We start from the raw sequence: 57,443 nt of genomic DNA on the forward strand, positions 1-57,443 counted from the left end.
ATGCCGCGATCTCGGGCGAAGAGCGCAGCGGCGCAGAATTCTGCACCGAAGCAACGCTCTCAGGTCACGGCATGGATCCTATGGTCTGCGCCGCGTCGCTTCGCTCCTCGCTCCGCCATAGGATGACGAAGCGATGGATGTTGCGGCTAGTCGCCAAAGCATCAGATCTACCAAGTTGGGCGCTCAACGATCTCCGAATTCGTGTCGAACAGGCGCCTCTATCCGACCTCGATCACAGCCTTGATCAGGCCGGATTTCTCGTGTGCCCAGCGGGCGAGATCGCGCGGCGTGCCGGCGAGTGTGGTGCGGTGTGTGACGAGCTTGGCCAGGGGCACGGCGCCGTTGCGGATCGAGGCGGCGACGTGATCGAAGTCGGCGCGCAGCGCGTTGCGGCTGCCGATCAGCGTCATCTCGCGCTTGTGGAATTCCGGATCGGAAAAGCTGATGTCGTCCTTGACGACGGAGACCAGCACCAGCGTTCCGCCATGCGCGACATGGGCGAAAGCCGACTGCACCGATTGGGTGTTGCCGGTGGCGTCGAAGACGACATCGAAGCCTTCGCCTGATGTCGCTCCCTTGACCAGATCGGGCACCGCGCCGCGCGACCCGTCGAGGGTCTGGAAACCAAGCTCATTTGCGGCGAAGGCGAGCCTTTCACTGCTCATGTCGAGCAGCGTCACGTCGAGCCCGGCGATGCGGGCGAAGATGGCGGTGCCGAGCCCGATCGGGCCAGCGCCGATGACCAGCGTGCGGGCGCCGGGGTCGGCGCGGGCGCGCCGCACTGCATGCGCGCCGATGGCCAGGAACTCGACTGCGGCGGCGTCGGCCAGCGAAAGGCCGTTGGCGGGATAGAGATTTTGCGCCGGCACCAGAATCCGTTCGCACATGGCGCCGTCTCGATGCACGCCCAAGACCTCGATCCTGACGCAGCAATTGGGCTTGCCGTGCCGGCAGGCGATGCACTTGCCGCAGGAAAGATAGGGGTTGATCACCACGGGCTCACCAACGGCAAGATCGACGCCGTCGCCGGCCTCGACGATCGTTCCCGACACCTCATGGCCCATGATGCGGGGATAGGCGAGGAAGGGGTGCTTGCCCTCGAAAATGTGGTAGTCGGTGCCGCAGATGCCGACATGGCTGACCGCCACCAGCGCCCAGCCGGGAGGCGGTGCCTCTGGTGCGGGCCGGTCTTCAAGGACAAGATCGCCGGGCGAACGGCAGAGGACGGCTTTCATGCGCTAATCCAGTCATGAAATCGCCGGCCCGTTGGTGTGGCGGGCCGGCGGTTGATTGCGGGATCGCTACTTGCCGCGGCGGCGCAGGCCGTCGAAGTAGACGATGATGATGATCAGCGCGCCAGTGATGATGCGCTGCCAGAACGAGTTGACGTTGAGCAGGTTGGCGCCGTTGTTGATGGTGGCCAGGATGAAGGCGCCGAGCAGCGGCCCATGCACCGAGCCGACGGCGCCGAACAGCGAGGTGCCGCCGATGACCGAAGACGCGATCGCCTGCAGCTCCCAGCCCTCGGCCTGCGTCGGGTTGCCGATGCCGATGCGGGCCGCCAGCAGCACGCCGACAAAGGCGGCGCACAGGCCCGACAGCGTGTAGGCCATGTAGATGGTGCGCTGGACATTGACGCCGGACAGGCGCGAGGCCTCGGCGTTGGAGCCGACCGAAAACAGGTATCGGCCCCAGCGGCTGTGGTGCAGGAAAATATAGGCCGGAATGCCGACCAGGATCACCATCCAGAACAGGTTGGGGATGCCGATGAAGGAATTGCGCGAGAAGGCGGTGAAGGTGTCGCTGTTGATGTTGATCGAATTGCCGTTGGTCATCAAAAGGCCGATGCCGCGCAGCGAGGTCAGCGTTGCCAGCGTGATGATGAAGGGCGGCAGGCCCATCTTGACGATGCCGAAGCCGTGGAACATGCCGATGGCGACGCCGACCAGCAGCGTCACCAGAATGGCGAGCCAGATGGGGAAGCCGGCATTGATCATCATGGCCACGACCACGGTGGCGAAACCGACCACGGCGCCGACCGACAGGTCGATGCCGCCGGTGATGATGACGAAAGTCTGGCCGACCGCCATGATGGCGATCATCGAGCCCTGGCGCAAGAGATTGGCCATGTTGTTGGCGGAGGCGAAGCTCGTCGTCGCCACGGAGAGAAGGATCCAGAGCAGAACCAGCAGCGCCAAAAGCGTCAGCCCAAACAGGACATTATAGTTGCGCTTCGGTTTTTCGACGGCAATCGCCTCGGTGCTCATATTTGTCCTCCCAGCTTTTCTTGTTTCTCGGCGAGCGCCTGAGTAAGAATATCCTCGTGGCTGGCGGCGTGAAAACCGTGCGTCGCCACCAGTTTGCCGCGCCGGAACACATGCAGCGTGTCGGCGAGTTCATAGACTTCCGGCAGATAGGACGAGATCAGGATGATGCCGGCGCCCTTTGACAAAAGTGCGCCGAACAGGCGGTAGATCTCGGCCTTGGTGCCGACATCGACGCCGACCGTCGGTTCGTCGAAGATGAACAGCTTGGCGCCGTGCGCCAGCCATTTGCCGATGACGATCTTCTGCTGATTGCCGCCCGACAGGCTGGATGCCAGCGCGCCGCGCGTCGGTGTCTTGATGCGCAGATCGGCGATCTGGCGATCAGCTTGCGTCTTCTCCTGCGTGCTCGAAATCAGCAGATTGTTCGAGATTCGCTTGTAGATCGGCAGGTTGAGGTTGAAGCCGACCGGCAGGTTGAGGCAGAGGCCCTGGTCGCGGCGGCTTTCCGGCGCCAGCGCCATGCCGAGCTTGATCGCGTCATGCTCGGAATTGACCTGCACCTCCTTGCCTTCCCAGAGGATCTGGCCGGCGGATTTGCGGTGGCGGCCGTAAAGCGTGGTGACGAACTCGCTGCGTCCGGCGCCGATCAGGCCATAGAGTCCGACGATCTCGCCGGCGCGGACCGTCATCGAGACATTTTCGAAGCCCTTGCCGGACAGGCTTCTCGCCTCGATAATGGCGGCGCCCGGCGTGAAATGCTCCTTGTGATAGACCTGCTCGATCGAGCGGTTGATCATCATCTTGACCAGCTCGGCATCGTTGGTCTCGGCGATGTTGCGGGTGCCGACCAGCGTGCCGTCGCGCAGCACGGAAACACGGTCGGCGAGCTCGAACACTTCCTCCATGCGGTGGCTGATGTAGATGATCGTCACGCCTTCATCCTTCAGCCGACGGATCAAGGTGAAGAGCTGGTCGGCCTCCTTGCGGGTGAGGTAGGCGGTCGGCTCGTCGAAGATCAGGAATTTGGTGCCGCGCACGGTGGCGCGGGCGGCGGCTATCAACTGCTGCTGGCCGATGGTCAGGTCGCCAAGGGTGACATGCGCCGGCAGGTCGAAGCCGAGATCGTCGATGATCGTCTGCGCCTGCCTGACCATGGCGCGCTGCTGCAGGATGCCGAAGCGTGAATTCTCCTCGCCTAGGAACATGTTGGCGGCGACAGTCAGGTGACGGCACAGCACGACTTCCTGGTGCACGGCATTGATGCCGAGCGCCATCGCCTCGTGCGGCGTCGCCAGGGCGGCCGGTTGGCCCTCCCAGGCGATCTCTCCGGAGGTGCGCGGCATGACGCCGGTCAGAAGCTTGATGAGCGTGGATTTGCCGGCGCCGTTCTCACCGACGATGGCGTGTATCTCACCGGACTTGAAGGCGAGGTCGACCGGCTTCAGCGCGTGGGTGCCGGGATAGCGCTTCTCCAGCCCGCGCAATTCGAGGATGGTCCGCCCCGGTTCCAGAACGGGTGTGGGATGCAGTTCCTGCGCCGTCGAAATCATGACAATCCTCCCAGATTGGCCTCCCGGATTGGCTTCCCAGGCTGGCCTCACGATTGGCACGCGGCGAGGCAAGGATATGCCTCGAAAACAGCCTAGCTCAGGCGTGCGGATTGCCAAGCCGTTTGTGCGGCAGCTTGTGTCTCCGGGGCGAGGTGCCCCGGAGACGATTGCGGATGCGGCTCAGAGCTTCGGATTGAGCAGCGCGTCGATCTTGGGGTCTTTCATGTTGTCCTTGGTCACCAGATTGGCGCCGGTGTCGACATTGGCTTCGACCTTTTCGCCTTTGGAGGCGGCGAGTGCGGTCTTGATGCCGTCATAGCCCATCCGGTACGGATCCTGGACGACGAGGGCGGAAATGACGCCGTCGTTGAGGAACTTGATCAGCTTCTCGTCGCTGTCGAAACCGACCAGCGCCAGTTTGCCGCCAAGGCTGTTTTCCGCGACAGCCTGGCCGACGCCCTGCGCCATGATCAGGTTGGAAGCGAAGATGCCCTTGAGGTTCGGGTTGGCGGTGATCAGGTCGGTGGCGATGTTGAGGCCGGTGGTGGCCTGGCCGTCGGCATATTTATCGGCGACCAGCTTGAGGCCCGGATATTTGGCGGCCAGCTGTTCGGTGAAGCCCTGCTTGCGCTGTTCGAGCGAGCCGGCGCCCGGTGCGTTGGTGATCAGGGCGACGTCGCCCTCGATCTTGCCGCCGTTGGCGGCGCCGATGGCGGCTGCGAGGCCGTCGGCAGCGACGCGGCCGCCCTGGACGTTGTCGGTGGTCAGGAACGAGGTGAAGGCCTTGGAGTCGGCGCCGGAGTCGATGCCGATGACCTTGACCTTGGCAGCGGCTTCATCGATCGGCTTGCCAAGCGCCTTGAACTCGGTCGGCGCAATGACGATGGCCGCCGGGTTGCTGGCAACGGCGTTCTCGAGGATCGAGACCTGGCCGTTGACGTCGGTTTCAGCCTGGGCGCCGAGTTCCGGCACGTTGACGCCGAGATCCTTGCCGGCCTTGCGGGCGCCGGCCAGAACGATCTGCCAGTAGAACGACGTGGTATCCTTGACGATGATCGGAATGGTGACGTCCGCCGCCGAAACCGGCGCCGAATGCATGACGCCGGCGAGCATCGAAGCTGCTGCCAGCGCCATGACGGCGCGGCGGTTGAGAATGCTGGTCGCGAATTTCATGAGGTTTCCTCCCTAAAGTCGCCCGGTGAACGTTACGGAAGCTCCGTCCGGATAGGCGCGGCCCAAACAGAACTTTATCAATAAAAAACAATTGCCATGTTTTGATAATGCATCGAACAGATCGATGCAAGCGGTGTTTGATCAGTCCTTGCGAGGTCTGGCAGAAGCAAATCCACCGCGCTGCTCCCCATCGACGCCGTCACGCTTCCGTTCCATTCCGGGAATGTATGGAATATTAATTCCACCATTTCGTCAATATGGAATATCCATTCCTTCGTGTGACCGCAAGAATATGAAGTTTCACGCCAGCTCCTGCACCAGCGTGTGGGGACGATATCTGGCGTATTCCGTCTCCGGCACGTCGATGTCGAGCAGTTGGAGGTTACGCGTCAGGTTCGCCAGCTTGGCGGTGCCGGTCAGCACGGTGGCGACGGCAGGTTCATGCAAGGGGAATTGGAACGCGGCGGCGGCGAGCGGATAGCCACCCTCGGCGGCGATCCTCTCCATTGCGCCGACGCGGTCGAGCACGTCATGGCTGGCAGGGCGGTAGTCGAAATGTGCGCCTTGCACCGGTCCGGTCGCCAGGATGCCGGAGTTGAACACGCCGCCAATGACCAAGGAGGTCTGCCGCGCCCGGCATAGGGGCAGCAACTCCGCTTCGGCACTGCGGTCGAGCAAGGAATAGCGGCTGGCGAGCAGGATGCAGTCGAGCGGCGCCTCGCGCATCACGTCCAGACAGATCTGCACCTCGTTGACGCCAAGCCCATAGGCGGAAATGACGCCGGACCGTTTCAGCTCTTCGAGTGCCTTGAGGCCGCCGTCCATCAGGTCGCGAAAGTGCAGCTTGGTCTTCTCGACACCATGGGTGTAGGCGCCGATGTCGTGGACAAACAGGATGTCTATCCTGTTTAGGCCAAGCCGCGCATAGCTGAACTCGACCGACCGCATGATGCCGTCATAGGAATAGTCGTAGTCGAGCGCGAAGGGCAGCGGATCGACATAGGAGTGATCGGGAACCTGATCCTCCGACACCGGGCGGAACAGCCGGCCGACCTTGGTCGACAGCACATAGGAATCGCGCGGCTTGTAGCGCAGGAAGTCGCCGAAGCGGCGCTCCGACAGTCCGAAACCGTAAAAGGGTGCGGTGTCGAAATAGCGCAGGCCGGCATCCCAGGCGCCCTGCAGCGTCTCCATCGCCGCTTCGCGCGAACAGGCGCGGTAAAGGCCGCCAAGTGCAGCGCCGCCAAAGCTGACCTCGGTGACTTCCAGCGCTGTCTGGCCGATGCGGCGTCTTTCCATGCACAACCTCCCCGTGGCCAGCCAACTGGCCGGCGCGCAGTCTACTTTATATCAGTAAAATCTAAAGTGTTGCGCCCAGATGCCAGGGCACGAACTCGTTGTCGCCGTAGCCGAAGTCCTCGCTCTTGGTCTTGCGGCCGGAAGCCGTTTCGACGATCAGTTCGAAGATCTCGCGGCCCATGCCGGCGATGGTCTTTTCACCCGAGGCGATGACGCCGCAATTGACGTCCATGTCCTCTTCCATCTGGTGGTACATCGTCGAGTTGGTGGCGACCTTGATCGACGGCGTCGGACGGCAGCCGAAGCAGGAGCCACGGCCGGTGGTGAAGACGATGACGTTGGCGCCGCCCGCCACCTGGCCGGTCGCCGAAACCGGGTCGTAGCCGGGCGTGTCCATGAACACCAGACCGCTGCCAGTGACTTTTTCGGCATAGCCGAAGACGCCGTTGAGTGGCGTCTGGCCGCCCTTGGCGACCGCGCCGAGCGACTTCTCCAGGATGGTGGTGAGGCCGCCGCGCTTGTTGCCGGGCGAGGGATTGTTGTCGATCGAGGCGCCGTGCTTGGCGACATGGTCCTCCCACCATTTCACAAAGCCGTCGAGCTTCTGCGCGATCTCCGGCGTTGCCGCGCGGTAAGCAAGCAGATGTTCGGCGCCATAGATCTCCGTCGTCTCGGAGAGGATGCCGATGCCGCCGACGCCAGCCAGGATATCGACAGCCGCGCCCAGTGCCGGATTGGCTGTAATGCCCGACATGCCGTCGGAGCCGCCGCATTGCAGGCCGACGACGATCTCGCTGACCGGGATCGGCTCACGCTTCAGCTGGCCCACTTCCTCGGCGATCTCGGCCAGCACGTCCATCGCCTTTTCCACCGATTTGCGCGATCCGCCGGCGTCCTGGATGTTGAAATGGCGCTTGCCGGCAGCGACGCCCTTTTGGCCGTAGAGGGTGAGCTGGTTGACCTCGCAGCCGAGGCCGACCATCAGCACGCCGCCGAAATTCGGGTGGCGGGCGTAGCCTGCGAGTGTACGGTGCAGCACCATCATGCCGTCGCCGGTGCCGCTCATGCCGCAGCCCTGGCCGTGCACGATCGGCACGAAGCCGTCGATGCCGGGATATTTCGGCAAAAGCGTGCGGTTGGCGGTGTCGGCGATGGAATGGCAGACGGTGGCCGAGCAATTGACGCTGGCGACGATGCCGATGAAGTTGCGCGTGCCGGCGCGGCCATCGGCGCGGCGATAGCCCATGAAGGTGCGGGCGCGGTCGGCCTCCGTCGCGTGCTCGGCCTCGCTCGGGGGCACGACCGGCAAGCGGCCGGATTCGAACACCAGATTGTGCGAATGCACGTGCTCGCCCGCCGCAATATCCTGTGTCGCGCGACCGATCGCCTGGGCGTATTTCACCACGGCCTCGCCGGCGGCGATCGGCTTGATCGCCACCTTGTGGCCGGGCTCGATCAACACACTGGCGACGGCACCGCCCGGCAGCGCGGTGCCGATCTCGATGCGGCCGTTGGCGACGGCGACATTGTCGGCGGGGGACAGAAGAATGCAGTTGGAGGCGTTCACGGGCGGTTTCCTGGGTGATCCTGGGTTGCGCGGACGGATTGACACGCGTCTGTTTAGAGATATTGTCTTTTATCGTGAAAAAACAGTTTTGCGTCAATTGTTTTTTCACCGGGGAGTTCCGCATGCCTTGGGTGTTCCGGAAAGCGAATTCGCTTTTCAGGGCCATGGGAACGTCATATCGCGCTTCAAACCGGCCGCGGCAAGCGACGGGTGCAACGGATCAGGGATGTCGAAGAGCAACAACGTCTACAAGGATGCCTACAACCGCTGCCTGCGGCTGCTCGACGAAACGCGCAGCCTGCCTTCGGAGCCGGAACTGGGTACCTTGCTTGGCGTCAGCCGTACCACGGTGCGCACCATTCTGGCGCGCATGGAAGAGACTGGGCTGATCGCCTGGAACAAGCGCGCCAAGACGGTGCTGCGCGAGACGCGTCCCGATGATTTCTTCCCCGAGGAGGAGACCGACACGCTGGCCGAGATCATCGAACGGTCGTTCATGCGTCGGCTGCTCGCCGGCGGTGCCGAAGCCGGCATGCAGATCAACGAACTCGAACTGGCGCGTGAGATCGGCGTCGGCACCACCAGCGTGCGCGAGTTCCTGATCCGCTTCTCCCGCTTCGGCCTGATCGAGAAGCGTCGCAACAGTCACTGGGTGCTGAAGGGTTTTACCCGCGCCTTCGCGCTGGAGCTGACCGAAATCCGCGAAATGTTCGAACTGCGCTCGGCGGCCGCCTTTGCCGTTTTACCGCAGGACAGCGCGGTCTGGACCGATCTCGACCGCCTGGAAGACGAGCATCGCCAGTTGGCAAACGACATCGCCACCCGCTTCACCGAGTTCTCCGAACTCGACGAGCGCTTCCACCGGCTGATCCACCGGGCGTCGCGCAACCGCTTCATCGTCGATTTCTACGATGTCATCGCCATGATCTTCCACTATCATTACCAGTGGAACAAGGCGCAGGAACGCGAGCGCAACGAAGTCGCCATCGGTGAGCATCTGGTCTACATAGAGGCGCTGAAATCACGCGATCTCGGCAAGGTCGACGCCGCTTGCCGCAAGCACCTGAAATCGGCGCGCCAGACATTGCTGACCTCGATCCCGGAGAGCCGGTCGCTGCAAAAATCCTGAGCCGCATCGCGGCTTGGAGCCTTGTTTCATGCATGTCGTTGTCCCAAAACCGCTATACGCTTTTGGGCGGCATGCGTTGAGCCTGCCGCGTCGGCGCCGCGGCGATTTGGCGATTTTCCACCCGCCAGCCCCGTGCTAGATATGGTTCGTTGCTGCGAGAGGCAGGGCTTTGGGCGTATCGAGGAGACGATGGAGCATGCCGGTCGCGCTTGTCGCGGCCTATCTGCTGTTGCTCCAGTCGACGCTTGGTGCATTCGCCTTCGGCGCCGGTCCCAATGCATCGCAGCTCGACGCCTTCGGCAACGTCATCTGCACCCATGAGGGCGCAACCCAGCTTCCCGGCGACAACCAGCCGCCGTCCCATCTTCCGGCATGCTGCGTGCTCGGCTGCAGCATGGTTTCGGCGGCCTTTGCGCCGCCGCCCGGTGCTGGCCTGGCGCTGGGCAGCCTTTCCTTCAAAACGGTCGCCTTTGTTTTTCCGGCGGCCATCCATCTCGACTTTGCGCGTGAGCGCTCGCCGTCGAACCCGCGCGCGCCGCCGCTGACGGCCTGAGCCTGTTTGCCCGGCGGAACCTTTCGTGGGCGTACCCATCCAAAGATCAAACTGCTCGCGACCGGCAACGGCGCGACCTTCACTTCATGGAGCAACCATGTCCTATTTTTTCCCCGACGCGGCGCGTCTTATGCCCGGCGGCATTCTACGCGGCATCGAAGAGCGTGTCGGCATTGCCGTGCTGGCTCTTGCGCTGCTGTTCACAGGCGCCCAGTCCGTCCTCGCGCATGAGTTCAAGGTTGGCGATCTCGAGATCGGCCACCCCTGGTCGCGCGCCACGCCGGCCGGCGCCAAGGTCGCCGGCGGCTATTTCACCATCACCAACAACGGCAGTGCGCCGGACCGGCTGGTGTCGATTTCCTCCGATGTCTCTGAAAAGGCCGAGCTGCATGAGATGGGCGTCAAGGACGGCGTCATGACCATGCGTCCGGTTGCCGGTGGCCTGGAAATTCCGGCCGGCGGCAAGGTAGCCCTTGCGCCTGGCGGCTATCATTTGATGTTCATCGGCCTGAAGCGACAACCCAAACAGGGTGAAAAGTTCTCAGCCGTCCTGACCTTCGAAAAGGCCGGCGCCGTCAGCGTCGATTTCGCTGTCGAAGGCATGGGCGGTGGCGCCATGGACGATCACGCCAATTGACCCGGCCAGTTTGAAATTTGAGGGACCATCATGAACAAGTATCTTTTGTCGGCCGCAGTACTTCTCGTGCTCGGAACCAGTGCCGCCTTCGCGCATATCACGTTCGAAACGCAGGAAGCGGCCGTTGGGTCGACCTACAAGGCCGTTTTGCGCGTGCCGCATGGTTGCGAGGGCAAGGCGACGATCGCCGTGCGCGTGCAGATTCCGGAAGGGGTGATCGCGGTGAAGCCGATGCCGAAGCCTGGCTGGACGCTGCAGACCAAGAAGGGCAAGTACGACAAATCCTACCAGCTCTATGGTCAGGCGGTTGCCGACGGGGTCAAGGAGGTCGACTGGAGCGGCGGCAGCCTGCCAGATGAATTCTACGACGAGTTCGTCTTCCGCGCGACGCTGACGGCGGATCTCCCTGTCGGCCAGAAGCTTTACTTCCCGGTTGTGCAGGAATGCGATGGGGCCGCCGACCGCTGGATCGAAATCCCGGCAGCCGGCCAGGATGAGGACGCGCTGGAAAACCCGGCACCCGGCATCAAGCTGTTGCCGAAGAAATGATCTCCAAGGCGGCGCGCTCATTCGAGCGCGCCGCTCTTTTTCGTGGCGGTGACATGAGCACGACCCCCCTCCTGCAAACGGCTTCCATGGCCTGCAAACCTGCCGGCCGGCTTGCCGCCGGCCTGTTGGCCGTGATCGTGTTTCTTGCCAGCCTTGCCGTGTCAGATCAGGCCTTTGCCCATGCCGCGCTGATCAAGACCGATCCGGCCGACGGCGCGGTGCTGGAACAGGGGCCGGCACAGTTCTCGCTGACCTTCAGTGAGCCGGTCTCGCCGCTGGTGCTGACCTTGGTGAAGCCCGACGGCACGCCGGTTGCTCTGACGTCATTCCGGCTCAGCGACCAGACGCTCGAGATCGACAATCCGCAACCGCTCAAATCCGGTACGCATGTCTTGAGCTGGCGCGTCATCTCCGCAGACGGTCATCCCGTCGGCGGATCGCTGCTGTTTTCCATCGGCGCGCCCAGCGAGCCGCCCGCCGTGTCCGAAGCCGTCGACTGGCCGTTGCGGTCGGCGATCTGGCTCGGCAAGGTTTTTCTCTACCTCGGCCTTTTTCTCGGCGTCGGCGGCGCTTTCGCCCTCGCCTGGCTGTCCCAAGGTGGCCGCGCCGGACAGCGCTTCGTTGCAGCCGCAATCCTGGGCGGACTTGTCGCGGCGCCCTTGTCGCTCGGCTTGCAGGGGCTTGATGCGCTCGGGGCACCGCTCTCCCATCTGGCACAGGCGGTTATCTGGCGGACCGGACTCGGCACCAGTTTCGGCTGGACGGTGCTGGTCGCGCTGATTGCGCTGGGGCTTGGCCTGCTGTCGCTGGCCGGCCCCCGCGCCACCGCCAAACCACTTGCGCTGGCAGGTCTGGCCGGGGTGGGGGTTGCCCTTGCCGCCAGCGGCCATGCCAGTGCCGCCGAACCGCAATGGCTGACGCGGCCGATGGTGTTCCTGCACGGCGTAGGCATCGCGTTGTGGGCCGGCGCATTGGTCCCACTCGGGCTGGCGCTGAAGGGGCAATCGGCGGGGGCCACGCCATTCCTGCGGCGGTTTTCTTGGGCGATCCTGCCGGTGGTGGCCGTGCTTGCCTCTGCCGGCATCGTGCTTGCCGTCATCCAGGTGCAAACACCCGCGGCATTGGTCGACACCGCCTATGGAAGGCTGCTGCTGATCAAACTCGGGCTGTTGGTCTTTCTGTTCACGCTCGCCGCCGTCAACCGCTGGAAACTCACGGCATCGGCCGAGGCGGGATCGACGGAAGTTCAACGCAGGCTGGTCCGCTCGATCGGCGTCGAGATGTTGATCGTGTTGGCGATTTTCGGCGTTGCCGCGGGCTGGCGCTTCACGCCGCCGCCACGAGCCCTCGCGATTGCGGCAGCGCAACCGGTGTCGGTCCATATCCACGCGCTGAAAGCGATGGCCGATCTCAGCATCACGCCGGGCCATGCCGGACCGGTCGTCGCCTCGATGATCATCATGAGCGGCGATTTCGGCCCGCTCGACGCCAAGGAGGTGACGCTTGTGCTGTCGAAACCCGATTCGGGCATCGAGCCCTTGAAGCGCGCGGCGGCCAAGCCCGGCGACGGCAGTTGGCGTGTCGACAACCTCGTCATCCCGGTGGCCGGCCGGTGGACGGTGCGCATCGACATACTGGTCTCGGACTTCGAGATGGTGAAGATCGAGGCGCCCGTCGACATCCGCGCCGAGTGATATTCAGGTGATGCCGGCCTGCGAACGGCGGCTTCCTGCGCTTCCGGTGCTCACGTACTTTAAGTACGCTCCGCTCCGGTTCTCGGAAACCACCATTCTCGACTCGGCCTGACCTGAATCTCACACGCCGCGGCATCAACACAATTCGGCGGGGCGGTTGACGCAGCCCGAAAGGCCCGTCAATCATCGCGGCAAAACGCGATCTCAACAAAATCCGAAGGCAGGAAAAAAACGATGGAAAAAGCCGAAATCGGCCTGATCGGCCTTGGCACGATGGGCTCCAACCTGGCGCTCAACATCGCCGAGCACGGGCATCGCATCGCCGTCTTCAACCGCACCAGGGCGCGCACGGACGCTTTCATCGAGAATGCCGGCGCGCTCAGGGACATGGTCGTGCCCTGCTACAGCCTGGAAGAGCTTGCCGCCGCGATCCGGCCGCCGCGCCCGATCATCATCATGGTGCTGGCCGGCAAGCCGGTCGACGAACAGATCGCGGCTCTGCGCGGCGTGCTGTCGGCCAACGACATCGTCATCGACGCCGGCAACGCCAATTTCCGCGACACGATGCGGCGCTTCTCCGAGCTTTCCGGCTCGGGTCTCACCTTCATCGGCATGGGCGTGTCCGGCGGCGAGGAGGGTGCGCGCCACGGACCGTCGATCATGGTCGGCGGCACGGAGGACTCATGGAAACGCGTCGAGAAGGTGCTGACGGCGATCTCCGCCAAGTTCAAGGACGAACCCTGCGCGGCATGGCTCGGCACCGACGGCGCCGGACATTTCGTCAAGACCATCCATAACGGCATCGAATATGCCGACATGCAGATGATCGCGGAGATCTACGGCATCCTGCGCGACGGCCTGGGCATGGACCCGAAGGAGATCGGCACGGTGTTCGCCAACTGGAACAAGGGCCGGCTCAATTCCTACCTGATCGAGATCACCGCCAAGGTGCTGGCATCAGACGATCCGAAGACCGGCAAGCCGGTGGTCGACATCATCCTTGATCGCGCCGGCCAGAAGGGCACCGGCAAATGGTCTGTCATCGAGGCGCAGCAGCTCGGCATCCCGGCCACCGCGATCGAGGCGGCGGTGGCGGCGCGCGTTCTATCGTCGATCAAGGACGAGCGGCTGGCGGCGGAAAAGGCCTATGGCAACATCGGCGTGACGAAGATTTCCGGTGACAAGGACGCCTTGCTGAAAGATCTGGAACTGGCGCTGTTCGCCGGCAAGATCGCCGCCTACGCCCAAGGTTTTGCGGTGATGAGCGGCGCCTCCAAGGAATTCAACTGGAACCTGCCAATGCCGACCATCGCCAGGATCTGGCGCGCCGGCTGCATCATCCGCTCGCAGATGCTCGACACCATGGCGGAGGCCTTCAGCAAGGGCGGCGCCTCGACCAACCTGCTGATGGCCCCGGCCTTCATTGCGCTGATGCAGGAAGCGCATCCGTCGCTGCGGCGCATCGTGGCGAGGGCTTCGGAGGCCGGCTCGCCGGTTCCGGCGCTGTCTTCCGCACTTGCCTATTTCGACAGCTACCGCCAGGGCCGCGGCACGTCGAACCTGATCCAGGCGCAGCGCGACTTTTTCGGCGCGCACGGCTTCGAGCGTATCGACGACAAAGGCGCGTTCCATGGGCCGTGGGGAAGCGGTGCGGCTGGTTAGCCCAAGGGCCTAAACGGAAACCGGCGGGCTGAACGCCCGAACCTCGCTGGTGGCGACCAGGCGCTGCAACGAGCCGGGTGCGGCGCCGCCGATCCAGCCGAGCACGGAGCGGGCGAGATCGGAGCCGGCCAGGCGGAAGTTCTCGTTGACGACGAGCAATTCCGGCCGGAACAGGTGCAACAGGTCCGACGACTGCTTGGACACGACATCGACGTCGCGGCCAAGCTTGAGGCCGGCATCCTCGATGCCGGCGACGATCGCCAGTGTCGCGGCGGCAGCGCTGCTGACGAAGCCGTCCGGCCTGTTCTCGCGGCGCATCACCTGCGCGGTTCTGGTCCTGATCTGCTCGATCGTGTGATCGATGGAAACGGTGTTGAACGGAATTTCGCTGGCTCCGACCTCGCTTAGCGCATCGGCAAAGCCGTTCAGCGTGTGGCCATAATAGGTCAGCCCGGGCGGCGGCGACAGAAGCGCCAGCTTGTGCCTGCCCATGCTCGCCAGGCGGCGCACGGCTTCCATCGCGAAAACATGGTTGTCGAAGTCATGGTAGGGATGGACGAGGCCCATGTCGGTGCGCCCATGCGTGGCAAAGGGCATGCCGTGCTCGAGCATGTAGCGGGCGCGCGGATCGTTCGGTTGGGTGCGCGAAATGATGACTCCGTCGGCCGAGCCGGTCTCGACGAGATAGCGGATCGGCTCCATCGGATCCTGCGAGCGGGAATAGGGCGTGACGATCAGGTGATAGGGCGTTTCGGCGAGCACTTCCGAAACGCCGTAGATGATGTCCGAGACGAAGCTCATGATCTCGCGGTCGGTGTTGAGCACGAGGCTGATGACATTGGTCCTGCCGGTGCGCAGACGCACGCCGGCGCGGTTCGGCCGGTAGCCGATCTGCTTGGCGACGAGCTGGACGCGACGCCTGGTTTCGGCGCCGATTTCCGGGGCATCCTTCAAGGCGCGTGACACAGTGGTGACGCCGAGCCCGGTCATGAAGGCAAGCGTCTTCAACGTCGGCCGTCCCTGTGCCGAGGTCTCCCCGTTCTTGTCCGTACGCTGTCTGTCCATTCGTCCCGCCCGTCAGGCGCATAGCAGCCGCGAGCCATGTCGGCAATCGCCGCCATAGCGGTACGATATGCGTTCCAGCCCCGGCAAAGCTCAATATACTGAAACGTTACAGATTGCCATATCGAGTTACATGTCCATCGCCACGAGGTGGATGGTTCTTTTGCGAAACGCATTGGGATTCCAGGAGAAATCGCCTCTGCCGCCGCCTTTTGTCCGTATCAGGCGGCATTTCGGTGTTTGCGCCGCAGCAAACCATGCTGCAGTGCATGGGAAGCGCGATCATTCATGCGAATTTGTTCGCGGTCCGAAAAAATATCGAGGGCGCTTCGTTGATGGGTTGCACAGCCCGCGCAATTGCCGTATCGAAAATCTGTAACGTTTCAGATTCTGGGAGGAGCCGAAATGCGATACAAACTTTTGACCGCTGCGCTGGCAGCGACGGCCGCGTTGCAGTTTGCCGGCCAGGCGGCCGCGACGGACCTGGAAGTCACCCATTGGTGGACGTCGGGCGGCGAGGCGGCGGCGGTTGCGGAACTTGCCAAGGCATTCGATGCAACCGGCAACCACTGGGTGGATGGCGCCATTGCCGGCTCCGGCGGCACGGCGCGGCCAATCATGATCAGCCGCATCACCGGTGGCGATCCGATGGGCGCCACGCAGTTCAACCATGGCCGGCAGGCGGAGGAACTGGTGCAGGCCGGCCTGATGCGCGACCTCACCGACGTCGCCACCAAGGGCAAGTGGACTGATGTCGTCCGGCCGAAGAGCCTGCTCGACGGCTGCACCATCGACGGCAAGATCTACTGCGTGCCCGTCAACATCCATTCCTGGCAGTGGCTGTGGCTGTCCAACGAAGCCTTCGCGAAGGCCGGCGTGCCGTTGCCGAAGGACTGGAATGAATTCGTGGCGGCAGCGCCGGCGCTGGAAAAGGCCGGCATCATCCCGCTCGCCGTCGGCGGTCAGGCCTGGCAATCCTCCGGTGCCTTCGACGTCCTGCTTGCGGCTGTGGGCGGTACGGACACATTCCTCAAGGTCTACAAGGACAAGGATGCCAAGTTCGCCGCCGGGCCCGAAGTCGCCAAGGTCTTCAAGGCCGCGGACGATGCCCGCAAGATGGCGAAGAACACCAATGTGCAGGACTGGAACCAGGCGACCAACCTGGTCATCACCGGCAAGGCCGCTGGCCAGATCATGGGCGACTGGGCGCAGGGCGAGTTCCAGGTTGCCGGCAAGACCGCCGGCAAGGATTATACCTGCCTGCCGGGCCTTGGGCTGAACGAGGTCATAGCCACGGGCGGTGACGCCTTCTATTTCCCGCTGCTCAAGGATGCCGACAAGAGCAAGGCGCAGGAGGTGCTGGCCGAGACGCTGCTCGATCCCAAGACGCAGGTTGCCTTCAATCTAAAGAAGGGATCCCTGCCGGTGCGCGGCGACGTCGATCTCAATGCGGCCAACGACTGCATGAAGAAGGGCCTCGCCATTCTTGCCAAGGGCGCCGTCATGCCGTGGACGGACCAACTGCTTTCACAGGACACCCAGAAACAGAAGGAAGACCTTTTCGCCGAATTCTTCGCCAAGCCGGAACTGACCATCGAAGACGCGCAGAAGCGCTTCGCCGACCTCATCGCTTCGGCGGACTGACGCTGGAGGCAACCCGCCTCATTCCCGGCCTTGCGAATGCAGGGCCGGGAATGCACCGCCCTTACCCAGCCGGCTGACGAGATGAGCAAGAGCGAACGCCCCAACCTTCTGTTCCGCAACCTCAATGCGAAGGTCGCCTCGATCCCGATGATCCTCACCGCCATGGTGGTTTTCGTCGGCGGCACCGTTTGGACGGTGCTCTATTCCTTCACCAATTCGAAGCTCCTGCCGCGCCTGAATTTCGTCGGGCTCGACCAGTATTACCGCCTGTGGGCGGCGCCGCGCTGGCTGATCTCGATCGAGAACCTGTTGATCTACGGCGCGATCTCCCTGGTGTTCTCGCTGGTCATCGGTTTTCTGCTTGCCGCGCTGCTCGATCAGAAGATCCGCTTCGAGGACACGTTCCGCACGATCTTCCTCTATCCTTTCGCGCTCTCCTTCATCGTCACCGGCCTGGTCTGGCAGTGGTTGCTCAATCCGGATTTCGGCATCCAGCATGTCGTGCGGGACTTGGGCTGGACGAGCTTCAGCTTCGACCCGCTCTACAATTCCAGCATCGTCATCTACGGCATATCGATCGCTGCGCTGTGGCAAGGCACCGGGCTCATCATGTGCCTGATGCTGGCCGGCCTGCGCGGTATCGACGAAGACATCTGGAAGGCGGCGCGCGTGGATGGGATCCCGATGTGGAAGACCTATCTGTTCATCGTCATCCCGATGATGCGGCCGGTCTTCATCACCACGCTCGTCATCATCGCTTCCGGCATCGTCAAGGTCTATGACCTGGTCGTGGCCCAGACCAGCGGCGGCCCGGGCATCGCATCCGAAGTGCCGGCCAAATACGTCTACGACTATATGTTCTTCGCCCAGAACCTCGGCCAGGGTTTTGCCGCCTCGACCATGATGCTGCTCTCGGTGGTGACCGTCATCGTGCCTTGGGCCTATCTCGAGTTCGGGCGACGCAAATGAGCATTGCAGACATCACCGCTCAAGCAAGCACTGCCGCCGGCGCGCGCCAGGACATCGCCGGGCCCTACGGTCCAAAGCCGCGCCGCGTGATTTCGCGCCGCAACGTCTTCCTCTACGGCACATTGTTCGTCATGGCGGTCTACTACCTCTTGCCGCTCTATGTCATGGTCGTCACCTCACTCAAGGGCATGCCGGAGATCCGGCTCGGCAACATCTTCTCACCGCCGCTCGAGATCACCTTCGAGCCGTGGGTCAAGGCGTGGTCAACGGCCTGCACCGGCCTTAACTGCGACGGGCTCTCGCGCGGTTTCTGGAATTCGGTGCGGATCACCGTGCCGTCGGTGCTGCTGTCGATCGCCATCGCCTCGGTGAATGGTTATGCACTGGCCAATTGGCGCTTCAAGGGCGCCGACACGTTCTTCATCATCCTGATCGTCGGCGCCTTCATTCCCTACCAGGTGATGATCTATCCGATCGTCATCATCCTGCGCGAAATCGGCCTCTACGGCAGCCTCAGCGGGCTGGTGATCGTCCATTCCATTTTCGGCATGCCGATCCTGACGCTGCTGTTCCGCAATTATTTCGCATCGATGCCGGAAGAGCTGTTCCGGGCGGCACGCGTCGACGGCGCCGGCTTCTGGGGCATCTTCCTGCGCATCATGCTGCCGATGTCGCTGCCGATCTTCGTCGTCGCCATCATCCTGCAGGTGACCGGCATCTGGAACGACTTCCTGTTCGGCGTCGTCTACACCCGCCCCGACACCTATCCGATGACGGTGCAGCTCAACAACATCGTCAATTCGGTGCAAGGCGTGAAGGAGTACAACGTCAACATGGCCGCAACCATCCTGACCGGGCTTGTGCCGCTGATCGTCTACTTCATTTCCGGCAAGCTTTTCGTACGCGGCATCGCCGCCGGCGCGGTGAAGGGGTGATGGCGATGACGGCAGCCAACGATACCAGCGTTTCGATCCAGGACCTGTCGCTGAATTTCGGCGCGGTGACCGTCCTGGAGACGCTCAATCTCGATGTCGCCGATGGCGAGTTCATCGTGCTGCTCGGGCCGTCCGGCTGCGGCAAGTCGACCTTGCTCAACTGCATTGCCGGCCTGCTCGATGTCTCCGAAGGCCGCATCTTCATCAAGGGCAAGAACGTCACCTGGGAAGAGCCCAAGGACCGCGGCATCGGCATGGTGTTCCAGTCCTATGCGCTCTATCCGCAAATGACGGTGGAGAAGAACCTGTCCTTCGGGCTGCGTGTCGCCGGCACGCCAAGAGAAGAGATCGCCAAGCGGATCGCGCGGGCGGCTGAAATCCTGCAGATCGAGCCGCTGCTGCAGCGTAAGCCGGCCGCACTTTCCGGCGGCCAGCGCCAGCGCGTCGCCATCGGACGGGCGCTGGTGCGCGATGTCGACGTGTTCCTGTTCGACGAGCCGCTGTCCAATCTCGATGCCAAGCTGCGCGCCGAACTGCGCGTCGAGATCAAGCTGCTGCATCGCAAGCTGCAGAACACCATGATCTACGTCACCCACGACCAGATCGAGGCGATGACGCTGGCCGACCGTATCGCGGTGATGAAGGGCGGCGTCATCCAGCAGCTCGATGCGCCGCAGACCATCTACAACCGTCCGGTCAACCGCTTCGTCGCCGGCTTCCTCGGCTCGCCCGCAATGAACTTCGTCGATGGCCGTCTGGAAGACGCGGACGGCGGCTGGCGGTTCGCGGCCGAGGATATCAAGATCCCGCTCGGCACTTACGACTTTGCCAAGCCTCCGGCTCCAGGCCCCGTCACATTCGGTATCAGGCCCGAGCATGTCAGCCTGAACAGTGGCACCGGCTGGCCGTTCTCGATAGCCGCCAATGTCGAGGTGGTCGAGCCCATGGGCTCCGACACGCTGGTCTGGCTGAAGCTTGCCCAGCAGAATTTCAGCGTCCGGGTGACCTCGGAACGCACGCCCAAGAACGACGAGGCGGTGACGCTTGGCTTCGATCCGATGCGCGCCTCGCTTTTCGACACGGCAACCGGCACACGCATCTAGCTTCCGAGAACCAACCTTCCAACGACAATCCCCAAGCGAAACGGACAGAGACGATGAATTGGTCATTCCAACTTTACAGCGCCCGCAATTTCCAACCCTGGGACGGTGTGCTCGCCACGCTCGGCAAGCTCGGCTACGCTCAGGTCGAAGGTTTTGGCGGCGTCTATGATGATCCCGAGGCATTCCGTGCCGAGCTCGACAAGAACGGGCTTGCCATGCCGACTGGGCATTTCTCGATCGACGCTCTCGAGAACGATTTCGACGGCGTGCGCAGAACCGCCGACGCACTCGGTATCACGCTGCTCATCTGCCCTTTCCTGATGCCCGACCAGCGGCCATCCGACGCCGCCGGCTGGAGCGGCTTTGGTGAGCGTCTGGCAAAGGTCGGCGACGCCGCGAAAAAGGCCGGCTACGGCTTTGCCTGGCACAACCATGATTTCGAGTTCAAGAAACTTGCCGACGGATCGGTGCCGCAGGACCACATCCTGTCATCCGCGCCCGATGTCAGCTGGGAGATGGACGTGGCCTGGGTGGTGCGCGGCGGCGATGATCCGTTGCCGTGGATCGAGAAACACGGCAAGCGCATCAGTGCCGTCCACGTCAAGGACATGGCCAAGCCGGGCGAGGGGCTGGATGAGGATGGCTGGTCGGATGTCGGCCATGGCACCATCGACTGGGCCGGTCTGATCAAGGTGCTGCGTGCCAAGAGTGCTGCCCAATACTACGTCATGGAACAGGACAACCCCAACGACATCGAGCGTTTCGCCCGCCGCTCCATCGCAGCCGCCGAAACCTATTAGGAGCAATCAGCATGGCAAAGAAACTTGGCATCGGCGTCATCGGCTGCGGCAACATCTCGAAAGCGTATTTTTCGCTGGCGCCGCTGTTTCGCGGCATCGAGATGCGTGCCTGCGCCGACATCAACATGGAGGCGGCCAGGGCTCGGGCGAAGGAGTTCAAGCTGCGCGCCGAGACCGTCGAAGACCTGCTCAGGGCCGACGACATCGACATCATCGTCAACCTGACCATCCCGGCGGTGCATTATGAGGTGTCGAAGCAGATACTCGACGCCGGCAAGCACGTTTATTCGGAAAAACCGTTCGTGCTGTCGGTCAAGGAAGGGCTCGACCTTAAGAAGCGGGCGCAGAAAAAGGGTCTTCGGATCGGCTCGGCGCCAGACACTTTCCTCGGCGGCGCGCACCAGCTGGTGCGCAACCTGATCGACACCGGCAAGCTTGGCAAGGTCACGAGTGGTACCTGTCATGTCATGGGCCACGGCATGGAGCATTGGCACCCCAATCCGGATTTCTTCTTCCAGCCGGGCGCCGGTCCCGTGCTCGATATCGGACCGTATTACATCACCAATCTGATCCAGCTGATCGGGCCGGTGAAGCAGGTCGCGGCCTTCGCGACGACGCCGGCCAAGGAGCGGACGATCAGTTCAAAGCCGCGCGCGGGTGAAAAGATACCGGTCAACACGCCGACGACCATCCATGGGCTGCTGGAGTTCGAGAACGGCGCCGTTATCACGCTCAACACCAGCTGGGACGTCTGGGCTCACGGCCACGCGCCGATGGAACTCTATGGCGAGACAGGCACGGTGTTCGTGCCGGATCCGAATTTCTTCGGCGGTGACGTTCGCTTCACCGACGCGGCCAAGCCGGTCAAGAAGCTGCCGAACTGGCCGCATCCGTTCGGCGTGCCCAACGAGATGCATTCGCAAGGCATGATGGCCAACTACCGCACATCAGGCCTCGCCGATATGGCGGTGGCAATCGCGGAAGGCCGGCCGCACCGCTGTTCGATGGAGCTGGCGCTGCACGCCGTCGACGTGATGACCGGGCTGTTGCGTTCCGGCGAAACCGGCAAGTTCGTCGCCATGCAGACCACCTGCGAACGGCCGGCGGCACTTGGCGTCAAGGAAGCCAAGGCGCTTTTGGCGAAGAAGAAATAGGCAGCACACCTCAACCCTCTCTCCGTTTCGACGGAGAGAGGGTAAGGGTGAGGGGCAGAGCCAACTCGCCGCGTTGTCGCGATGCAGCCGACCGGCTCGTTTCCATTTGAGGATTTTCCGATGCCCTACACGCCTGCCGAAAACCGCTATGAAAAGATGATCTACAACCGCTGTGGCCGCTCCGGCCTGAAGCTGCCGGCAATCTCGCTGGGGTTGTGGCATAATTTCGGCAACGACACGCCGCACAAGACCAAGCAGGCGATCGCGCGCAAGGCCTTCGACCTCGGCATCACGCATTTCGACCTCGCCAACAATTACGGTCCGCCGCCCGGTTCTGCCGAGACCGCTTTCGGCGAAATCCTGCGCACCGACTTCGCCGCCTACCGCGACGAACTGATCATCTCGACGAAGGCCGGCTACGAAATGTGGGCCGGCCCCTACGGCGAATGGGGCGGGCGCAAATACATTCTGGCCAGCCTCGACCAGAGCCTGAAGCGCATGGGGCTCGACTATGTCGATATCTTCTATTCGCACCGTTTCGACCCCGACACGCCGCTGGAAGAAACGATGGGTGCGCTCGACCATGCGGTGCGCTCGGGCAAGGCGCTCTATGCCGGCATCTCGTCCTACAATTCGCAGCGCACGCGCGAGGCCGCCGATATATTGAAGCAGCTTGGCACGCCTTGCGTCATCCACCAGCCGAGCTATTCGATGCTGAACCGCTGGGTGGAGGAAGACGGCCTGCTCGACACGCTCGAAGGGCTCGGCGTCGGCTCCATCGTGTTCTCGCCGCTGGCGCAAGGCATGCTGACCAACAAGTATCTCGGCGGCATTCCGGACGGCAGCCGTGCTTCCCAGGGCAAGTCGCTGAAGACAGCCTTCATCAACGACAAGACCATCGCCAACATCAAGGCGCTCGACGCCATCGCCAGCAAGCGTGGGCAGACGCTGGCGCAGATGGCGCTGGCCTGGGTGCTGCGCAAGGGCAGGGTGACCTCGGCGCTGATCGGCGCCAGCCGGCCGGAGCAGGTCGAGGACTGCGTCGGCGCGCTCAAGGTGCTCGACTTCAGCGATGCCGAACTCGCCGAGATCGATACCTACGCCCGGGAGTCCGATATCAATCTGTGGGCAGCTTCGGCCGAGCGCAAAGGCCCGCCGCGAAAATAAACCACTCAAGCCGGCAAAATAAGAGCGGCGGGCACTCCCGCCGTTTTTCATGGGAAGCCAAATGGCCGCGGTTCAGGGCGTTTTCGGTTTCTGCGCCGTGCCGAGTCCCGCCTTGGGTTTGGCAGGCGCCGGAGCAGAGCTTTTCATCTTCGCCTCGATCCAGCCGGTGTAGTTGGCCAGCCGCGTGTAGATGCCGTAGGCGTCCTTGTGGCCGCAGGCCGCACTGCCGTCAGCCGGGCCTTCGCCCCAGCTGACGACGCCGATTTGGACCGGGCCTTCGGCACCGGTCATGAACAGCGGGCCGCCACTGTCGCCGTTGCAGGCATCGCGCACGCCGCTGGTGGTGCCGGCGCAGATCATGTTGCCGGTCAGCGGGTCGGTCATGTCGGCGGCGATCGCATTGGCGGCCGCGTCGATGCCTTTTTCCGAATAGCGCATACGGCGCGACAGATCGCCAAGTGCTGCCTTCAGATCACGCGCATAGATGGCCTTGATGCCGCTGTTGCAGGCCTGGTTCGGCTGCAGGTCGAGATCGGCGACCATCAGCGTGGTCGGAAAGGTGCCGTCCTGCATCTTGCCCCAGCCGGTGACGGTCGTCTTGCCGGTGTCGGGCGTTGCCTCATGGGCGACCTTGATGGTCGGCGCGTCGGCCGGTTCGGCAAGCCGAAGCAGCCCGAGGTCGTTGTCGAGGGTCTGCTCGCTGTAGCCTTCGTTGACGATGACCTCCACCACCTTGTGGCGCTTGCCTTCGCTGAGATCGGTTGCACCGGTCAGCACGGTGACGCTCTCGGGCGAAACCGGCTGGCCCTTGTCGTTGAGGCAGTGTGCTGCCGTCAGCACCCATTGCGGCGCGATCAGGCTGCCGCCGCAGAATTGGGCGTTGGCCTGCGATGCCGGATTCTCGTCCAGCCTGTCGGTGGTGAGCAGCGCGACCTGGAACGGGTAGACTCCCTTTTCGGCCTGGTTGCCGCCATAGACGCGGTCGGCCGCGTCGGGGTTCTCCGCCGCTGCAATCGCCCTGGCTTCCGTCACGCGCTTCATTGGCGAGACCGCTGCCTCCGGTCGGGCGACCGCTTCGTCGGCCTGGGTGAAATTGGCTGCCGCAAGGACGGCCGCGATGCCGAGCAGCGATGCGGCGGCGATCGGCCTGAACCGATGGATGATGTTCACCTGAAGCCCTCCTGAGACATGTACCCGAGCGGACCAGCCCCGGCACATGATCAACGAAACAAGCCTCAGCCTGGGGATCAGACCGCGCAGCACAGTTGTTGCGGCACGGCAGGAACACCAAGTCGGGCACCGCTTCGCGGATCGCGTTCCTGTGCAGACCTCGCTCAAAATCCTATAGCCCCCCACGGGCTATGTGGAAGCGATTTGTCATTCCAATGTTGTATTAATTTAGGCAATATATCCGCGCGAGTGCCTCTGGCGGGACCTCGACAGACTGTAGGGGTAATGATCAGGTCAGGCACCGGTAATCAAAAACTCCTTTTTTGGCCTCACCACGATCTCGACAATATTTCTGTATCTTGATCCAGTCCTTGCTGACTTTTGGGAGAGTCTCACCATGACAAAACTGACAAACGCACTTGTTGCGTCCACATTGCTTTCCACCGCAATGTGGGCGGTTCCAGCTTTCGCCGCCGATCCTGGCTCCGCCAGTGCCGGCAATGGCGAAAGCGCGCGCGACGCGACTTCAGGCGACTACAAGCCCGGGCGGGCAAAGCCAATCGCGCCACCGAAGCTGACCGACGAAGACAGCCGCGCCGCGCCGCTTGCCGACGAGGCAACGGCTGTCAAATCCTACGGCATCGTCGGACGGTCCGCCGATGGCAAGGAGATCAAGATCGAGCCGAGCGAAGCGCTGCGGGAGCTTATCATCAAGGAACTGAACGCTCCGGCCACTGGAAAAGACGGGGCTGAGCGCAAGACCGAGGATCCGGACCTCGGCGAAGGCGAAGCCGGCCGCCAGGTTTTCGGCACCGACGATCGCGAGCAGGTCAAGAACACCAAGACCTATCCGTTCTCGGCAATAGGCTATCTCGAAGCCAAATCGCCGAAGACGGGCAGCTTCGGCAGCTGTTCGGCAACGCTGATCGGTCCGCGAACCGTACTCACCGCCGCGCACTGCCTCTACAGTCATGAGGACAAGGATTGGCTCTCCGACTACCTGTTCGTGCCGGGCCTTAACGGCAGCACGGCCGACGACGCACCGTTCGGCGCCTTCGCCTTCGAAAGCGCCTATGTGCTGCAAGGCTTCATCGACAACTACCAGGGCTATTACGGGTGGGTCCTGCTGTGGGATCTCGGCATCGTCACGCTGAAGCAGGATGTCGGCACCAATCTCGGCTGGCTGGGCTATGCCAACTATGAGGATCTCGGCGATTTCACCGCCAATCTCGTCGGCTATCCCGGCGACAAGCCGATGGGCACGATGTGGAAGGCAAACTGCGAAGTGCACGCCGAAAACATCGCGCCGGAATATTTCCAGTATGACTGCGATACGTTCCCAGGGTCGAGCGGGAGCTCGGTCTATGCTTACGACAACAAGGCCAAGCAGCGCATCGTCACCGGTGTCAACGTGGCGGAAAGCCCCGACGCGAACACCGCCGTGCGCCTGAACGCTGCCAACGTCCAGTGGATCAACAGCCTGTATAAGTAATCGCTGCGCATTCGCGATGGAGACAAAGGCGGCGGCGCAATCCCGCCGCCTTTTTCGCCGCTATTTGGCTGCGGATGCAGGCGGGCCGTTGCGCACATAGTTCTCGATTGCCGAAGCGAAAGTGGGAGAACCCGCCTTGCGCTGCTTGTCTATGTAGCCGGCAAAATAGCTCCAGAAAGAGACGGCATAGTCACGGAAATAAGCATCGGTCACTTTGCGCGAACACAAATCGCCGTCGATGCAGAAGGACAGCCGGTTGAGGAAATAGACGATGCGATCGAAATTCTCGCTGAAATCGGCGAGCGGCATGTCGCCGCCGGAGGCAGTCATCGCCTCGATGCCGATGCGTTGCCGGAACACCTGCTCCTCGGTCGGCGATGGGTTGGCGCTGAGCAGATTGTCATATTTGGCGTTGAGCGCCGTCAGACGATCTTTCAGCGCACGCTGCGCCTGCTGGTAGTCCTTGTTTTCCCAGAGCTCGACAAGCGACATGGTCTGCTCGACGCGCTTCTGCTCCTGGTTGGCCAGGAACTGGTAGACCGAGAACATCAGGGTGAAGATGATGGCGAGGCGCACGGCCATGCCCGACCAGGCATAAACCAGCATGCGCCAGTCGCGGTCGGTGAACGGGTTGCCCTCCTTCTTGATCTCGTGGCTGCTCGGCCACGGAAAGCCTTCCGTGGTTTCCGGCAAGGTCTGTTTCGCCGTTGGCGCCTTTGCAGGCGCGGCAGCCGCTGTTTGCCTGGTGTTGCCCGCCGGCTTCTTCATCCGCAGGTGTCCAGTTCGATGGTGGCGGAGGGATCCAATACGATGCCTGGCGCCTCCAGCTTCTTTTTCAGGCATTCCAGCTGCAGGCGCGAAATCATGAACTGGACATCAGGGTCCGCCGCACCCTTGTTCGGTGACGGCAAGGCTTCGACGACGCCGCGCGAGGCGCAGTTGCTGAGATCGACGACAACCGCGTCGCTGCCGCTTTTGGCGAACTGGTCGTACTGATCGAGAAAACACGTCGCCAGTTCCGAGTTGGTGACGATCTGCTTGACGCACAGGCCGCAGGCATCGTCCGCCGAAGCGTTGGCGATCAGCAGCAGGCCGCCGGCAAGGCCGGCTACCGTTCCACGCCAGGAAAACACAGAATTCTTCACAATCGATCCTATCCGTTTCATCCGGCCGTCATGCGTCAGCGGCCGGGAATGTTCTCATATCGCGCCGATCGCGCAAGAGCCGCCGCAGAGCCCTGCGCGCCGGCATCCGCTCAGGCGCGCGGCACCGTCTCCATCGGGAAGATCATCACCGCGCCCTTCGGGCCGCTCTTGTCGGCAAGCCGCATCACCGAGCGGGTTGCCGGCGCCATGCCGAGATCGGTCAGCATGTCGGAGAAGCCGGCAGAGTCCATTCCGCGTGTCGCCGAGGCGACGCCGTCCTGTGCCAGGAAGCTCAGATCCTGCTTCTCGCTCTCCGGCGGCGCCTCGGTCAAAACCGCGATCATCCGCTCCATGCCGAAACTGGTGTCGGTGAAAGCCAGCAGCCCCTCTTCGAGCATGGCTTGCGGGGCGAGGCGTTCGGCAACGATATGGGTGATCGAATAATCGCTGCCGACATAGAGCACATTGATGTCGACCAGCAGATCCGAACCGTTCTTGGCCAGCACATGCACTTCGTCGCCCGGCGAGACGCGCGGCACCACCGAGGCCTGCAGCGGTTCGAGGCCATTCTTGTCGCGGCGTTTGACCTGGAACTGGACGTCGACCTCGGGCTTGTAGTCTGAGGCCGCCGCCAGCCGCGAAAGCCCGGTGGCACGGAAGATGGTGCGCAGGTTCCTGGTCGTTGCATCGGCCAGTTTCTGGCGGTCGTGAATGATGATCAGCGGCGGTTTGCCGCCCTCCTTCAAGGTCACGTCGCCCGACGCCGGCAGGAACCACAGCGCCGGCTTAGCGGTCGCATCCTTGGCGGCGCCGGGAACGGCATTCTCGCGCATCACCGCGAGGCGGAGGTCGGCGCTCTTGCCGGGCTCGACCAGCTCGATGTTGAAGCCGGTCTCCCTGGCTATGGCCAGTTCGTCGAGAACCGCATTGACCAGAGCGGTTTCCTTCTCAAGTCCCTTGGCCGCGGCCGGCCGCGCCAAGACGAGCTTGTAGTCGACGGCGATCTCCGCCACCCGCGCATAGGAATTGGCGGGAATGTCGACGACTTTGAGCGCCGGCTTCTTGTCGAACTCGACCGGCTTGACGCGGCTTTCCAGGTTTTTTGCCGACTGCACTTCCAAAAATCCGACAGCGTCGGACAGCGGCGATAGCGCCGACGGCAGGATGGCGAGCTTGCTGCCGGGGGTGAGGCGGTGCAGCAGGCCGGCGCCGATCGTCGCTTCGCCGTCCTTGATGACGACAGGCCACTGCATGACCGCGTCGGTCTTGTCGGTGCCGAACACCCGCGCATCCAGTTCGCCCTCGAACAGCGGTGTCGGCCGGGTGCGGCTGTCGGCCGAATATTGCTGCAGCACGGCCTGGCCGAGCTGGCGATAGGTGACGTTGGGATTCTCGGCCAGTTTCGACAGGATGGTGAAGGTGAACAGGCCGAACCGCGGCGCATCCGCGATGCCCTTAGGCAGCGGCATTTCCGGTGTCGTCTCCACCGTCTGCGCGGCATAGAAGGCGACCAGTTTGCCCTTGGTGATCGGTTCGCCACCGGTCGGCGTCAGGGTGAAGGCGGGCTTGCGCGTGCCATTGTCGTCGACGCCGCGCGAGCCGGCGACCGAAATCACCTCGTCATAGGCCTTGATCGCGGCAGCCCGCTCGGCCTCGTTGCCGCCGACCAGGTCGGCGAACTCGACCTTGCGCTCCAACTCGTCATCGACCTCGACGGCGCGTGTCGCGGTGCCGGAATGGCAGCAGTCGAACACGACCCAGACGAAAGCGCCCTTGTCGCGAATGGCGTCGAGTGCCGCGCCGATCTCGTTGTCGATCAGCGCATTGGGCACGCCGGCATCGCGGTTGATCCATTTGCCGATATCGACGGGCAGGAAGATCTCGTCGAGCCCGTCGGTTTCGTCGCCCTTGACCATCTGCGGCTGCTGGGCGCCGTGACCGGACAGATGCAGATAGACGAAATCGTCGCGCTGAACCTTGGCGGCAAGGTCGGCCAATGCGGCCTTGATGGCCGCATGGGTCGGCAGGCCACTGGCGCCGGGGACATCCTTGGCGAGCAGCGTGACGTTCTCCGGCGCGAACCGCACCGGGTCGGGCACATTCTTCAGGAGATAGTCGCGGACGAGGGCTGCGTCGTTCTTCGGCCCGACCAGCCAATTCCTCTGCGGAAGGTTGGGATATTCGGTGCAGGCGACCAGCAGCGCATGATAGGTGCGCGATGCGGCCATGGTCCGGAACGACACCATGCCGGCCATGGTCAAAGCGGACGTGCCGACCAGCAGCGTCCGCCGCGTCAATTTGATCATGATTGCTTCCCCAAGCCCGACCGAAATTCCAAGCGCGGCAATCCTCGCTGAAGATATTGTCAGTATTTTGAACGTTACATCGCAGAGCAACCTGCCTGTTGCCCCGCTCCGATCGATGTTCTCGACCGCCTTGCGGGCAGAATGCTGGAAACAGTAGCAAAAATGCCTGTTCGTCGCTATCTGGATGGGTACATGGATAGTTTGTGCGCGGCGCAAGCGACGGAAGGCGAGTTGGAAACAGGATCATGGCGGCAAGGGATGTGCTGACGAAGAACCAGCTGTGCGTGCTCGAGAAACTCGAGACCGCCAGCGGACCGCTCAGTGCCTATACCTTGCTCGACCAACTGCGCGAGCGCGGTTTTCGCGCGCCTCTGCAGGTCTATCGAGCGCTCGACACGCTGGTGAAGTCAGGTTTCGTGCACCGGCTCGAAAGCATCAATTCTTTCGTCGCCTGCGCCGAGCCGCACGACCACAGCCATTCGATGACCGCCTTCGCGATATGCGACACATGTGGGCAGGTGACCGAAATGTCCGACCACGATGTCGGCCACAGCTTGGACGAATGGGTGCGCTCGACAGGCTTCGCCGCCAAGAAGGCGGTGATCGAGTTTCGCGGGACGTGTGCCAAGTGCCTGGCCGAAGCGGCTTGAGGCCCATCGCTTCGTCATCCTAGGGTCTACGCCGCGTCGCTTCGCTCCTTGCTTCGCCCTAGGATGACGAAGAGGCGGAGCGTCAATGCGCCTCGTCCCAGTTGTTGGCGGCGCGCGCATCGACATGCAGCGGCACCGACATCGATACCGCTGGCATCGCCGCGTTTTCCATGACGTGACGCACGACCGGGATCGTCGCCTCGACTTCCGCCTCGACGGTCTCGAAAATCAGTTCGTCATGCACCTGCAGCAGCATGCGTGCGGAAAGCCCTGCTTTTTCCAGCGCCTCCTCCATGCGGATCATGGCACGGCGGATGATATCGGCGGCGGTGCCTTGCAGGCGGGCGTTGATCGAGGCGCGTTCGTTGAAGGCGCGAAGCGAGGGGTTGGACGATCTTATGTCGGGGTAATGGATGCGACGGCCGAAGATCGTTTCGACAAAGCCATGCTCGCGGGCATAGGCCTTGGTCTCCTCGATGTAATCGCGGATGCCGGGGAAGCGCTCGAAATATTTCTTGATGTAGTTGCCGGCCTCCTCGCGCGGGATCGACAGCTGGTTGGCGAGACCAAAGGCCGAAATGCCGTAGATGATGCCGAAATTGATCGCCTTGGCGCGGCGACGGACTTCCGAAGGCATGCCCTCGACCGGCACGTTGAACATCTCAGACGCGGTGATGGCGTGGATATCGGCGCCGTCGGCGAAAGCCTGCCGCAATTGCGGGATCTCGGCGACATGGGCGAGCACCCGCAGTTCGATCTGGCTGTAGTCGGCCGAGACCAGCCGATGGCTCTTGTCGGTGATGAAGGCGGTCCTGATCTTGCGGCCTTCGGCGGTGCGCACCGGGATGTTCTGCAGGTTCGGATCGGAGGACGACAGGCGTCCCGTCGTCGTCGCGGCCAGCGCGTAGGAGGTGTGAACGCGCTTGGTGTCGGGGTGGATGAAGCCCGGCAGCGCATCGGTATAGGTCGATTTCAGCTTGGTCAGCTGGCGCCAGTCGACGATCTTGCGCGGCAGTTCGTGACCTTCGGCGGCGAGATCTTCGAGAAGCTGCGCCGAGGTCGACCACTGGCCGGTCTTGGTCTTGGAACCGCCGGGCAGGCCCATGCGTCCGAACAGGATGTCGCCAAGCTGTTTTGGCGAGCCGATGTTGATGCGCTCGCCGATGAGCTGGTAGATTTCCTCTTCGAGGCGAGCGGCGCCCTGGGCCAGTTCGCCCGAGAGCCGCGACAGGATCTGCCGGTCGACCGAGATGCCGCGCTGTTCCATGCGCGCCAGCACCGGCACCAGCGGCCGCTCCAGCCGCTCATAGACCGACACTAGGCCTTTGGCGGCAAGCCGCGGTTTCAGCACCAGCCAGAGCCGCAGCGTCATATCGGCGTCTTCGGCGGCATGAGCGGTCGCCTTGTCGATGTCGACCTGATCGAAACCGACGGAGCTTTTGCCGGAGCCGGTGACGTCCTTGAGCAGGAGAGGGGTATGACCCAGCCATTTCTCGGCTAGCGAGTCCAGGCCGTGACCATGGGGCGTGCCGGCATCGAGCACGTAGGAGATCAGCATGGTGTCGTCGAACGGTGCGACATCGATGCCGTAGCGGCTCATGATGACAAGATCGTATTTCAGGTTCTGCGCGATCTTGAGAACCGATCTGTCTTCGAGCAGCGGTTTCAGCACAGCCAGCGCCTCGCGAAGCGGTATCTGGTTTTCGAGCGCGCCACCACCGAGCAGGTCGCCATTGCCGCTCATGTGGGCAAAGGGGATATAGGCGGCGCGCCCGGGCGCCGTGGCGATGGCCATGCCGATCAGTTCGGCCTGCATCGGATCAGCCGATGTTGCCCTGACATCGAAGGCGGTGATGCCGGCCTCTCGCGCCTCGGCGACCCAGGCTTTCAGGGCCGAGATATCGCGGATGCAGTGATAGGCCGAAGTGTCGATCTTGCCGGTGGCCGCGCGCTCCAGCCTTAGTGCCGCGAGCAGGGAAGGGGTATCGCCTTGTTTTGACGTCTCCGCCGTCCCGCCGGCTTCGTCCGATCCAGTGCCGGACGCGTTTCGGGCAACCGGCGGCAAACCGGCCCCAACATCCGGGCCATGGGCATGGTCGGCGCGTTCGACGGTGACCGCGACGGCCTGGACATCGCCGGCCTCGGTGCTGGTCGCCTCCGCGACACGGCGGGTCAGTGACGTGAATTCCATGGTCTTCAAGAAACCGATCAGCTTCGGGCCGTCCGGCGCGTGCAGGACGAAATCGTCCAGTCCCTCGGCGACCGGCACATCGTTCATCAGCGTCACCAGCTGACGCGAAATGCGCGCCTTGTCGGCGTTGGCGATGATCGATTCGCGCCTCTTGTCCTGCTTGATCTCGCCGGCCCGGGCCAGCAGCGTGTCGAGGTCACCGAACTGTTCGAGCAGTTGCGCCGCCGTCTTCGGCCCTATGCCGGGCACACCAGGCACATTGTCGACCGAATCGCCGGTCAGTGCCTGCAGATCGACCATCTTCTCCGGCGGCACGCCCCATTTTTCGATGACTTCCGGAATGCCGATCTGGCGGTCCTTCATCGGGTCGTACATGGCGACCGTGTCGCCGACCAGCTGCATCAGATCCTTGTCGGAGGAGATGATGGTGGTGTCGCCGCCAGCTTCGCAGGCCAGCCTCGCATAGGTGGCGATCAGATCGTCGGCCTCGTAGCCTTCGATCTCGACGCAGGGCAGGTTGAACGCCCTGGTCGCCTGGCGGATCAGGCCGAATTGCGGGATCAAATCTTCCGGCGGTGCCGAGCGGTTGGCCTTGTATTCGGGGTAGAGGTCGTTGCGGAAGGTTTTCGACGAATAGTCGAAAATGACGGCGAAATGCGTTGGCACAATGCCTACATCGGTGTTGCGGGCGTCGAGCATCAGCTTCCACAGCATGTTGCAGAAGCCGGAAACGGCGCCCACCGGCAGGCCGTCGGATTTGCGGGTCAGCGGCGGCAGCGCGTGATAGGCACGGAAGATGTAGCCGGAGCCGTCGACAAGGAAGAGATGATCGCCTTTTTTCATGTCGGCAGGGATAGCGCGGCGCGGCGGCTTGGTCCATGCCAAAGGCAGCCTCGACTATCGGTTCCGGCAACACCCTGACAGATCGCCGTCACCCCGCTCACGCCTATGTTACAAAACTGTAATTTTCGTGCCCTTGAATCGCCACGTTCAGAGACCCAAATACACGTCATCGGCAGTTTTCGCCGAGTCCGGAGCAAGGCCCGTCCCCCGCCTATCCCGGACACCTGCGGCAGCCTATCCCCCCTCTCCGGGCTGCCGCATCGTTTCGAGTAGAAGGCCGCCGTGGTTCCCCCTCCACCACGGCGGTCTTTTTTATCCCAGACAGACGTTTGCAGCCCGTGGTCCAATGATCGCGGGCTTTTCGTTTTGCTGTCCTGCCTTTACGGTTCGGGTTCTGAATCGAAAGGCTTCACATATGTCCGCAGTTTCCCCCGTCCTCGACCGTCTCGACAAGAATCACGACCAGAGCCTCGAACGCCTGTTCGGCCTGCTCAGGATCAAGTCGATCTCCACCGATCCGGCCTATGCCGCCGACTGCCGCAAGGCGGCCGAATGGCTCGTGGCGGAGCTCAAGCTGATCGGCTTCGATGCCAGTGTGCGCGACACGCCCGGACACCCGATGGTGGTCGCCCATCACGATGGCCCGGCCGGTTCGCCGCATGTGCTGTTTTACGGCCATTATGACGTGCAGCCGGTCGATCCGATCGAATTGTGGGAAAGCGACCCGTTCGCGCCTGCTGTCAAGGAGGTCGGGCCGGACCACAAGGTGATCACTGGTCGGGGATCGGCCGACGATAAGGGCCAGTTGATGACCTTCGTCGAGGCTTGCCGCGCCTGGAAACAGGTGCACGGCAATCTGCCTTGCCGCATCACCATCCTGTTCGAGGGCGAAGAGGAATCCGGCTCGCCCTCGTTGAAGCCGTTCCTCGAAGCCAATGCCGACGAACTCAAGGCCGATTTCGCGCTGGTCTGCGATACTGGCATGTGGGACCGCGACACGCCGTCGATCTGCGTCGGGCTGCGCGGGCTGGTCGGTGAGGAGATCACGGTGAAGGCGGCCGATCGCGACCTGCATTCGGGCCTCTATGGGGGTGCCGCCGCCAACCCGATCCGCATCCTGGCCAAGGTGCTGGCCGATATCCACGACAAGGACGGTCACATCACCATTCCCGGCTTCTATGACGGCGTCGAGGAAACGCCGTCGCAGATCCTGAAATCTTGGGAGACGCTGGGCGAGACCGCCGAGACGTTCCTGGGACCGGTCGGCCTGTCGATCCCGTCGGGCGAAAAGGGCCGCTCCGTGCTGGAGTTGACCTGGGCGCGGCCGACGGCCGAGTTCAACGGCATCATCGGCGGCTACACCGGCAAGGGCTTCAAAACGGTGATCGCGGCGGAAGCCTCGGCGAAGGTGTCGTTTCGCCTCGTCCACAAGCAGGATCCCAAGAAAATCCGCGCCGCGTTCCAGAAGTTCGTCAAGGAGCGGATTCCGGCCGACTGCTCGGTCGAATTCCATCCGCATGGCGGCTCGCCGGCAATCCAGCTTTCCTACGACTCGCCCTTCCTGGCCAAGGCCAAGGATGCGCTGTCCGACGAATGGCCGAAGCCGGCGGTGACGACGGGCAGCGGCGGGTCGATCCCGGTGGTCGGCGACTTCCAGACCTATCTCGGCATGGAATCGCTGCTGGTCGGGTTCGGCCTCGACGACGACCGCATCCACTCGCCCAACGAGAAATACGAGCTCAGCTCCTTCCACAAGGGCCAGCGCTCCTGGGCGCGGATTCTCGATGCGCTGACCCGCTGACGCGGCGTGAAAATCAACTTTCAGTTGATTTTTCAGCGGAACGCGGCGAGGACGGGCCACAAGACAAAGCGCTACAGCGTCCCTTGCGGGTCAAGGGACGCGCAAGGCTCGACCGGAGAAGACAATGGCCGATATCCGTTTCCACAAGCATGATCTGCCCGACCTCTCGCACTACAATGTCGGGGCAGTGGCCATCGACACCGAAACGCTGGGGCTCAATCCGCATCGCGACCGGCTGTGCGTGGTGCAGATTTCGCCTGGCGACGGCACGGCCGATGTGATCCAGATCGCGCCCGGCCAGAAGAAGGCGCCGAACCTCGTCAGCCTGCTGCGGAACCGCGGCGTAACCAAGCTGTTCCACTACGGACGCTTCGACCTTGCCGTGCTCTACAATGCGTTCGGCGTCATGCCCGAGCCGGTGTTCTGCACCAAGATCGCCTCGCGGCTGACCCGCACCTACACCGACCGCCACGGGCTGAAGGACATCTGCTTCGAGCTTCTTGGCGTCGGCCTCTCCAAGGCGCAGCAATCGTCGGACTGGGCGGCCGAGACGCTGTCGCCCGAACAGCTCGAATATGCAGCTTCCGATGTGCTCTATCTGCACCGGTTGCGCGATGTGCTTGCCGGACGGCTGGCGCGCGATGGGCGGATCAAGGAAGCCGATGCCTGCTTCCGCTTCCTGCCGACGCGTGCCAAGCTTGACCTGATGGGCTGGGACGAAGAGGATATCTTCGCCCATAGCTGACGGTCGTCAGCGCGCTCCGCGGCCGGTGAGCGTTTGGAACCGGATGCAGGCCGCCGCGTTCTGTCGGCTCAGTTTGTCGGTGCAATTGGGGGATGATGACATGGCGGACAGAAAGCCGATTGCGACCGCACCGACAGATGGCTCCAAGGTCTCCGTGACCTGGAAGGACAGCGACGGCGTCATCAACGAATCCATCGCGCAATATCGCGACGACGGCTGGTGGGTCTATATCGACAGTCACACGCGAAAGAAGGTCGAGCCGACCAGTTGGCGCCCTGCCGCAAGCGACGATGACGATCAATGATGGCGCCGCTGGTGAGGCCGGCCGCTTTCGAATAGCCTGAAGCTGTTGATATCGAGGCCGATTCGGAGCTTTCCGTTCCGCCGTCGTCCTCTTGCTCGGAGGAACTCTCTATGGGTGTCGAAAGCCTGCTCGTCTTCATCATCATCGGTGCCATCGCCGGCTGGCTCGCCGGTCTTATCGTTTCCGGCTTCGGCTTCGGTCTGATCGGCAACATCATTGTCGGTATCGTCGGCGCGTTCATCGCTGGCTGGCTGTTCCCGAGGATCGGATTTTCCATCGGCGGCGGCACTCTCGCCGCGATCATCCATGCCACAATCGGCGCCATCATCCTGCTGGTGCTGGTCAAGGTCCTGAAACGAGCCTGAAGCTCGACAACGCAAAGAGCGCGCCATGAAACAGAATACGCTCTATCTCGTCATTGGCGCGCTCGTCGTCGTGGTCATTGCGCTCGGCATCTACGTCTATCGCGAGCAGACCAAACCCAAAGGCGTCGAACTCAAGATCGACGACAAGGGCATTTCGATCCAGCAGAACTAAGCCATGCGGGAGCGCGACATGGTTGCTTCTGACGCCCCGGAAGGCGTCGATCAGCCTGGGATTACCGTGGCGGAATGGGAGAGGCTGAACAGGCCGCCGAGGCGCGAGGCGCTGTTGCGCTATCATTGGCGGGTGTTTCGCTTCCTGAGAGCGTCCGCGCCGGTCAGCGAATTGCAGGGGCAAGAGCAGGTATTCCGTGATGCGGTCGTCGCCACCGTGGCCTTCAACCGGCCAGACGTGATCGAATGGCAGATCCACCTGGTGCGCCGATACCTTGCCGAGCACGAGAGCTACATCGTCTTCGACAACAGCAAGAAGGACGAGGCGAGGCAAGCAATCCGCGATCTCTGCCGTCGTCAGCATGTCCCCTATGTGGCATTGCCGAGGAACAGGCTGGTCGTCAGCAGATCGCACGGCCAAGCGCTCAACTGGATCGTGCGGAATTTCTTGCCTGGGTTCGGGCCGAAGCTGTTCGGCTTCATCGATCATGACATCTTTCCGACTGAACCATTTTCGATCCGCGCCCGGATGGAGGACAAAAGCCTCTACGGCAGCGTGCGGCGCGATACGCCGACGCCAGGGGGCTGGTTCCTGTGGCCCGGCTTCTGTTTTTTCGATGGAAGCCTGTTGCGGCGGCGGCTGGATTTCGCCCCGAGCTACAAGTTTCATATGGATTCCGGCGGCGGCAACTGGCCGGTGCTCTACAGGTCGATCGATCCGGCGCTGGTTCGGTTCGCTGAAAACAAATCGCTTCGCTTCGGCGCTGGACATGATCAATCCGAGGATTTTTTCATGGTGGTCGATGGCTGGCTGCACGTGACGAACGCCTCAAACTGGAGACGACAGCAGCTTGACAGGGGCGAACACATTCTCGCGCTGTTGCGGCAAGCCGGCGGTCCCGACCAGCCGGATGTGAAGTTCGAGCCCATCTGAACGAGACACCGAACAGCGTGGTGGCAGTGACCTGCAAAGAGCAGACGCTGGCCTTTTTGGCTGCCCAACCCCCAAGGCCGGCATTCGAACACGACTTAACCCGCCCTTAAATCGCCGCATCTACTCTTCAACCCGAACGCCATAGGCATCGGGGATATCAAGCACAGCGCATGGCGAACCGCAGAGACAGTCGCATCGAACCCAGTTTCGAGGGGCCGCCGCAGGCGCGGTCCTCGGCGGGTCTTTCGGTGAACGAGGAGGATCGCGTCGTGCCGAGCAATCGCAAAGTCTCCGCAAAACGCAAGCCGGCCAAAGGGAAATCGTCGCGGGCCAAGCGCGGCAGAAGCCGGCGCGGCCTGTTCGGTGTGCTCGGCCGGCTGTTCTACTGGTGCTTCGTGTTCGCCATCTGGGGCGGCATCGCGGGGGCCGGCATCGTCATCTACTATGGCGCCAAGATGCCGGCGGCGACGACCTGGTCGATCCCCGACCGCGCCCCCAACATCAAGATCGTCTCTGCCGACGGCCAATTGCTCGCCAATCGCGGCATGAGCGGTGGCGAGGCCGTCGGCCTGCATGAAATGTCGCCCTATATCCCGGAAGCCGTGATCGCCATCGAAGATCGGCGCTTCTACTCGCATTTCGGCATCGACCCGATCGGGCTTTCTCGCGCCATGGTCACCAATGTGCTTGGCGGGCATTTCTCGCAGGGTGGCTCGACGCTGACCCAGCAATTGGCCAAGAACCTGTTCCTGACACCCGACCGCACGCTGGAGCGCAAGGTGCAGGAGGTGCTGCTGGCGCTGTGGCTGGAGCACAAGCACACCAAGGACCAGATCCTCGAAATGTACCTCAACCGGGTCTATTTCGGTTCCGGCGCCTATGGCGTCGAGGCCGCCTCGCGCCGCTATTTCGGCAAGAGCGCGCGTGACGTCACCCTGTCGGAAGCCGCATTGCTTGCCGGCCTGTTGAAGGCGCCGTCGCGGCTGTCGCCGGCACGTGATCCGAAGGCCGCCGAGGAACGCTCGCAACTGGTGCTTGCCGCCATGCGCGACGAGGGAAAGATCAGCGCCAATGAACTGACCTCGGCAATGAGCGCGCCGGCAACGCGTGCGCCGTCCTACTGGACCGGCTCGGAGAATTACGTCGCCGACACCATCATGGAAGAATTGCCCGACCTGATCGGCGACGTGCGCGGCGACATCGTCATCGACAGCACCGTCGACCTGAACCTGCAAAAGCTCGCCGAACAGTCGATCCGCAGGCTGATCGACGACAGCGGCAAGAAGCTCAACGTCAGCCAGGGCGCCCTGGTGTCGATCGACGATTCCGGCGCGGTGCGCGCCATGGTCGGCGGCTACGACTATTCGACGAGCCAGTTCGACCGTGCTTCGGAGGCACGTCGCCAGCCGGGCTCGGCGTTCAAGCCGTTCGTCTATATGGCCGCGCTCGAAGCCGGTCGCACGCCCGACAGCATCCGCAACGATGCGCCGATCAAGATCGGCAATTGGACACCCGACAATTACGGCGGCAAGTATTTCGGCAAGGTGACGCTGGCCACCGCGCTGGCCAAGTCTCTGAACTCGGTGGCCGCGCAGCTGACCATGGAGGTCGGGCCGAACGCGGTAGTCGAGGCGGCCCACCGCATGGGCATCCAGTCCGACCTGATAGCCAACACCTCGATCGCGCTCGGCACTTCGGAAGTGACGCCGCTGGAGCTGACCTCGGCCTATGTCCCATTCGCCAATGGCGGCTACAAGCCCGACATCCACTTCATCCGGCGCGTGACGACCACCGAGGGCAAAGTGCTTTACGACAGCGGCGGCGGCAGCGCGCCGCGCGTCGTCAAGCCTGAGATCGTGGGCATGATGAACTCGATGATGACGGGCACGGTTGAGATCGGCACTGCCCGGAAAGCGGCTTTCGCCTGGCCATCGGCCGGCAAGACCGGCACCAGTCAGAATTCGCGCGACGCCTGGTTCGTCGGCTACACCGCCAACCTCACCACCGGTGTGTGGTTCGGCAATGATGATGGCAGCCCGATGAAGAAGGTCACCGGCGGCGCACTGCCGGCGCAGGCCTGGCACGAGTTCATGGTTGCGGCCCACGAGGGTGTGCCGGTGCGGCCGCTGCCCGGCACCTGGAAATCGACGCCGGCCGACACAATCGTCCCCGACGAGATCCCCTCGGCGAACAACACGGCGCCGGTTCCGCCAACGTCGGTCGGCCAGCAGGCTCCGGCGCGGCCAGCAGCGCCGGTTGCCCAAGCGCCGTCCCGCGCGGCCCGTCCCGCCCAAACCGTCGATGCCGATGGCCTTTCCATGCCAGAGGATGACGGCGCCACCGCATCGATCAAGCACCCGGTGCCGCCAGGCGACGTCGGCGGTCCGCGCAAAAAGCGGCAGACCTCGATCCTCGACCTCCTTGGCGGCTGATCCGATCCGTTAATTCCGTGGTTTGGCGTTGCCCAATTTCTTGCTGTCAAAGGTCAGTTTGTCGCTGTGAATCTTGCCATCGCGGACGGTAAGGTGCTTGGCGCAGGAAAGCGCGCCGGACGACTTTGTCATCAAGTCATACATCAGCAGCGCCTGGTGATCGTCGCCGAAAGCAGCGATCATGCGCACACCGGTCACATCCTGTGAAAGTTTGGTCAGGCCCTTCAGGTAGGGGGCCTTGCCGGTCGATTGCTGCATCGGCCCATCAAAAACGACGTCGTCGGCGACATAGGATGCTGCCTTTTCGAGGTCGTGGCCTGTCCACGCCTTGGTGAAGGCCGTGGCGATGTCGAGGGGTGCTGTCTGTGTCATGGCTCTGTCCGATTGATTTGATGTGAAACCCCGCACCCTTGTCCTGCACTCCCGAACCAACGGCGAGTTGGCTTCCCGGTTCCTCCTTTGACGTGAATGGTGACATTTCGGCCTCTCGCCACCTCGGCGGCGTTCGGCTACATCTGCCGGCCGGAGACCTTGAAATGACTGAACTCGACACCAGAAAGACCATCGTGCTGACCGGCGCCAGCCGCGGCATCGGCCACGCCACCGTCAAGCGTTTTTCGCGCGAGGGCTGGCGCGTCATCACCTGCTCCAGGCAGGCTTTCGCCGAGGATTGCCCGTGGCCGGCCGGGCCGGAAGACCACATCAAGGTCGATCTCGCCGATCAGGAGGATGTCGGCATCGCCGTCTCCGAAATCCGCCACCGGCTGGAAGCGCATGGCGGCCAGTTGCATGCACTGGTCAACAATGCCGGCATTTCGCCGAAGCTCAAGGACGGCAACAGCCGCATGGATTCGATCGACACGCCGATGCATGTCTGGCGCGACGTGTTCCAGGTCAATTTCTTCGCGCCGATCATGCTGGCGCGCGGCCTGTTCAAGGAACTGGCGGCGGCCAAGGGCTCGATCGTCAACGTAACCTCGATCGCCGGAACCCGCGTGCATCCCTTCGCCGGCACGGCCTACGCCACATCGAAAGCGGCACTCGGCTCGCTGACGCGCGAGATGGCACATGATTTCGGCCCGCACGGCATCCGCGTCAATGCCATTGCGCCCGGCGAGATCGACACCGCGATCCTGTCGCCGGGCACTGACAAGATCGTCGAGACCATTCCTCTCAGGCGCCTTGGCACCACGGCGGAAGTCGCCGACATCATCTTCTTCCTGTGTTCGCAGCAGGCGTCCTACGTGACCGGCTCGGAAATCCACATCAATGGCGGTCAGCACGTGTGACAAAAGAGGGTGCTCATCCGGTTATTGTGAGAACGGCTTTGCCGCTGAAGCTGCGCTGTCGCAGTGCGTTCAGCGCTTGGGCGATGTCTGTCCACGGCACGGTCAAGGCCACGCGCGTTTCGAGCCGGCCGGCTGCGACCAGAGCGAGCAGCGAGGCGATGTCCTCGCCAATGCCTGGACCAGACGTGTAGTACGCGAAAGTCTGAAGCCTCGCCCCTTCGTGATTCGGAACGAACTGGCGAAATCCAATGGGCGTCAGTTCGCCGCTGCTCGAACCGAACATGACGATGGTCCCGCCAGGGGCGACGCGCTCGATCGCGTGAGCGAGGCTTTTGCCGCCCACCGACTCCGTGATCAGCGAGAACGGTCCCTCGGCCAGATCGATCGCTTCGACAACCTGCTCGGCTCCAAGGCCGCGGAGATCCTCGGCGTGCCGGGCGGCGGCGACAGCGGTCACGAATCCGCCCTGATGGCGGGCGAGCTGGATCTGGAAACGACCGACCGCACCGCTTGCGCCGGTGATCAAGACCTGCTGGCCGGCGAGGTCCCCGCCATGGCGTAGAGTCCTCAGCGCCGTCGTACCGGCGACCGGAAGCGTAGCTGCGGAAACGAAGCTGACGTCATCCGGCAGGACGGCGAGACGGTCGGTTGGGACTGCGATGCGTTCGGTCCAACCAGCCTCGTCGACCAACGCGACAACCCGGGCGCCGACGGTTGGCCCGGAACCATCGGCTGCTCTTCGTTCGACAATCCCCGCAATGTCCTGGCCGGGTATCCAACCCTTGGGGCGTATGGCAAGCAGGCGCAGTTCGCCGCGATTCAACGAAGTCGCGTGGACCGAGACAAGTGCTTCATTCGAGGCCGGTTGAGGCTCGGCGACGTCGGCGAGCCTCAACCCGGTCGCGTTTTCTGGAGAGATGACCAGGGCAAGCATGGGCGTACCTTGTTGCTGGCTTGTCGGTGCCAGCTTGCGTTGGAAAGCACTGCAAGCTGAGTACCCACGTAGGTAGCGGGCCATACCGCCGGGGGCGCGCAGCGTCACGAGATCAACCCTGCGCGAACCGAAGCCTATCGACTTTCGCGGTTAAAGAATTTAGCTATCGTGGCGTTTCATCGCTAATAACAGTCAATCATGAGACAGCCCCTCAGCTACCCCTGGCTCGATCTCGATGTGGATGACCCAGCCGCGCTGGCGATTGCCGTGCGCGTCGACATCCCCGACACCCGAGCGGAAGTCCCCGCCCATCGGCACCGCAAAGGCCAGCTCGTCTTCGCGCTCGGCGGCGGCGTCACATGCCGCGTTCCAAGCGGTCTATGGATGGTGCCGCCGCATTGCGGGGTGTGGATCCCCGGCGGCATGGAGCACAGCAATGTCGCAACCGCCAACGCCCGGATTTTTTTCGTCTACATAGAGCCGGGCGCCGCCGACCTGCCGGAGCGGTGCTGCACACTTTCGATCTCGCCACTGCTGCGCGAATTGATCATCGAGCTTTCCGATCGGCTGCAGGACGACGAGGCGAGGGGCGAGCTCTTGACCAAGATACTGCTCACCGAGTTGCCACGCATGCCTGTCCAGCAATTGCACCTGCCGATCTCATCCGAGCCGCGCTTGAACAGGATCGCCGAAGCGTTGGCGCAGGACCCCGCCGACCGCAGCACACTGGCGGAATGGGCCAATCGCGTCGCGCTCAGCGAAAGCAGCCTCGCCCGCCTTGTGACAAAGGAGACAGGGCTGAGTTTCGGGCGCTGGCGCCAGCAATTGCACTTGATCGTTGCAATTCGGGAACTGGCTTCCGGCAAGAGTGTCCAGCAGGTCTCGGGCGATCTCGGCTATGGTTCCGTTACGGCCTTCATCACCATGTTCAAGAAGGCGCTTGGGAAGCCGCCGGCCAAATACCTCAGTGGTATCGCGCAAAATGGCGGCTCTGCATTCGTGGCGTGATGCTCGCTTGAAAGGGTGGTCGAGCCGATCACGGTGCCAGCGTGCGAGAGTGCAGCCTGGGCTTTGGAACTCAGGCCACCGATGGCTCGGCGGTTTCGCGCCTCAACTCCGGTTTGGGACCGAGAACTTCTTCCACAATCCCGCGCGCAATCTCGCGTTCACCCATGATCACCGTATCGGCGCCCAAACCCTTGAGATGTTCGACCTCGGCGTCGGAATGGGCACGAGCGATGACGTTGATGCCAGGGTTGGCGGTGCGGGCTCGGAGCACGATCTGGCCGGCTTCGAAGGCATTGGGGATGGCAAGGATCAGCCGGCTGGCGCCTTCGGGATTGGCGGCGGCGAACACTTCGGCATTGGCCGCATTGCCGGCGACGGTCTCGATGCTGTCCGCTTTCAATTTCGCCAGCGTCTTGTCGGCGTCCTCGATGACCAGGAAGGGCATTGCCGCGTCTTTCAGCGCCGAGCCGACCAGGCCACCGACACGGCCGTAGCCGATCAGGATAGCATGGCCGGTGAGTGCCGNGTGAGTGCCGTCTTTGGAGGCGGGCCGTCCTCCTTTTTCGTCGTTGCCGCGACAGAGGCTACCTGGCCCGGCTCCGTCGCCGGACCAACCGGTTTTGCCTCGACCGGTGGTGCCGTCCTGGCGGCGCGCCGTTCCAGCCACGGCTTCATCCAGTCGATGGCCAGGAACATCAGCGGGTTGAGGACAATCGACAGGATCGCACCGGCCAGAATGAGGTCGCGGCCCTGTTCCGGCAGCAGCTTCAGCCCGACGCCGAGTTCAGCCAGAATGAAGGAGAATTCGCCGATCTGGGCAAGGCTTGCCGAAATTATCAGCGCCGTGGCGATGGGATAGCCGAAGGCGACAACGATGGCGAATGCGGCCAGTGATTTGCCAATGACGATGATGGCCAGCGTCGCCAGGATCGGCCAGCCATTGCTGATCAGGCTGAACGGGTCGAACAGCATGCCGACCGAGACGAAGAACAGCACGGAGAAGGCATCGCGCAGCGGCAGCGATTCCTCGGCGGCGCGGTGGCTGAGCTCGGACTCGCTCATGATCATGCCGGCGAAGAAGGCGCCCAGCGCCAGCGAGACACCGAATAGTTTTGCCGCACCGAAGGCGACGCCGAGCGCGATGGCCAAAACCGCCAGCCGGAACAGTTCGCGCGAGCCGGTATGGGCGACGTAATGCAGGATCCAGGGAATGACCCGGCGGCCGACCACCAGCATGACGATCACGAAAGCGGCGACCTTGGCCAGCGTGATGCCGACGACGCCCCAGATGCCGTAGCTGGCCGGCAGCGACAGCAGGCCGCTCGCATGGGCGTCAGCCTGCTCCTGACCGCCGAGCACGCCGGCCAGCGCCGGCAGCAGCACCAGCGCCAGCACCATGGCCAGATCCTCGACGATCAGCCAGCCGACGGCGATGCGGCCGCGCTCGGTCTCGATCATCCGCCGTTCCTGCAGGGCACGCAGCAGCACCACGGTCGAGGCCACCGACAGCGCCAGGCCGAACACCAGCCCCGCGCCCATCGACCAGCCAAGCATCCAGGCAAGACCGGCGCCAAGTGCGGTGGCAAAGCCGATCTGGACGATGGCGCCCGGCACGGCGATGGCACGCACCGACAGCAGATCCTTGAGCGAGAAGTGCAGCCCGACGCCGAACATCAGGAGGATGACGCCGATTTCGGCCAGTTCGTTGGCAAGGCCGGCATCGGCGACGAAGCCAGGCGTGTTCGGCCCGACCAGCACGCCGGCTACGAGATAGCCGACCAGCGGCGGAATGCGGAAGCGATTGGCGAGAGCCCCGAAGACGAAAGCCAGCCCCAGACCGGCGACGATGGTGGCGATAAGGGGCGTGTCATGCGGCATTGTCTATGGAGCGCCTTTCAAAAACAGCGATGTTGGATGAGCGCCGCCCAAAGCCGCCGCCTGTTTGCAATATGGTGGATGGTATGTCGGCGATGCAACCCGCAAAGCCATGAAATCGACGGCGCTGCCGCAAATATTTGACCGGCAGCCGAGAAAGCTGCCGGTCAAATCGGAATTTGTGCGGTGCTATTCGTCTCGATCGGTCAGGGCCGATCGACAATGATCAGGCTGCCTGCAGCAAGGCCTCGATTTCCGGTATGGCATGGTTGGTCAATGTCTTGGGAATTTCGGCGGTCACCTTGTCCCCGACCTCCTTATGCAGCTTTTTGCGCATTGTCCCAAGCACCACCGGCGGTGCGACGAGCACGATCTCGCTGAATTCGCCGTCATGCGCGAGCTTGTAGAGCCGGGCGGCGATTTCATCGGCGAAACGCTCCTTGCCGATGCGGTGCCAGTCCGTATCCTCGACTGCGCTGCGGTGTACGGAGGGACCATCATTGTATCGGCCCGGGCTGTCACTGCCTTGCTCGCGGGTGGGCGGGTTGTCCTGCTGCATTTCCTGCACCACCTCGAGATTCGGATATTTGTTGTCGCCGGCGTTTCGGAGGAAAAGCGCCTTCTCGCCATCGGCCACCATGACCCAGATACCGTGCTTGAGTATGATTGTGTTCATGATGACAGGCTCCTTTTCAGCCGCGTGGTGGCCTTTCGTGGCGTTCCGCAGCCGGGGTTTCGATCCGATATGACAGGCCTTTTGAGAACGCGCCCCGAGCCACTAATGTTCCAGTCGGCAGCCGCGTCGGCGTTGGACATTCTGGCTATCCAGAGTTCGCGGCTTTAATCTACTAATTTGGTAGAATTTAGAAAAAACGGTTTTGCGGCTTTTCTCCCCGGGCGCTAAAAGACCCGGAAAACAAGGCCTGCGACAGCAGCTTGAATCCGCTCCATCTGTAAACGAGAAATATTTTTCTCTTGGCCGGGATGCTTTCAGAAAAGCAATTGCATCCCGATAAGGGATGCGCGAGTGCGTTCCTTCTGGTTTCTCGCGCCCGCGCGTAGAACTGCAAGCTCATTCAGGATTCCGCTCGCGTCCATGTCGCACACTGCTCCCAAGCTCAATGCCTTCCCCGTGTTCATGCGGGTCGAGGGCGAAGCTGTGGCCATCGTTGGCGGCGGCGAAGAGGCGCTGGCCAAGGCGCGGCTGATCGGACAGTCGAGTGCGGTCCTGCGGATTATCGCGGAACACGCCGAGCCTGACCTGCTCGCCTTCGTCGCCCAGGCCGGCGCGAGCCATTTTGCCGCCGCTTACGACGCATCGCAGCTCGAAGGCGCGATCATGGTGTTTGCCGCCAGCGGCGACGAGGAACTCGACCGTCGGGTGGCTGCGGATGCGCGCCGCCTAAGCATTCCGGTCAATGCCGTCGATCGGCCTGAGCTTTGCGATTTCTTCACCCCGGCGCTGGTCAACCGCGCGCCAGTCGCCATCGCCATCGGCACCGAAGGCGCCGGGCCGGTGCTTGCGCAGATGCTGCGCGGCCGCATCGACCGTATGCTGTCGCCGTCGCTCGGGCCGCTGGCAACGCTTGCCGCTTCGTTTCGCGGGGCTGCCGAGAAGCTGCTGCCGAGAGGCAATGCCCGGCGCCGCTTCTGGAATGATTTCTTCACTGGTGCTCCTGCACGCGCGGCTGAAATCGGTCAGCTTTCGCAGGCGCATGATGCTGCCGTCGATCTCCTGCTTTCGAATGCGCCGGCTCGCGGCCACATCGCGCTGGTCGGTGCCGGTCCGGGCGCCGAGGATCTTCTGACCTTGCGCGCACACCGCCTGCTGATGGAAGCCGATGTCATCGTCCATGACGCGCTGGTGCCGGAGGCGGTGGTTGCCATGGGTCGCCGCGATGCCGAGCGTCTGCCGGTCGGAAAGCGCAAGGGCTGTCACACCAAGAGCCAGGCTGAGATCAATGCGCTGCTGGTCGAGCTTGGCCGTGAAGGCAAGCGTGTCGTGCGGCTGAAGTCAGGCGATCCGCTGGTGTTCGGCCGGGCCGGCGAAGAGATGGCGGCACTTCGCGATGCCGGCATCGCCTATGAGGTGGTTCCGGGCGTCACCGCGGCCTTTGCCGCCGCCGCCGATTTCGAACTGCCGCTGACCTTGCGCGGTGTCTCCTCGTCGATGGTGTTCACCACCGGCCACGACCTCAAGGGCAATTCGCTGCCCGACTGGGCCAAGCTCGCCATTTCCGGCGCCACCGTCGCCGTTTATATGGGCCGCTCGGTGGCCGCCGAGGTTGCCGGACGGCTGATCGAGGCGGGTCTGTCGCCAGATACGGCGGTGGCCGTGGTCGAGAATGCCAGCCTCGCCAACCGGCGTCGCTTCCACGGCACGCTTGCCGACCTGCCGTCGCTGGAAACGCGCGCCGATCTTTCCGGCCCGGTCATGACCATCATCGGCGATGCGGTCGCCGGCGCCAACTTTGAACGGTCCGAGCCGCTGGCGGCACACAGGCATGAAGGCGCGTCCAGTTCGGTCGCCGAAGGAGTTCAGCAATGAAGATACTGACCGCCAACCGCCTCACCGACGGTATTGCCGTCTGGTACGCCGATGGCGGCTGGGCCGAGACGGTGGACCATGCCGACCTCGCCCATGACAAGGCAGCCGAGGACAGGCTCGAGGCGACCGGCGCCAAGGCCTATGCCGCCAACGAAGTGGTCGACGTCAATTTGATCGACGCTGAAGTCGTCAACGGCGTCGTCCAACCGGTGCGGCTGCGCGAGAAGATCCGCGCCGCCGGCCCGACCATTCGCAACGATCTCGGCAAGCAGGCTGCGCGGGCAGCATAACCAAGACACCAGGCATGGGCGGACGCGCCCTGAAAGACCAAGCATGTACCGTTACGATGAGTTCGACCACGATTTTGTCCAGGCCCGCGTTGCCGAGTTCAGCGACCAGGTGCAGCGTCGTCTTGCCGGCGAGATCACCGAGGACCAGTTCCGGCCATTGAGGCTGATGAACGGCGTCTATCTTCAACTGCATGCTTACATGCTGCGCATCGCGGTGCCGTACGGCACGCTGAACGGCAAGCAGTTGCGCATGCTTGGCCACATCGCCCGCAAATACGACAAGGGCTACGGCCATTTCACCACGCGCCAGAACATCCAGTTCAACTGGCCGGCGCTGTCTGACATTCCGGCGATCCTGGCGGATCTCGCGAGCGTTGAGATGCATGCCATCCAGACCAGCGGCAATTGCATCCGCAACGTCACCGCAGACCACTTCGCCGGCGCTGCCGCCGACGAAGTCGCCGATCCGCGTCCCTACGCGGAAATCCTGCGCCAGTGGTCGTCGGTGCATCCGGAATTCTCGTTCCTGCCGCGCAAGTTCAAGATCGCGGTGACGGGCGCCGAGCGCGACCGCGCCGCCATTCAGACCCACGACATCGGCCTGCACCTGAAGAAGAACGCCGCCGGCGAACTCGGTTTTGCCGTCTATATCGGCGGCGGCCAGGGCCGCACGCCGATGGTTGCCCGGAAAATCCGCGACTTCCTGCCGGAAGCCGATCTTTTGTCTTACTGCACGGCGATCCTGCGCGTTTACAACCTCTATGGCCGCCGGGACAACAAGTACAAGGCGCGCATCAAGATCCTCGTCCATGAGACCGGCGTCGAGGAGATCACCCGTCAGGTCGAGGCCGAGTGGCTGGAGTTGAAGGACGCCGAGCTGAAGCTGCCGGAAGCCGACATCCGCGCGATCGAGGCCTATTTCGCGCCACCGGTGCTCGCTGGGCGGCCGGAAGGCGACCAGGCGGTCAAGCTGGCGCGGCTCGATTCCAAGGGGTTTTCGGAGTGGCTCGACCAGAACGTCGTGACGCACCGCCATCCCGACTATGCGGCGGTGACGATCTCGCTGAAGGGCATCGGCGAGGTGCCCGGCGACGCTTCGGACAGCCAGATGGAAGCGATCGCCGACATCGCCGAGAAATATGGCTTTGACGAGCTGCGTGTCAGCCATGAGCAGAACCTGATCCTGCCGCATGTGGCCCGCGCCGACCTCAAGGCAGTCTATGATGCGCTGGTCGGCATCGGTCTGGCGACAGCCAACTCCAACCTGATATCGGACATCATCGCTTGCCCGGGCCTCGATTATTGCGCGCTGGCCACGGCGCGCTCGATCCCGATCGCGCAGGAAATCTCGCAACGCTTCGCCTCGCTGGAACGGCAGCGCGAGATCGGCGAACTGAAGCTGAAGATCTCCGGCTGCATCAACGCCTGCGGTCATCACCATGTCGGCCACATCGGCATCCTCGGCGTCGAGAAGAAGGGCTCCGAACTCTATCAGGTGACGCTGGGCGGCTCGGCAGACGAGAACACCTCGGTCGGCGAGATCATCGGCCGCGGCTTCTCGTCGGAAGAGATCACCGACGCCATCGAACAGATCGTCGAGACCTATCTCGGCCTTCGGCTCGACCCACAAGAGAAATTCATCGACGCCTACCGCCGAGTCGGTCCCGCGCCGTTCAAGGAGGCGCTCTATGCTGGCGAAGCCAAGGCCGCTTGACCGTATTGGAGACGTCGATGACGGCATCGCCGCCAAAGCGGCGGGGCTCGATGCGCTCTACGGTCATCTGAAGCCGCTCGAGATCATCGAACGCTCGGCCCGCGAACTGTTCCTTGACGAGATCGCTGCGGTGTCGTCGTTCGGCGCGGATTCGGCTGTGCTGCTGCACATGATCGCCAAGATCGACCGGACACTGCCGGTCATCTTCCTCGACACCGGCAAGCATTTCGAGGAGACGCTCGGCTATCGCGACGCGCTCGCCGCCGATTTCGGGCTGACCAACATAAGGGTGATCAAACCCGAGGAAGCAGCACTCGAACGGATCGATCCGACGGGCAATCTGCATCAGAGCAACACCGACGCCTGCTGCGACGTGCGCAAGGTGGAGCCGCTGGCGCGCGGTGTCGCGCCATTTCGAGCCTGGCTCACCGGCCGCAAGCGTTTCCAGGCCGCGACGCGGGCAGCGCTGCCGGTGTTCGAGGCGGTCGGTCCACGCATCCGCATCAATCCGCTGGCGCATTGGACGACATCGGACCAGGCCGACTATATGCGCGCGCATGCGCTGCGCGAAAATCCACTGGTCGCCTATGGCTATCTGTCGATCGGCTGCTTCCCGTGCACGCAGCCGGTGCAGCCGGGCGAGGACGCGCGCAGCGGCCGCTGGGCCGGTCATGCCAAGACCGAGTGCGGCATTCACCTGTCGGGGCTGGAGAAGTCGCTGACCGACGCATCACTATAGGGTATGCTGAAATTCAGCCGGCCTGCAAACGGCGACCTTCGTCCGGAGACCGCCGGCTTTGCGTGGGATGGACTTTCAGCGGACCTGGATCTTGGGGCTTTAGGAATCTTTATGACTGGACCGACGACACCGGAGACCCGACTCTGGACCACTGCGGGTTTTCACGAGGATGAGTGGACGCATGCCGAAAGCGCCGATGCGCTGTCCGGCAACGGCCGCTTCATCCTGCCGTTGCAAGCCTTCCTCGATCTCGATCCGGAGGTACGCCGCTCGGCCAAGGAACGGCTCGGCGTCGTGCTGCAGCCGGGTGATCAGCTCGAGAAGATTGCCGACCTGCTCGACCAGCTGTCGCTGGTGGCATTGGCCTTCCCGGCCTTCAGCGACGGCCGCTCGTTCTCCAAGGGAGAACTGCTGCGCGGCCGCTACCATTTCGAAGGTGCCGTTCGCGCCACGGGCCAGGTGCTGGTGGACCAGCTGCCGCATATGCTGCGGCTGGGCTTCGACGAGTTCGAGATTTCCAATCCGGTGCTGTTGAAGCGCCTGGAGGAGGACCGTACCGGCGGATTGGGGCTCTACTACCAGCCAGCCGCCGTGCCGGAACCAAAAGGCCCGAAATACTCCTGGCGGCGCGTTCGCAGCAGCTGACGTTGCGGTAATTCCGCGCGTCTTTACATCAGTCGTGTTCAGGCCTTTTCTTGATCATCCGGATGGAAATCCGTGGACGATCGGGGAGGGGTCTTCATGCGTTACGACTATGTCATAGCCGGCGGTGGGTCCGCCGGCTGTGCGCTTGCCGCGCGGCTTTCGGAAGATCCATCGAAAACGGTCTGCCTGATCGAAGCTGGCGGCGAGGGCAGGGATATGCTGATCCGCGCTCCTGCTGGCATTATCAGCATGCTTTCCGGCCGGCCCAGAATCAACAACTGGGCCTTCGAGACCGTGCCGCAGCAAGGTCTTGGCGGCCGCAAGGGCTACCAGCCGCGCGGCAAGGCGCTGGGCGGCTCCAGCGCAATCAATGCAATGCTCTATGTCAGGGGCCATCGCAGCGACTATGACGAATGGGCAAATCTAGGCTGCGAGGGCTGGTCGTGGGATGAGGTGCTGCCCTATTTCCGGCGCGCCGAGGGCAATGAGCGCGGCACTGATGCGTTGCATGGCGGGGACGGCCCGCTGAAAGTGTCGAACCAGCGCTCGCCGAGGCCGATCGCCAAGGCCTTCATAGAGGCTTGTGGCGAAAACCAGATTCGCGCCTCGGACGATTTCAACGGACCGGAACAAGAGGGCGCCGGCTATTTCCAGGTGACCCAGTTTGCCGGTGGCGCCCGTAATGGCGAGCGCTGTTCGACTGCCGCCGCCTATCTCCATCCGGTGATGCAGCGGACCAATCTGACCGTGGTCACGCGGGCGCACGCCACAGGCATCGTCCTTGACGGCAAGCGCGCCACCGGCATCCGCTACCGGACACGCAAAGGCGAGACAGTGGCACAGGCGTCGCGCGAGGTGATCCTCTGTGGCGGTGCCTTCGGTTCGCCGCAGCTTCTGTTGCTATCGGGTATCGGCCCGGCGGCCGAACTTGCCGTGCATGGCATTCCCGTCGTCCACGAATTGCCGGGCGTCGGCAAGAACCTGCAGGATCACCTCGATTTCATCGTCGGCTGGAGATCGAAGGACACCGATATGCTTGGCATGAGCCCGCGCGGCGCGTTGGGTTTCCTCAGGCACATCGCGCAGTGGCGCCGGGATGGAACCGGGCTGATCGCCTCGCCGGCGGCCGAGAGCGGCGCTTTCGTCAAATCCGACCCGGCGCTTGAACGCCCTGACCTGCAGCTGCAATTCGTCATCGGCCTGGTCGAAAACCATGCGCGCACGCTGCACTACGGCTTCGGTTTTTCCTGTCATGTCTGCATATTGCGGCCGCACTCACGTGGCGAGGTTGGGCTGGCCAGCGCCGATCCATTTGCCGCGCCACGCATCGATCCGCGCTTTCTCGGCGACCAGCGCGATGCGGAACTGCTGCTGAAAGGCGTGAGGATCACCCGGCAGGTGCTGGCTTCGCCGGCGCTGACGCGCTACCGGCACAAGGAAATGCACATCGCCGGCGAGCCGAGCGATGCCGATCTGATGACCCATATCCGTACCCGCGCCGACACGGTCTATCACCCGGTCGGCTCCTGTCGGATGGGGGTCGACGAGATGGCGGTGGTCGATCCGCAACTCAAGGTGCGCGGGCTTGAAGCCTTGCGTGTCGTGGACGCCTCGGTGATGCCGACACTGATTGGTGGCAACACCAATGCCCCAACCATCATGATCGCCGAAAAGGCCGCCGACATGATCAGGGCTGCCTGATCGGAGCTCCAGGCCGCGGCGCCCATAGCGCGGCGGTCCTTTTGTTATGACGCAATTGCCCAGGGAAAACGTTACGCGCTTTCCCTGGGAAACCGTTCAAACTTCTCCTGGAATTGCTTAAGCCGCCGCCCGTGCCTCGCGGAACGACACCAGCTTGCGGCGGTTTTCGTCCCACAATGCCAATTTGACGCAGCGCAAGCTTTCGAGCAGCGTGACACGGCCGATGTCGCGCAACTCGGGATAATCCCGCAGCACTTCCTGCAACCGGTAGCACGGCACCTTGGCGGAGAGATGATGGACGTGATGGACACCGATGTTCCCGGTGAGCCAGTTCAGCACCGGCGGTAGATCGTAATAGGACGATCCGTGCAGGGCAGCGTGCTGGAATTCCCAGTCGGCATCCTTCGCCCATTCCGTTTCCTCGAACTGGTGCTGGACGTAGAACAGCCAGATGCCGGCCGAACCGGCGAGGATGACGATCGGCAGGTGGACCACCAGGAAAGCGCCTGGGCCGACGAACCAGATGAGGATGGCTGCCGCGACCGCGATGCCAAGATTGGTGGTCATCGACGACACCCAAGGGGTCAGGCCGCCGCGCATCATGCCGACGGGGAGCCTTTGCTCGAAGATGAACAGCCAGATCGGACCGAGCCCGAACATCACCAGCGGGTGGCGATAGAGACGGTAGGCGAGGCGGCCTCGCCACGACATCTGCCGGTATTCTGCAACGGTCAGCGTCCGGATGTCGCCCATGCCGCGTTCGTCAAGATTGCCGGCGCTGGCGTGGTGCGTCGCGTGGGCACGCCGCCAGCAATCGTAGGGCGTCAGCGTCAGGATGCCGAGCGCGCGGCCAATCCAGTCGTCGGCGTAGCGATTGGCGAAGAAGGAGCCGTGGCCGCAGTCGTGCTGGATCATGAAGATGCGCACCAGAAACCCGGCCGCGGGAAGGATGAGGACCAGTCCCCACCAATGGCCATAGGCATAGGCCGCCGAGGACAGTCCCCAGAGTATGGCGAATGGAATGAGGGTGATGGCGAGTTCGACGGCGCTGCGCCGCCTGTCGGGCTTCTTGTAGCGGGCGAGAATCTTCAGCCAGGCGCGCTTGCTGTTGGCCACCGCCTCAGGGGAAATCATGTTCATCAGGAAGCATAGGCGCGGTGCCTCGCCGCCGCAAGGCAACATCACGCAAAATTACTGTGCGTAATTGTCGCGTGGCTTGGCGGTCGAGCCAGCCAACCGCCAGCTCAACCTGCTGATGACGTCGACCGCTATTCGCGATCGAGGATAGGACAGCCGCGCTCGGTGCCAAAAGTCACGCGCACGCGGTCGCCACCCTGTCTGCCGCGGACCGTGATCTCCCGGCGGCCGATGGACTCAATTCTTGCGCGGCGGATGCCCATTCGCTCTGCCTTGTCGAGAGCCCGGTCTTCCGTGCAGCCTCGTTGACGCCGGTCGCGCCGATCGTCGCGACGGGGACCTTCGCAATCGTCGTAGGCGGGGTCGCAATCTTCCATGAGCTTCAGCCGCGGGCCATGTTTGCCCAATTGCAGCTGCAGATTGTCTGCTTGTGCCGGAAAGGCCGCCAAAGTTATGGCGCCGAGGCCGACAAGCGCCATCAGCGATGAGGTAATCGAAACCTTGCGCATTACGTCCTCCATTTGAACCAACCCATCTATCCTTAGATGGTTCGGCTCTCCCCGGCTATTGCCGATAGGAGGTTTGCTGCCAAGATCGATTGTTGCGTTACGGCCGGCGCCAGCCGATGTCACCGCGCTCCGCCCCATCGAGGCGGTCGAGCAGTTCTCTGAGCCGGTCGGGGATGTCGGCTTCGGTGCGGAAGGCCGGCAAGGTGCGCAGAAAGCGGGTCACCGCCTCGGCGCCGAACTGGCGCCTGATCTCGATGGCCAGCCCCTCTGCCTTTTCGCCCATGTTGCGGGTCATCATCTCAAAATCCTGTCTCGGCTTCGAAACTCCTGCAGCAAGAGAATGGTTCCCCCATCATGCCTGTGTGGCAAGCAAAGCCGGCGGTTAAGGTAAAATTTGAATTAAAGTCGAAATGTCTTGCCTGTCATTGTCCCGCCTTGGCCGGCGGCTTCCATAGTCGCTTACCCCTTGATTTTTGGCCGCCAAACATCGATATCGGGCACAAAATCCACATCATTCGAGATTGACGGGAAACGGCGATGAGCGACCAGGCAAAAGACGAACGCGCGCCCGATGAAGTCGAGGCGACCGAGCCCACAGCCGAGCGCACGGAAGGCAGCACCGACGGTGATTATGAAGCCCTTGTGCGGCTGCTGAAGGAAAATGAAGAGCTGAAGGACCGCGCGCTGCGCGTGGCGGCCGAGATGGAAAACCTGCGGCGCCGCACGGCGCGCGATGTGCACGATGCGCGCACCTACGCGGTCGCGAATTTCGCCCGCGACATGTTGTCGGTGTCGGACAATCTGCGCCGCGCGCTGGATGCGATTCCCGCCGAGGCCAAGGCATCGGGTGACGCCGGCTTCAAGGCGCTGATCGAAGGCGTCGACCTCACCGAGCGCGCCATGCTGTCGGCGCTGGAACGGCATGGGGTCAAGAAGCTCGCGCCTGAAGGCGAGAAGTTCGATCCCAATTTCCACCAGGCGATGTTCGAAGTGCCCAATCCCGATGTCCCGGCCAACACCGTGGTCCAGGTCGTGCAGCCGGGCTATTCGATCGGCGACCGCGTGCTGCGCCCGGCCATGGTGGGCGTCGCCAAGGGCGGGCCAAAGTTCACCGCCGCTGAAGCACCGGTCGAGCCGGGGCCGGTGAACGAACAGGCCGAGAAAGATGCGTGAGGCAGGAGAATAGGCAGTAGGCAGTAGGCAGTAGGCAGTAGGAAACTAGGGCAGTCGTATCAATCGCGCGGCTTCGTGCTATTCATACTCCCTAATCCCTAATCTCTACTGCCTTGGCCTCATGAACCCTATCGCGCTTCTTGATTATGCCGGTGTCGCCGTCTTCGCGGCGACCGGGGCGCTGGCGGCTTCGCGTAAGCAGCTCGACATTATCGGCTTCCTGTTCCTGGCCAGCGTCACCGGGATAGGCGGTGGCACGCTTCGCGACGTTATCCTCAACCTGCCGGTTTTCTGGGTCGCCAACTCCGGCTATGTGCTGGTCTGCGCCGCGGTTGCGGTGCTGGTCTTCTTCAGCGCGCATCGTGTCGAATCGCGCTGGAAATGGCTGCTCTGGCTCGACGCCGTCGGGCTCGCCGCTTTTTCGGTGATGGGCGCGGCCAAGGGGCTTGCGATTACCGGTTCGCCGGTCGTCTCCGTCATCACCGGCGTGCTCACCGCCACTTTCGGCGGCATTCTGCGTGATCTCCTCGCCGGCGAGCCATCGGTGCTGCTCAGGCCCGAAATCTACGTTACGGCGGCCCTTGCGGGTGCCTGCCTTTACACGCTTGGCGATCTTGCCGGCCTGCCGCCGCTCGCCTCGGACCTTGCCGGCTTTGCGGCGGCGTTCCTCGTGCGCGGTGGTGCGCTCAAATTCGGCTGGTCGTTTCCGTCCTACAAGAGCCGACCCGGCAGGCGGCCGGAAGATATTCCGTGAAGAGAGGGAATAGGGAATGGGGAATAGGGAATAGGGAATAGGGAATAATCAGTAGTCACAGGAGCTTAATCGTGGCGTCATCACTACTGCCTACTGCCTACTCAATCTCACGCCGCGAAGCGCTGGGCTTCGCCGCCATAATAGTTGACGTAGCGTGCGCCGATCTCCTTGACCGGCATCACGACGAACACATCGACCGTCGAGAATTCGCGATCGATGACGCAACCATCGCCGATGCGGGCACCGACGCGCAGATAGCCCTTGACCAAAGGCGGCATCGCGGCGATCGCCGCCTTGGCATTGACGGCCTCGATCGGCATCAGATCCATCGAGCAATAGCGCCCGGACACCGCGCGCACGTCCCAGGCCGAGTTCGTCCGGCAGTGGTGGGCTAGGTAGGTGAGCGCCTCGGCATGCGCCGCCGGCACGGTGCCGTGAAAGGACGCGCAGCCGGTCATCACACCGATTTCGTAATGGTTGATGTAAGCCCAGATGCCTTGCCACAACGCCTCGATGGTGCGCTTCGAGCGGTATTCCGGCAACACGCAGGAGCGGCCGAGTTCAAGGAAGCGCTGGCCGGGGTGGCGGGCGATGAGCTTGGTCAGCTCGAATTCACCTTCGGAATAGAAGCCACCGGCCGTGGCCGCGATTTCTTGCCGCAGCAGCCGATATGTGCCGACGATGCGGCGATGTTCGGGACCGGAAAGCGTGGTGTCCAAAACCAGCAGATGGTCGCAGAGCGGATCGAACCGATCGGCGTCCCGGCGGTCATGGGCCTGGAACAGGTCCTTCCTGGCGCCAAGTTCGTCGTAGAACACCCGGTAGCGCACTTCCTGCGCGGCCGCGATCTCGGCCTCGTTGCGAGCGAGCCGCACTTCAAGATTGCCTATACGGCCCAGCGCCGCGCCCTTTATGACGGAATCGACGTTACGTCCGGCAAGCAAGGCGCTGCTGGCGTTCGGCCGAGTGTCACATTCCGGCATAACTGTATGCACGAGTGATTCTCCTTCGAGCCATCCCTCTTGGCACGGGGATACGGTGTAGGTGCAACAGGATTGTGACAGTACCGTGATACGACGTCATGGGCAATACTTCGTCGGCTGGCGAATACGATCAACCGGCTACGTTTAAGTGATCGCCCGTGCCGAATGGCGGTGGAAAGCTCAGGCCGCGACGACCTGCCCCTCGACGGCATTGACCAGCGCCTCGGGGTCGAGCGGCTTGGTGACAAAGCCGCTGGCGCCATGGGCCAACACCGCATGACGGGTCTTTTCCTGGCTGTCGGCCGACAGCACCATGATCGGCACCGGCCGCACTGCACTTTCTTCCTCATGGCGGCGGATGGCGGCAATCGCGTCCAGCCCGTCCATGACCGGCATGTGCAGATCCATCAAGACCACGTCGAAGCGGTCCTTGTGCGCGGCGCCGGTGACAGCCTCGACGGCGGCCTTGCCGTTGCCGACCACCTTGACGCGATGCCCGGCCTTCAGCAGCGTGGCGCGGGCCAGCATGGCGTTGATGTCATTGTCCTCGGCGATCAGCACCGACAGGCCGCGCTGGCGGTTGCCGACGGCGCGCAGCGTCGGCGCGCCGCGCCTTTCCGGCTGCGGCGGGCCGAGGCTCGGAGCATGGCTGCTCAACAGCACACGCAGAAGTGTTCCGCC

The 57,443-nt window shown here is 63.1% G+C and carries 52 protein-coding genes and 1 pseudogene (1 of these 53 running past the window's edge); 32 read left to right on the forward strand and 21 right to left on the reverse strand.

Annotation, left to right across the window (positions count from 1 at the left end; all coding sequences use genetic code 11):
• Positions 1-218: 218 nt before the first annotated feature.
• From X735_RS145135 to X735_RS145110, 6 genes are all read right to left on the reverse strand, one after another.
• Positions 219-1,235 (reverse strand): zinc-binding alcohol dehydrogenase family protein, encoded by a 1,017-nt coding sequence (locus X735_RS145135; RefSeq protein WP_023812478.1) that lies wholly within the window; start codon positions 1,233-1,235, stop codon positions 219-221.
• A 66-nt stretch (positions 1,236-1,301) separates the two neighbouring features.
• The gene (locus tag X735_RS145130; RefSeq protein ID WP_023812479.1) at positions 1,302-2,267 is read right to left on the reverse strand and encodes an ABC transporter permease; all 966 of its coding nucleotides are present in this window, start codon (positions 2,265-2,267) and stop codon (positions 1,302-1,304) included.
• Entirely contained in the window at positions 2,264-3,817 is a 1,554-nt protein-coding gene (locus X735_RS145125; protein WP_023812480.1) for a sugar ABC transporter ATP-binding protein, read from the reverse strand. Before X735_RS145125 ends, X735_RS145130 begins: the two co-directional genes overlap by 4 nt.
• Positions 3,818-3,997: 180 nt before the next feature.
• Positions 3,998-4,990, reverse strand: a complete 993-nt coding sequence (locus tag X735_RS145120; protein ID WP_023812481.1) for an ABC transporter substrate-binding protein — start codon at positions 4,988-4,990, stop codon at positions 3,998-4,000.
• 300 nt (positions 4,991-5,290) lie between these two features.
• Positions 5,291-6,289, reverse strand: coding sequence for an aldo/keto reductase (locus tag X735_RS145115; RefSeq protein WP_023812482.1), 999 nt, complete (start codon positions 6,287-6,289; stop codon positions 5,291-5,293).
• A 61-nt stretch (positions 6,290-6,350) separates the two neighbouring features.
• Positions 6,351-7,856, reverse strand: coding sequence for an altronate dehydratase family protein (locus tag X735_RS145110; RefSeq protein WP_023812483.1), 1,506 nt, complete (start codon positions 7,854-7,856; stop codon positions 6,351-6,353).
• 226 nt (positions 7,857-8,082) lie between these two features.
• On the opposite strand from X735_RS145110, the gene X735_RS145105 reads away from it, so the two are divergent.
• The 6 genes from X735_RS145105 to gndA all read left to right on the forward strand — a co-directional run bounded on the left by X735_RS145105 (position 8,083) and on the right by gndA (position 14,080).
• On the forward strand, positions 8,083-8,985 hold the full coding sequence (locus X735_RS145105; RefSeq protein ID WP_023812484.1) for a GntR family transcriptional regulator: 903 nt from the start codon (positions 8,083-8,085) through the stop codon (positions 8,983-8,985).
• A 196-nt stretch (positions 8,986-9,181) separates the two neighbouring features.
• Positions 9,182-9,538: a DUF2946 family protein gene (locus tag X735_RS145100; protein ID WP_023812485.1), complete on the forward strand. Its 357-nt coding sequence runs from the start codon at positions 9,182-9,184 to the stop codon at positions 9,536-9,538.
• Positions 9,539-9,635: 97 nt separating this feature from the next.
• Positions 9,636-10,175: a copper chaperone PCu(A)C gene (locus X735_RS145095; RefSeq protein WP_023812486.1), complete on the forward strand. Its 540-nt coding sequence runs from the start codon at positions 9,636-9,638 to the stop codon at positions 10,173-10,175.
• Between the two features lie 30 nt (positions 10,176-10,205).
• Positions 10,206-10,724, forward strand: a complete 519-nt coding sequence (locus X735_RS145090; RefSeq protein ID WP_023812487.1) for a YcnI family protein — start codon at positions 10,206-10,208, stop codon at positions 10,722-10,724.
• Positions 10,725-10,777: 53 nt separating this feature from the next.
• Positions 10,778-12,418 carry a copper resistance CopC/CopD family protein gene (locus X735_RS145085; RefSeq protein WP_023812488.1) on the forward strand — a complete coding sequence of 547 codons (1,641 nt, stop codon included), beginning with the start codon at positions 10,778-10,780 and terminating at the stop codon, positions 12,416-12,418.
• A 234-nt stretch (positions 12,419-12,652) separates the two neighbouring features.
• The gene (gene gndA / locus X735_RS145080; RefSeq protein WP_023812489.1) at positions 12,653-14,080 is read left to right on the forward strand and encodes an NADP-dependent phosphogluconate dehydrogenase; all 1,428 of its coding nucleotides are present in this window, start codon (positions 12,653-12,655) and stop codon (positions 14,078-14,080) included.
• A 9-nt stretch (positions 14,081-14,089) separates the two neighbouring features.
• On the opposite strand, the gene X735_RS145075 is transcribed toward gndA, so the two are convergent.
• Positions 14,090-15,145, reverse strand: coding sequence for a LacI family DNA-binding transcriptional regulator (locus X735_RS145075; protein WP_023812490.1), 1,056 nt, complete (start codon positions 15,143-15,145; stop codon positions 14,090-14,092).
• A 402-nt stretch (positions 15,146-15,547) separates the two neighbouring features.
• Between X735_RS145075 and X735_RS145070 the strand changes: the two genes are divergently transcribed.
• From X735_RS145070 to mgrA, 7 genes are all read left to right on the forward strand, one after another.
• Positions 15,548-16,786 (forward strand): ABC transporter substrate-binding protein, encoded by a 1,239-nt coding sequence (locus X735_RS145070; protein ID WP_023812491.1) that lies wholly within the window; start codon positions 15,548-15,550, stop codon positions 16,784-16,786.
• A gap of 81 nt (positions 16,787-16,867) precedes the next feature.
• A complete protein-coding gene (locus X735_RS145065; protein ID WP_031213532.1) occupies positions 16,868-17,755 on the forward strand; it encodes a sugar ABC transporter permease in 888 nt (295 codons plus the stop codon).
• Entirely contained in the window at positions 17,752-18,690 is a 939-nt protein-coding gene (locus X735_RS145060; protein WP_023812493.1) for a carbohydrate ABC transporter permease, read from the forward strand. Before X735_RS145065 ends, X735_RS145060 begins: the two co-directional genes overlap by 4 nt.
• Positions 18,691-18,695: 5 nt before the next feature.
• Positions 18,696-19,793 carry a sn-glycerol-3-phosphate ABC transporter ATP-binding protein UgpC gene (gene ugpC / locus X735_RS145055; RefSeq protein ID WP_023812494.1) on the forward strand — a complete coding sequence of 366 codons (1,098 nt, stop codon included), beginning with the start codon at positions 18,696-18,698 and terminating at the stop codon, positions 19,791-19,793.
• 53 nt (positions 19,794-19,846) lie between these two features.
• The gene (locus tag X735_RS145050; RefSeq protein ID WP_023812495.1) at positions 19,847-20,593 is read left to right on the forward strand and encodes a sugar phosphate isomerase/epimerase; all 747 of its coding nucleotides are present in this window, start codon (positions 19,847-19,849) and stop codon (positions 20,591-20,593) included.
• Positions 20,594-20,604: 11 nt separating this feature from the next.
• Positions 20,605-21,747: a Gfo/Idh/MocA family oxidoreductase gene (locus X735_RS145045; RefSeq protein WP_023812496.1), complete on the forward strand. Its 1,143-nt coding sequence runs from the start codon at positions 20,605-20,607 to the stop codon at positions 21,745-21,747.
• Positions 21,748-21,867: 120 nt separating this feature from the next.
• Positions 21,868-22,914 carry an L-glyceraldehyde 3-phosphate reductase gene (gene mgrA, locus X735_RS145040; protein ID WP_023812497.1) on the forward strand — a complete coding sequence of 349 codons (1,047 nt, stop codon included), beginning with the start codon at positions 21,868-21,870 and terminating at the stop codon, positions 22,912-22,914.
• A 72-nt stretch (positions 22,915-22,986) separates the two neighbouring features.
• On the opposite strand, the gene X735_RS145035 is transcribed toward mgrA, so the two are convergent.
• Entirely contained in the window at positions 22,987-24,084 is a 1,098-nt protein-coding gene (locus X735_RS145035; RefSeq protein WP_023812498.1) for a trypsin-like serine protease, read from the reverse strand.
• Positions 24,085-24,481: 397 nt separating this feature from the next.
• On the opposite strand from X735_RS145035, the gene X735_RS145030 reads away from it, so the two are divergent.
• On the forward strand, positions 24,482-25,576 hold the full coding sequence (locus X735_RS145030; RefSeq protein ID WP_023812499.1) for a serine protease: 1,095 nt from the start codon (positions 24,482-24,484) through the stop codon (positions 25,574-25,576).
• A 60-nt stretch (positions 25,577-25,636) separates the two neighbouring features.
• Here the strand turns inward: X735_RS145030 and X735_RS145025 are convergent, their stop codons facing one another.
• The 3 genes from X735_RS145025 to X735_RS145015 all read right to left on the reverse strand — a co-directional run bounded on the left by X735_RS145025 (position 25,637) and on the right by X735_RS145015 (position 29,027).
• Positions 25,637-26,344 (reverse strand): hypothetical protein, encoded by a 708-nt coding sequence (locus X735_RS145025; RefSeq protein WP_023812500.1) that lies wholly within the window; start codon positions 26,342-26,344, stop codon positions 25,637-25,639.
• Complete coding sequence (locus X735_RS145020; RefSeq protein WP_031213534.1) at positions 26,341-26,721, reverse strand: hypothetical protein; 381 nt, start codon at positions 26,719-26,721, stop codon at positions 26,341-26,343. Before X735_RS145020 ends, X735_RS145025 begins: the two co-directional genes overlap by 4 nt.
• Positions 26,722-26,831: 110 nt before the next feature.
• The gene (locus tag X735_RS145015) at positions 26,832-29,027 is read right to left on the reverse strand and encodes a caspase family protein (protein ID WP_023812502.1); all 2,196 of its coding nucleotides are present in this window, start codon (positions 29,025-29,027) and stop codon (positions 26,832-26,834) included.
• A 245-nt stretch (positions 29,028-29,272) separates the two neighbouring features.
• Here X735_RS145015 and X735_RS145010 point away from each other — a divergent pair, with 245 nt between their 5' ends.
• Entirely contained in the window at positions 29,273-29,677 is a 405-nt protein-coding gene (locus X735_RS145010; protein ID WP_013529546.1) for a Fur family transcriptional regulator, read from the forward strand.
• 82 nt (positions 29,678-29,759) lie between these two features.
• Here the strand turns inward: X735_RS145010 and polA are convergent, their stop codons facing one another.
• On the reverse strand, positions 29,760-32,711 hold the full coding sequence (polA, locus tag X735_RS145005; protein WP_023812503.1) for a DNA polymerase I: 2,952 nt from the start codon (positions 32,709-32,711) through the stop codon (positions 29,760-29,762).
• Between the two features lie 415 nt (positions 32,712-33,126).
• Here polA and X735_RS145000 point away from each other — a divergent pair, with 415 nt between their 5' ends.
• From X735_RS145000 to X735_RS144970, 7 genes are all read left to right on the forward strand, one after another.
• A complete protein-coding gene (locus tag X735_RS145000; RefSeq protein WP_023812504.1) occupies positions 33,127-34,512 on the forward strand; it encodes a M20/M25/M40 family metallo-hydrolase in 1,386 nt (461 codons plus the stop codon).
• A 124-nt stretch (positions 34,513-34,636) separates the two neighbouring features.
• Positions 34,637-35,257, forward strand: a complete 621-nt coding sequence (locus tag X735_RS144995) for a ribonuclease D (protein ID WP_031213535.1) — start codon at positions 34,637-34,639, stop codon at positions 35,255-35,257.
• A gap of 100 nt (positions 35,258-35,357) precedes the next feature.
• Positions 35,358-35,561, forward strand: coding sequence for a hypothetical protein (locus X735_RS144990; protein ID WP_023812506.1), 204 nt, complete (start codon positions 35,358-35,360; stop codon positions 35,559-35,561).
• Between the two features lie 110 nt (positions 35,562-35,671).
• A complete protein-coding gene (locus X735_RS144985; protein WP_013529551.1) occupies positions 35,672-35,926 on the forward strand; it encodes a GlsB/YeaQ/YmgE family stress response membrane protein in 255 nt (84 codons plus the stop codon).
• A 25-nt stretch (positions 35,927-35,951) separates the two neighbouring features.
• The gene (locus tag X735_RS1000000167780; protein ID WP_013529552.1) at positions 35,952-36,098 is read left to right on the forward strand and encodes a hypothetical protein; all 147 of its coding nucleotides are present in this window, start codon (positions 35,952-35,954) and stop codon (positions 36,096-36,098) included.
• An 18-nt stretch (positions 36,099-36,116) separates the two neighbouring features.
• Positions 36,117-37,031, forward strand: a complete 915-nt coding sequence (locus tag X735_RS144975) for a hypothetical protein (protein WP_023812507.1) — start codon at positions 36,117-36,119, stop codon at positions 37,029-37,031.
• Between the two features lie 170 nt (positions 37,032-37,201).
• Positions 37,202-39,463 (forward strand): transglycosylase domain-containing protein, encoded by a 2,262-nt coding sequence (locus X735_RS144970; RefSeq protein ID WP_023812508.1) that lies wholly within the window; start codon positions 37,202-37,204, stop codon positions 39,461-39,463.
• Positions 39,464-39,472: 9 nt separating this feature from the next.
• On the opposite strand, the gene X735_RS144965 is transcribed toward X735_RS144970, so the two are convergent.
• On the reverse strand, positions 39,473-39,835 hold the full coding sequence (locus X735_RS144965) for a nuclear transport factor 2 family protein (protein ID WP_023812509.1): 363 nt from the start codon (positions 39,833-39,835) through the stop codon (positions 39,473-39,475).
• 164 nt (positions 39,836-39,999) lie between these two features.
• On the opposite strand from X735_RS144965, the gene X735_RS144960 reads away from it, so the two are divergent.
• Complete coding sequence (locus tag X735_RS144960; RefSeq protein WP_023812510.1) at positions 40,000-40,752, forward strand: SDR family oxidoreductase; 753 nt, start codon at positions 40,000-40,002, stop codon at positions 40,750-40,752.
• A gap of 13 nt (positions 40,753-40,765) precedes the next feature.
• Here the strand turns inward: X735_RS144960 and X735_RS144955 are convergent, their stop codons facing one another.
• The gene (locus X735_RS144955) at positions 40,766-41,686 is read right to left on the reverse strand and encodes a zinc-binding dehydrogenase (RefSeq protein WP_023812511.1); all 921 of its coding nucleotides are present in this window, start codon (positions 41,684-41,686) and stop codon (positions 40,766-40,768) included.
• A gap of 198 nt (positions 41,687-41,884) precedes the next feature.
• Here X735_RS144955 and X735_RS144950 point away from each other — a divergent pair, with 198 nt between their 5' ends.
• Positions 41,885-42,694 carry a helix-turn-helix transcriptional regulator gene (locus tag X735_RS144950; protein WP_023812512.1) on the forward strand — a complete coding sequence of 270 codons (810 nt, stop codon included), beginning with the start codon at positions 41,885-41,887 and terminating at the stop codon, positions 42,692-42,694.
• Positions 42,695-42,764: 70 nt separating this feature from the next.
• Here the strand turns inward: X735_RS144950 and X735_RS01000000166065 are convergent.
• Positions 42,765-44,572, reverse strand: a pseudogene (locus X735_RS01000000166065) (cation:proton antiporter).
• Positions 44,573-44,795: 223 nt separating this feature from the next.
• A complete protein-coding gene (locus X735_RS144945) occupies positions 44,796-45,245 on the reverse strand; it encodes a host attachment family protein (RefSeq protein ID WP_023812513.1) in 450 nt (149 codons plus the stop codon).
• Positions 45,246-45,665: 420 nt separating this feature from the next.
• Here X735_RS144945 and cysG point away from each other — a divergent pair, with 420 nt between their 5' ends.
• From cysG to X735_RS144915, 6 genes are all read left to right on the forward strand, one after another.
• Positions 45,666-47,117: a siroheme synthase CysG gene (gene cysG, locus X735_RS144940; RefSeq protein WP_023812515.1), complete on the forward strand. Its 1,452-nt coding sequence runs from the start codon at positions 45,666-45,668 to the stop codon at positions 47,115-47,117.
• Complete coding sequence (locus X735_RS144935; protein ID WP_023812516.1) at positions 47,114-47,407, forward strand: DUF2849 domain-containing protein; 294 nt, start codon at positions 47,114-47,116, stop codon at positions 47,405-47,407. Before cysG ends, X735_RS144935 begins: the two co-directional genes overlap by 4 nt.
• A gap of 43 nt (positions 47,408-47,450) precedes the next feature.
• Positions 47,451-49,121, forward strand: a complete 1,671-nt coding sequence (locus X735_RS144930) for a nitrite/sulfite reductase (protein WP_023812517.1) — start codon at positions 47,451-47,453, stop codon at positions 49,119-49,121.
• On the forward strand, positions 49,096-49,860 hold the full coding sequence (locus tag X735_RS144925; protein WP_023812518.1) for a phosphoadenylyl-sulfate reductase: 765 nt from the start codon (positions 49,096-49,098) through the stop codon (positions 49,858-49,860). Before X735_RS144930 ends, X735_RS144925 begins: the two co-directional genes overlap by 26 nt.
• 111 nt (positions 49,861-49,971) lie before the next feature.
• On the forward strand, positions 49,972-50,505 hold the full coding sequence (locus X735_RS144920) for a DUF934 domain-containing protein (protein WP_023812519.1): 534 nt from the start codon (positions 49,972-49,974) through the stop codon (positions 50,503-50,505).
• A gap of 96 nt (positions 50,506-50,601) precedes the next feature.
• Entirely contained in the window at positions 50,602-52,206 is a 1,605-nt protein-coding gene (locus X735_RS144915; protein ID WP_023812520.1) for a GMC family oxidoreductase N-terminal domain-containing protein, read from the forward strand.
• A 117-nt stretch (positions 52,207-52,323) separates the two neighbouring features.
• Here X735_RS144915 and X735_RS144910 read toward each other — a convergent pair whose 3' ends face one another.
• The 3 genes from X735_RS144910 to X735_RS144900 form a co-directional block, all read right to left on the reverse strand.
• Positions 52,324-53,346 (reverse strand): fatty acid desaturase, encoded by a 1,023-nt coding sequence (locus X735_RS144910; RefSeq protein WP_023812521.1) that lies wholly within the window; start codon positions 53,344-53,346, stop codon positions 52,324-52,326.
• 128 nt (positions 53,347-53,474) lie between these two features.
• Positions 53,475-53,975: a hypothetical protein gene (locus tag X735_RS144905; protein WP_348625599.1), complete on the reverse strand. Its 501-nt coding sequence runs from the start codon at positions 53,973-53,975 to the stop codon at positions 53,475-53,477.
• On the reverse strand, positions 53,950-54,150 hold the full coding sequence (locus X735_RS144900) for a hypothetical protein (RefSeq protein WP_023812523.1): 201 nt from the start codon (positions 54,148-54,150) through the stop codon (positions 53,950-53,952). The genes X735_RS144905 and X735_RS144900 overlap by 26 nt, the downstream gene beginning before the upstream one ends.
• Positions 54,151-54,389: 239 nt before the next feature.
• Here X735_RS144900 and grpE point away from each other — a divergent pair, with 239 nt between their 5' ends.
• Positions 54,390-55,025, forward strand: coding sequence for a nucleotide exchange factor GrpE (gene grpE / locus X735_RS144895; protein ID WP_023812524.1), 636 nt, complete (start codon positions 54,390-54,392; stop codon positions 55,023-55,025).
• Between the two features lie 121 nt (positions 55,026-55,146).
• Positions 55,147-55,779: a trimeric intracellular cation channel family protein gene (locus X735_RS144890; protein ID WP_023812525.1), complete on the forward strand. Its 633-nt coding sequence runs from the start codon at positions 55,147-55,149 to the stop codon at positions 55,777-55,779.
• A gap of 107 nt (positions 55,780-55,886) precedes the next feature.
• Here X735_RS144890 and X735_RS144885 read toward each other — a convergent pair whose 3' ends face one another.
• Both X735_RS144885 and X735_RS144880 read right to left on the reverse strand, forming a co-directional pair.
• The gene (locus X735_RS144885) at positions 55,887-56,762 is read right to left on the reverse strand and encodes a GNAT family N-acetyltransferase (RefSeq protein WP_023812526.1); all 876 of its coding nucleotides are present in this window, start codon (positions 56,760-56,762) and stop codon (positions 55,887-55,889) included.
• A gap of 180 nt (positions 56,763-56,942) precedes the next feature.
• Positions 56,943-57,443, reverse strand: the 3' end of a protein-coding gene (locus tag X735_RS144880; protein ID WP_023812527.1) for a PAS domain-containing hybrid sensor histidine kinase/response regulator. 1,752 nt of this gene lie beyond the right edge of the window; only the last 501 of its 2,253 coding nucleotides appear in the window; the start codon falls outside the window, past its right edge — the gene reads right to left on this strand; its stop codon occupies positions 56,943-56,945.

The sequence above is a fragment of the Mesorhizobium sp. L2C084A000 genome (assembly GCF_000502875.1).
GTDB lineage: Bacteria > Pseudomonadota > Alphaproteobacteria > Rhizobiales > Rhizobiaceae > Mesorhizobium.

Coding starts and splice junctions, on each gene's coding strand:
- X735_RS145030 (WP_023812499.1), top strand. CDS start 24,482: ATGACAAAACTGACAAACGCACTTGTTGCGTCCACATTGCTTTCCACC.
- X735_RS145135 (WP_023812478.1), bottom strand. CDS start 1,235: ATGAAAGCCGTCCTCTGCCGTTCGCCCGGCGATCTTGTCCTTGAAGAC.
- X735_RS145120 (WP_023812481.1), bottom strand. CDS start 4,990: ATGAAATTCGCGACCAGCATTCTCAACCGCCGCGCCGTCATGGCGCTG.
- X735_RS144935 (WP_023812516.1), top strand. CDS start 47,114: ATGAAGATACTGACCGCCAACCGCCTCACCGACGGTATTGCCGTCTGG.
- X735_RS144930 (WP_023812517.1), top strand. CDS start 47,451: ATGTACCGTTACGATGAGTTCGACCACGATTTTGTCCAGGCCCGCGTT.
- X735_RS144885 (WP_023812526.1), bottom strand. CDS start 56,762: ATGCCGGAATGTGACACTCGGCCGAACGCCAGCAGCGCCTTGCTTGCC.
- X735_RS145095 (WP_023812486.1), top strand. CDS start 9,636: ATGTCCTATTTTTTCCCCGACGCGGCGCGTCTTATGCCCGGCGGCATT.
- X735_RS145105 (WP_023812484.1), top strand. CDS start 8,083: ATGTCGAAGAGCAACAACGTCTACAAGGATGCCTACAACCGCTGCCTG.
- X735_RS145100 (WP_023812485.1), top strand. CDS start 9,182: ATGCCGGTCGCGCTTGTCGCGGCCTATCTGCTGTTGCTCCAGTCGACG.
- X735_RS145090 (WP_023812487.1), top strand. CDS start 10,206: ATGAACAAGTATCTTTTGTCGGCCGCAGTACTTCTCGTGCTCGGAACC.
- X735_RS144965 (WP_023812509.1), bottom strand. CDS start 39,835: ATGACACAGACAGCACCCCTCGACATCGCCACGGCCTTCACCAAGGCG.
- cysG (WP_023812515.1), top strand. CDS start 45,666: ATGTCGCACACTGCTCCCAAGCTCAATGCCTTCCCCGTGTTCATGCGG.
- X735_RS144975 (WP_023812507.1), top strand. CDS start 36,117: ATGGTTGCTTCTGACGCCCCGGAAGGCGTCGATCAGCCTGGGATTACC.
- X735_RS144925 (WP_023812518.1), top strand. CDS start 49,096: ATGCTGGCGAAGCCAAGGCCGCTTGACCGTATTGGAGACGTCGATGAC.
- X735_RS145050 (WP_023812495.1), top strand. CDS start 19,847: ATGAATTGGTCATTCCAACTTTACAGCGCCCGCAATTTCCAACCCTGG.
- X735_RS145085 (WP_023812488.1), top strand. CDS start 10,778: ATGAGCACGACCCCCCTCCTGCAAACGGCTTCCATGGCCTGCAAACCT.
- X735_RS145125 (WP_023812480.1), bottom strand. CDS start 3,817: ATGATTTCGACGGCGCAGGAACTGCATCCCACACCCGTTCTGGAACCG.
- X735_RS145060 (WP_023812493.1), top strand. CDS start 17,752: ATGAGCATTGCAGACATCACCGCTCAAGCAAGCACTGCCGCCGGCGCG.
- X735_RS144970 (WP_023812508.1), top strand. CDS start 37,202: ATGGCGAACCGCAGAGACAGTCGCATCGAACCCAGTTTCGAGGGGCCG.
- grpE (WP_023812524.1), top strand. CDS start 54,390: ATGAGCGACCAGGCAAAAGACGAACGCGCGCCCGATGAAGTCGAGGCG.
- X735_RS144955 (WP_023812511.1), bottom strand. CDS start 41,686: ATGCTTGCCCTGGTCATCTCTCCAGAAAACGCGACCGGGTTGAGGCTC.
- X735_RS145025 (WP_023812500.1), bottom strand. CDS start 26,344: ATGAAGAAGCCGGCGGGCAACACCAGGCAAACAGCGGCTGCCGCGCCT.
- ugpC (WP_023812494.1), top strand. CDS start 18,696: ATGACGGCAGCCAACGATACCAGCGTTTCGATCCAGGACCTGTCGCTG.
- X735_RS145065 (WP_031213532.1), top strand. CDS start 16,868: ATGAGCAAGAGCGAACGCCCCAACCTTCTGTTCCGCAACCTCAATGCG.
- X735_RS144995 (WP_031213535.1), top strand. CDS start 34,637: ATGGCCGATATCCGTTTCCACAAGCATGATCTGCCCGACCTCTCGCAC.
- X735_RS145045 (WP_023812496.1), top strand. CDS start 20,605: ATGGCAAAGAAACTTGGCATCGGCGTCATCGGCTGCGGCAACATCTCG.
- X735_RS144915 (WP_023812520.1), top strand. CDS start 50,602: ATGCGTTACGACTATGTCATAGCCGGCGGTGGGTCCGCCGGCTGTGCG.
- X735_RS1000000167780 (WP_013529552.1), top strand. CDS start 35,952: ATGAAACAGAATACGCTCTATCTCGTCATTGGCGCGCTCGTCGTCGTG.
- X735_RS145010 (WP_013529546.1), top strand. CDS start 29,273: ATGGCGGCAAGGGATGTGCTGACGAAGAACCAGCTGTGCGTGCTCGAG.
- X735_RS144910 (WP_023812521.1), bottom strand. CDS start 53,346: ATGAACATGATTTCCCCTGAGGCGGTGGCCAACAGCAAGCGCGCCTGG.
- X735_RS145075 (WP_023812490.1), bottom strand. CDS start 15,145: ATGGACAGACAGCGTACGGACAAGAACGGGGAGACCTCGGCACAGGGA.
- X735_RS145130 (WP_023812479.1), bottom strand. CDS start 2,267: ATGAGCACCGAGGCGATTGCCGTCGAAAAACCGAAGCGCAACTATAAT.
- X735_RS145000 (WP_023812504.1), top strand. CDS start 33,127: ATGTCCGCAGTTTCCCCCGTCCTCGACCGTCTCGACAAGAATCACGAC.
- X735_RS145070 (WP_023812491.1), top strand. CDS start 15,548: ATGCGATACAAACTTTTGACCGCTGCGCTGGCAGCGACGGCCGCGTTG.
- mgrA (WP_023812497.1), top strand. CDS start 21,868: ATGCCCTACACGCCTGCCGAAAACCGCTATGAAAAGATGATCTACAAC.
- polA (WP_023812503.1), bottom strand. CDS start 32,711: ATGAAAAAAGGCGATCATCTCTTCCTTGTCGACGGCTCCGGCTACATC.
- X735_RS144960 (WP_023812510.1), top strand. CDS start 40,000: ATGACTGAACTCGACACCAGAAAGACCATCGTGCTGACCGGCGCCAGC.
- X735_RS144950 (WP_023812512.1), top strand. CDS start 41,885: ATGAGACAGCCCCTCAGCTACCCCTGGCTCGATCTCGATGTGGATGAC.
- X735_RS145115 (WP_023812482.1), bottom strand. CDS start 6,289: ATGGAAAGACGCCGCATCGGCCAGACAGCGCTGGAAGTCACCGAGGTC.
- X735_RS145015 (WP_023812502.1), bottom strand. CDS start 29,027: ATGATCAAATTGACGCGGCGGACGCTGCTGGTCGGCACGTCCGCTTTG.
- X735_RS144990 (WP_023812506.1), top strand. CDS start 35,358: ATGGCGGACAGAAAGCCGATTGCGACCGCACCGACAGATGGCTCCAAG.
- gndA (WP_023812489.1), top strand. CDS start 12,653: ATGGAAAAAGCCGAAATCGGCCTGATCGGCCTTGGCACGATGGGCTCC.
- X735_RS144900 (WP_023812523.1), bottom strand. CDS start 54,150: ATGATGACCCGCAACATGGGCGAAAAGGCAGAGGGGCTGGCCATCGAG.
- X735_RS144945 (WP_023812513.1), bottom strand. CDS start 45,245: ATGAACACAATCATACTCAAGCACGGTATCTGGGTCATGGTGGCCGAT.
- X735_RS144890 (WP_023812525.1), top strand. CDS start 55,147: ATGAACCCTATCGCGCTTCTTGATTATGCCGGTGTCGCCGTCTTCGCG.
- X735_RS144920 (WP_023812519.1), top strand. CDS start 49,972: ATGACTGGACCGACGACACCGGAGACCCGACTCTGGACCACTGCGGGT.
- X735_RS144985 (WP_013529551.1), top strand. CDS start 35,672: ATGGGTGTCGAAAGCCTGCTCGTCTTCATCATCATCGGTGCCATCGCC.